59 protein-coding genes and 5 pseudogenes (2 of these 64 only partly in view) are annotated in these 54,703 nt (G+C 55.9%); 31 read left to right on the forward strand and 33 right to left on the reverse strand.

What is annotated here, in order from left to right; genetic code table 11:
* The 6 genes in view from V8J85_RS09775 to lpxK are tightly spaced (at most 52 nt apart) and all read left to right on the forward strand, a layout consistent with a single transcriptional unit that may run on beyond the window.
* Nucleotides 1–826 carry the 3' portion of a DUF2125 domain-containing protein gene (locus V8J85_RS09775; RefSeq protein ID WP_339953550.1) on the forward strand. It extends 686 nt beyond the left edge of the window, so 826 of the gene's 1,512 nt are visible here — the last part of the coding sequence; the start codon falls outside the window, past its left edge; its stop codon occupies nt 824–826.
* Between the two features lie 52 nt (nt 827–878).
* Entirely contained in the window at nt 879–2,225 is a 1,347-nt protein-coding gene (locus tag V8J85_RS09780; RefSeq protein WP_339953551.1) for a TldD/PmbA family protein, read from the forward strand.
* Nucleotides 2,212–3,000, forward strand: a complete 789-nt coding sequence (locus tag V8J85_RS09785; protein WP_339953552.1) for a 3'(2'),5'-bisphosphate nucleotidase CysQ — start codon at nt 2,212–2,214, stop codon at nt 2,998–3,000. Before V8J85_RS09780 ends, V8J85_RS09785 begins: the two co-directional genes overlap by 14 nt.
* Before the next feature lie 36 nt (nt 3,001–3,036).
* Nucleotides 3,037–3,282, forward strand: coding sequence for a DUF4170 domain-containing protein (locus V8J85_RS09790; RefSeq protein ID WP_339953553.1), 246 nt, complete (start codon nt 3,037–3,039; stop codon nt 3,280–3,282).
* A 9-nt stretch (nt 3,283–3,291) separates the two neighbouring features.
* Nucleotides 3,292–4,488, forward strand: a complete 1,197-nt coding sequence (locus V8J85_RS09795) for a 3-deoxy-D-manno-octulosonic acid transferase (protein ID WP_339953554.1) — start codon at nt 3,292–3,294, stop codon at nt 4,486–4,488.
* A complete protein-coding gene (gene lpxK / locus V8J85_RS09800; RefSeq protein ID WP_339953555.1) occupies nt 4,488–5,507 on the forward strand; it encodes a tetraacyldisaccharide 4'-kinase in 1,020 nt (339 codons plus the stop codon). Before V8J85_RS09795 ends, lpxK begins: the two co-directional genes overlap by 1 nt.
* On the opposite strand, the gene V8J85_RS09805 is transcribed toward lpxK, so the two are convergent.
* On the reverse strand, nt 5,504–6,175 hold the full coding sequence (locus tag V8J85_RS09805) for a DsbA family protein (RefSeq protein ID WP_339953556.1): 672 nt from the start codon (nt 6,173–6,175) through the stop codon (nt 5,504–5,506). The two genes, lpxK and V8J85_RS09805, sit on opposite strands and share 4 nt — an antisense overlap.
* A 14-nt stretch (nt 6,176–6,189) precedes the next feature.
* On the reverse strand, nt 6,190–6,699 hold the full coding sequence (locus tag V8J85_RS09810) for a DUF721 domain-containing protein (protein WP_339953557.1): 510 nt from the start codon (nt 6,697–6,699) through the stop codon (nt 6,190–6,192).
* Between the two features lie 67 nt (nt 6,700–6,766).
* On the opposite strand from V8J85_RS09810, the gene mutY reads away from it, so the two are divergent.
* Entirely contained in the window at nt 6,767–7,819 is a 1,053-nt protein-coding gene (gene mutY, locus V8J85_RS09815) for an A/G-specific adenine glycosylase (protein WP_339953558.1), read from the forward strand.
* A gap of 57 nt (nt 7,820–7,876) precedes the next feature.
* Entirely contained in the window at nt 7,877–9,016 is a 1,140-nt protein-coding gene (locus V8J85_RS09820) for an alkane 1-monooxygenase (protein ID WP_339953559.1), read from the forward strand.
* Nucleotides 9,017–9,385: 369 nt separating this feature from the next.
* Here the strand turns inward: V8J85_RS09820 and V8J85_RS09825 are convergent, their stop codons facing one another.
* The 3 genes from V8J85_RS09825 to V8J85_RS09835 all read right to left on the reverse strand — a co-directional run bounded on the left by V8J85_RS09825 (nt 9,386) and on the right by V8J85_RS09835 (nt 11,868).
* Nucleotides 9,386–10,495 (reverse strand): site-specific DNA-methyltransferase, encoded by a 1,110-nt coding sequence (locus V8J85_RS09825; protein ID WP_339953560.1) that lies wholly within the window; start codon nt 10,493–10,495, stop codon nt 9,386–9,388.
* Nucleotides 10,496–10,583: 88 nt separating this feature from the next.
* Nucleotides 10,584–11,216 carry a ribonuclease HII gene (locus V8J85_RS09830; RefSeq protein WP_339953561.1) on the reverse strand — a complete coding sequence of 211 codons (633 nt, stop codon included), beginning with the start codon at nt 11,214–11,216 and terminating at the stop codon, nt 10,584–10,586.
* A 178-nt stretch (nt 11,217–11,394) separates the two neighbouring features.
* Nucleotides 11,395–11,868, reverse strand: coding sequence for a hypothetical protein (locus V8J85_RS09835; RefSeq protein ID WP_339953562.1), 474 nt, complete (start codon nt 11,866–11,868; stop codon nt 11,395–11,397).
* Between the two features lie 156 nt (nt 11,869–12,024).
* Between V8J85_RS09835 and V8J85_RS09840 the strand changes: the two genes are divergently transcribed.
* A complete protein-coding gene (locus tag V8J85_RS09840) occupies nt 12,025–12,306 on the forward strand; it encodes a hypothetical protein (protein ID WP_339953563.1) in 282 nt (93 codons plus the stop codon).
* The gene (locus V8J85_RS09845) at nt 12,263–12,982 is read left to right on the forward strand and encodes a winged helix-turn-helix domain-containing protein (RefSeq protein WP_339953564.1); all 720 of its coding nucleotides are present in this window, start codon (nt 12,263–12,265) and stop codon (nt 12,980–12,982) included. Before V8J85_RS09840 ends, V8J85_RS09845 begins: the two co-directional genes overlap by 44 nt.
* Here the strand turns inward: V8J85_RS09845 and V8J85_RS09850 are convergent.
* Nucleotides 12,979–13,464 (reverse strand): winged helix-turn-helix transcriptional regulator, encoded by a 486-nt coding sequence (locus V8J85_RS09850; protein ID WP_339953565.1) that lies wholly within the window; start codon nt 13,462–13,464, stop codon nt 12,979–12,981. The two genes, V8J85_RS09845 and V8J85_RS09850, sit on opposite strands and share 4 nt — an antisense overlap.
* Before the next feature lie 85 nt (nt 13,465–13,549).
* Between V8J85_RS09850 and V8J85_RS09855 the strand changes: the two genes are divergently transcribed.
* Entirely contained in the window at nt 13,550–13,924 is a 375-nt protein-coding gene (locus V8J85_RS09855) for a VOC family protein (RefSeq protein WP_339953566.1), read from the forward strand.
* On the opposite strand, the gene V8J85_RS09860 is transcribed toward V8J85_RS09855, so the two are convergent.
* Both V8J85_RS09860 and V8J85_RS09865 read right to left on the reverse strand, forming a co-directional pair.
* A complete protein-coding gene (locus V8J85_RS09860) occupies nt 13,921–14,946 on the reverse strand; it encodes a LacI family DNA-binding transcriptional regulator (protein WP_339953567.1) in 1,026 nt (341 codons plus the stop codon). The genes V8J85_RS09855 and V8J85_RS09860 overlap by 4 nt on opposite strands.
* 264 nt (nt 14,947–15,210) lie before the next feature.
* A pseudogene (locus V8J85_RS09865) lies at nt 15,211–15,879 on the reverse strand (IS3 family transposase); the annotation flags it as partial.
* On the opposite strand from V8J85_RS09865, the pseudogene V8J85_RS09870 reads away from it, so the two are divergent.
* The 4 genes and pseudogenes from V8J85_RS09870 to V8J85_RS09885 all read left to right on the forward strand — a co-directional run.
* Nucleotides 15,848–16,036, forward strand: a pseudogene (locus V8J85_RS09870) (transposase); the annotation flags it as partial. The pseudogenes V8J85_RS09865 and V8J85_RS09870 sit on opposite strands and share 32 nt — an antisense overlap.
* A gap of 3 nt (nt 16,037–16,039) precedes the next feature.
* Nucleotides 16,040–16,144 (forward strand): annotated as a pseudogene (locus V8J85_RS09875) (IS5/IS1182 family transposase); the annotation flags it as partial.
* Nucleotides 16,145–16,156: 12 nt separating this feature from the next.
* A pseudogene (locus V8J85_RS09880) lies at nt 16,157–16,594 on the forward strand (integrase core domain-containing protein); the annotation flags it as partial.
* Between the two features lie 394 nt (nt 16,595–16,988).
* Nucleotides 16,989–17,741 (forward strand): FkbM family methyltransferase, encoded by a 753-nt coding sequence (locus V8J85_RS09885; RefSeq protein WP_339953568.1) that lies wholly within the window; start codon nt 16,989–16,991, stop codon nt 17,739–17,741.
* A gap of 679 nt (nt 17,742–18,420) precedes the next feature.
* Here the strand turns inward: V8J85_RS09885 and fcl are convergent.
* The 4 genes from fcl to V8J85_RS09905 are packed head-to-tail and all read right to left on the reverse strand — an operon-like array spanning nt 18,421 to nt 22,233.
* Nucleotides 18,421–19,401: a GDP-L-fucose synthase gene (gene fcl / locus V8J85_RS09890; RefSeq protein ID WP_339953569.1), complete on the reverse strand. Its 981-nt coding sequence runs from the start codon at nt 19,399–19,401 to the stop codon at nt 18,421–18,423.
* 4 nt (nt 19,402–19,405) lie between these two features.
* A complete protein-coding gene (gene gmd, locus V8J85_RS09895; protein WP_339953570.1) occupies nt 19,406–20,524 on the reverse strand; it encodes a GDP-mannose 4,6-dehydratase in 1,119 nt (372 codons plus the stop codon).
* Nucleotides 20,525–20,545: 21 nt separating this feature from the next.
* A complete protein-coding gene (locus V8J85_RS09900) occupies nt 20,546–21,187 on the reverse strand; it encodes a hypothetical protein (protein ID WP_339953571.1) in 642 nt (213 codons plus the stop codon).
* Nucleotides 21,184–22,233, reverse strand: coding sequence for a glycosyltransferase (locus V8J85_RS09905; RefSeq protein ID WP_339953572.1), 1,050 nt, complete (start codon nt 22,231–22,233; stop codon nt 21,184–21,186). The genes V8J85_RS09900 and V8J85_RS09905 overlap by 4 nt, the downstream gene beginning before the upstream one ends.
* A gap of 286 nt (nt 22,234–22,519) precedes the next feature.
* Here V8J85_RS09905 and V8J85_RS09910 point away from each other — a divergent pair, with 286 nt between their 5' ends.
* The 3 genes from V8J85_RS09910 to V8J85_RS09920 are packed head-to-tail and all read left to right on the forward strand — an operon-like array spanning nt 22,520 to nt 24,602.
* Entirely contained in the window at nt 22,520–22,837 is a 318-nt protein-coding gene (locus V8J85_RS09910; protein WP_339953573.1) for a hypothetical protein, read from the forward strand.
* A complete protein-coding gene (locus V8J85_RS09915; protein ID WP_339953574.1) occupies nt 22,834–23,496 on the forward strand; it encodes a hypothetical protein in 663 nt (220 codons plus the stop codon). Before V8J85_RS09910 ends, V8J85_RS09915 begins: the two co-directional genes overlap by 4 nt.
* Nucleotides 23,493–24,602, forward strand: a complete 1,110-nt coding sequence (locus tag V8J85_RS09920) for a hypothetical protein (protein ID WP_339953575.1) — start codon at nt 23,493–23,495, stop codon at nt 24,600–24,602. Before V8J85_RS09915 ends, V8J85_RS09920 begins: the two co-directional genes overlap by 4 nt.
* Here V8J85_RS09920 and V8J85_RS09925 read toward each other — a convergent pair.
* The 3 genes and pseudogenes from V8J85_RS09925 to V8J85_RS09935 form a co-directional block, all read right to left on the reverse strand.
* The gene (locus V8J85_RS09925; protein WP_339953576.1) at nt 24,599–25,801 is read right to left on the reverse strand and encodes a sugar transferase; all 1,203 of its coding nucleotides are present in this window, start codon (nt 25,799–25,801) and stop codon (nt 24,599–24,601) included. The two genes, V8J85_RS09920 and V8J85_RS09925, sit on opposite strands and share 4 nt — an antisense overlap.
* 267 nt (nt 25,802–26,068) lie before the next feature.
* Nucleotides 26,069–26,191: pseudogene (locus tag V8J85_RS09930) on the reverse strand (integrase core domain-containing protein); the annotation flags it as partial.
* A 90-nt stretch (nt 26,192–26,281) separates the two neighbouring features.
* On the reverse strand, nt 26,282–26,608 hold the full coding sequence (locus V8J85_RS09935; RefSeq protein ID WP_339953577.1) for a hypothetical protein: 327 nt from the start codon (nt 26,606–26,608) through the stop codon (nt 26,282–26,284).
* A gap of 802 nt (nt 26,609–27,410) precedes the next feature.
* Between V8J85_RS09935 and V8J85_RS09940 the strand changes: the two genes are divergently transcribed.
* The 3 genes from V8J85_RS09940 (at nt 27,411) to V8J85_RS09950 (ending at nt 32,844) form a co-directional block, all read left to right on the forward strand.
* Nucleotides 27,411–28,019, forward strand: coding sequence for an ImuA family protein (locus V8J85_RS09940; RefSeq protein WP_339953578.1), 609 nt, complete (start codon nt 27,411–27,413; stop codon nt 28,017–28,019).
* Nucleotides 27,988–29,454 carry a Y-family DNA polymerase gene (locus V8J85_RS09945; RefSeq protein WP_339953841.1) on the forward strand — a complete coding sequence of 489 codons (1,467 nt, stop codon included), beginning with the start codon at nt 27,988–27,990 and terminating at the stop codon, nt 29,452–29,454. Before V8J85_RS09940 ends, V8J85_RS09945 begins: the two co-directional genes overlap by 32 nt.
* 81 nt (nt 29,455–29,535) lie before the next feature.
* Nucleotides 29,536–32,844 (forward strand): error-prone DNA polymerase, encoded by a 3,309-nt coding sequence (locus V8J85_RS09950; RefSeq protein ID WP_339953579.1) that lies wholly within the window; start codon nt 29,536–29,538, stop codon nt 32,842–32,844.
* Here V8J85_RS09950 and fliP read toward each other — a convergent pair whose 3' ends face one another.
* Genes fliP through fliF form a run of 4 tightly spaced genes read right to left on the reverse strand, consistent with a single transcriptional unit; the run spans nt 32,845 to nt 35,965 of the window.
* Nucleotides 32,845–33,570 carry a flagellar type III secretion system pore protein FliP gene (gene fliP, locus V8J85_RS09955; RefSeq protein ID WP_339953580.1) on the reverse strand — a complete coding sequence of 242 codons (726 nt, stop codon included), beginning with the start codon at nt 33,568–33,570 and terminating at the stop codon, nt 32,845–32,847.
* A complete protein-coding gene (locus V8J85_RS09960) occupies nt 33,571–33,861 on the reverse strand; it encodes a FliM/FliN family flagellar motor switch protein (protein WP_339953581.1) in 291 nt (96 codons plus the stop codon). It lies immediately after the preceding gene.
* Complete coding sequence (locus V8J85_RS09965; protein ID WP_339953582.1) at nt 33,854–34,405, reverse strand: hypothetical protein; 552 nt, start codon at nt 34,403–34,405, stop codon at nt 33,854–33,856. The genes V8J85_RS09960 and V8J85_RS09965 overlap by 8 nt, the downstream gene beginning before the upstream one ends.
* A gap of 3 nt (nt 34,406–34,408) precedes the next feature.
* On the reverse strand, nt 34,409–35,965 hold the full coding sequence (gene fliF / locus V8J85_RS09970; protein ID WP_339953583.1) for a flagellar basal-body MS-ring/collar protein FliF: 1,557 nt from the start codon (nt 35,963–35,965) through the stop codon (nt 34,409–34,411).
* Between the two features lie 118 nt (nt 35,966–36,083).
* Between fliF and V8J85_RS09975 the strand changes: the two genes are divergently transcribed.
* From V8J85_RS09975 to V8J85_RS10015, 9 genes are all read left to right on the forward strand, one after another.
* Nucleotides 36,084–36,566, forward strand: coding sequence for a flagellar basal body-associated FliL family protein (locus V8J85_RS09975; protein ID WP_339953584.1), 483 nt, complete (start codon nt 36,084–36,086; stop codon nt 36,564–36,566).
* Between the two features lie 9 nt (nt 36,567–36,575).
* Complete coding sequence (locus V8J85_RS09980; protein ID WP_339953585.1) at nt 36,576–36,932, forward strand: hypothetical protein; 357 nt, start codon at nt 36,576–36,578, stop codon at nt 36,930–36,932.
* Nucleotides 36,932–37,498: a MotE family protein gene (locus V8J85_RS09985; protein ID WP_339953586.1), complete on the forward strand. Its 567-nt coding sequence runs from the start codon at nt 36,932–36,934 to the stop codon at nt 37,496–37,498. Before V8J85_RS09980 ends, V8J85_RS09985 begins: the two co-directional genes overlap by 1 nt.
* Nucleotides 37,499–37,592: 94 nt before the next feature.
* Complete coding sequence (gene motA, locus V8J85_RS09990) at nt 37,593–38,462, forward strand: flagellar motor stator protein MotA (protein ID WP_339953587.1); 870 nt, start codon at nt 37,593–37,595, stop codon at nt 38,460–38,462.
* Nucleotides 38,463–38,788: 326 nt separating this feature from the next.
* Nucleotides 38,789–40,507: a hypothetical protein gene (locus V8J85_RS09995; RefSeq protein ID WP_339953588.1), complete on the forward strand. Its 1,719-nt coding sequence runs from the start codon at nt 38,789–38,791 to the stop codon at nt 40,505–40,507.
* A 229-nt stretch (nt 40,508–40,736) separates the two neighbouring features.
* Complete coding sequence (flhA, locus tag V8J85_RS10000; RefSeq protein WP_339953589.1) at nt 40,737–42,824, forward strand: flagellar biosynthesis protein FlhA; 2,088 nt, start codon at nt 40,737–40,739, stop codon at nt 42,822–42,824.
* Nucleotides 42,821–43,603: a flagellar biosynthetic protein FliR gene (locus V8J85_RS10005; protein WP_339953590.1), complete on the forward strand. Its 783-nt coding sequence runs from the start codon at nt 42,821–42,823 to the stop codon at nt 43,601–43,603. Before flhA ends, V8J85_RS10005 begins: the two co-directional genes overlap by 4 nt.
* The gene (locus V8J85_RS10010) at nt 43,600–44,682 is read left to right on the forward strand and encodes an EscU/YscU/HrcU family type III secretion system export apparatus switch protein (RefSeq protein WP_339953591.1); all 1,083 of its coding nucleotides are present in this window, start codon (nt 43,600–43,602) and stop codon (nt 44,680–44,682) included. The genes V8J85_RS10005 and V8J85_RS10010 overlap by 4 nt, the downstream gene beginning before the upstream one ends.
* Nucleotides 44,679–45,059, forward strand: a complete 381-nt coding sequence (locus V8J85_RS10015) for a hypothetical protein (protein ID WP_339953592.1) — start codon at nt 44,679–44,681, stop codon at nt 45,057–45,059. The genes V8J85_RS10010 and V8J85_RS10015 overlap by 4 nt, the downstream gene beginning before the upstream one ends.
* Here the strand turns inward: V8J85_RS10015 and V8J85_RS10020 are convergent.
* From V8J85_RS10020 to V8J85_RS10060, 9 genes are read right to left on the reverse strand one after another with little or no spacing between them, the layout of a single operon-like run.
* Nucleotides 45,047–45,541 carry a flagellar basal body-associated FliL family protein gene (locus tag V8J85_RS10020; RefSeq protein WP_339953593.1) on the reverse strand — a complete coding sequence of 165 codons (495 nt, stop codon included), beginning with the start codon at nt 45,539–45,541 and terminating at the stop codon, nt 45,047–45,049. The genes V8J85_RS10015 and V8J85_RS10020 overlap by 13 nt on opposite strands.
* Nucleotides 45,542–45,558: 17 nt before the next feature.
* Nucleotides 45,559–46,281 (reverse strand): flagellar basal body L-ring protein FlgH, encoded by a 723-nt coding sequence (gene flgH / locus V8J85_RS10025; protein WP_445285895.1) that lies wholly within the window; start codon nt 46,279–46,281, stop codon nt 45,559–45,561.
* A 9-nt stretch (nt 46,282–46,290) separates the two neighbouring features.
* Entirely contained in the window at nt 46,291–46,704 is a 414-nt protein-coding gene (gene flgA / locus V8J85_RS10030; RefSeq protein WP_339953595.1) for a flagellar basal body P-ring formation chaperone FlgA, read from the reverse strand.
* Nucleotides 46,701–47,486 (reverse strand): flagellar basal-body rod protein FlgG, encoded by a 786-nt coding sequence (gene flgG, locus V8J85_RS10035; protein ID WP_339953596.1) that lies wholly within the window; start codon nt 47,484–47,486, stop codon nt 46,701–46,703. Before flgG ends, flgA begins: the two co-directional genes overlap by 4 nt.
* Before the next feature lie 12 nt (nt 47,487–47,498).
* Entirely contained in the window at nt 47,499–48,215 is a 717-nt protein-coding gene (locus tag V8J85_RS10040) for a flagellar hook-basal body complex protein (RefSeq protein ID WP_339953597.1), read from the reverse strand.
* A 2-nt stretch (nt 48,216–48,217) separates the two neighbouring features.
* The gene (locus V8J85_RS10045) at nt 48,218–48,484 is read right to left on the reverse strand and encodes a flagellar biosynthetic protein FliQ (protein ID WP_445285891.1); all 267 of its coding nucleotides are present in this window, start codon (nt 48,482–48,484) and stop codon (nt 48,218–48,220) included.
* A complete protein-coding gene (fliE, locus tag V8J85_RS10050) occupies nt 48,484–48,765 on the reverse strand; it encodes a flagellar hook-basal body complex protein FliE (protein WP_339953599.1) in 282 nt (93 codons plus the stop codon). Before fliE ends, V8J85_RS10045 begins: the two co-directional genes overlap by 1 nt.
* A 12-nt stretch (nt 48,766–48,777) precedes the next feature.
* Nucleotides 48,778–49,170 (reverse strand): flagellar basal body rod protein FlgC, encoded by a 393-nt coding sequence (flgC, locus tag V8J85_RS10055; RefSeq protein WP_339953600.1) that lies wholly within the window; start codon nt 49,168–49,170, stop codon nt 48,778–48,780.
* 9 nt (nt 49,171–49,179) lie between these two features.
* A complete protein-coding gene (locus tag V8J85_RS10060; protein WP_339953601.1) occupies nt 49,180–49,566 on the reverse strand; it encodes a FlgB family protein in 387 nt (128 codons plus the stop codon).
* An 85-nt stretch (nt 49,567–49,651) separates the two neighbouring features.
* Between V8J85_RS10060 and V8J85_RS10065 the strand changes: the two genes are divergently transcribed.
* A complete protein-coding gene (locus tag V8J85_RS10065) occupies nt 49,652–51,001 on the forward strand; it encodes a FliI/YscN family ATPase (protein WP_339953602.1) in 1,350 nt (449 codons plus the stop codon).
* An 18-nt stretch (nt 51,002–51,019) separates the two neighbouring features.
* On the opposite strand, the gene V8J85_RS10070 is transcribed toward V8J85_RS10065, so the two are convergent.
* From V8J85_RS10070 to V8J85_RS10090, 5 genes are all read right to left on the reverse strand, one after another.
* Nucleotides 51,020–51,835 (reverse strand): DUF1217 domain-containing protein, encoded by an 816-nt coding sequence (locus V8J85_RS10070; protein WP_339953603.1) that lies wholly within the window; start codon nt 51,833–51,835, stop codon nt 51,020–51,022.
* On the reverse strand, nt 51,832–52,236 hold the full coding sequence (gene flbT, locus V8J85_RS10075; RefSeq protein WP_339953604.1) for a flagellar biosynthesis repressor FlbT: 405 nt from the start codon (nt 52,234–52,236) through the stop codon (nt 51,832–51,834). The genes V8J85_RS10070 and flbT overlap by 4 nt, the downstream gene beginning before the upstream one ends.
* Nucleotides 52,236–52,607, reverse strand: coding sequence for a flagellar biosynthesis regulator FlaF (flaF, locus tag V8J85_RS10080; RefSeq protein ID WP_339953605.1), 372 nt, complete (start codon nt 52,605–52,607; stop codon nt 52,236–52,238). The genes flbT and flaF overlap by 1 nt, the downstream gene beginning before the upstream one ends.
* 91 nt (nt 52,608–52,698) lie before the next feature.
* On the reverse strand, nt 52,699–54,252 hold the full coding sequence (locus V8J85_RS10085; RefSeq protein ID WP_339953606.1) for a flagellin N-terminal helical domain-containing protein: 1,554 nt from the start codon (nt 54,250–54,252) through the stop codon (nt 52,699–52,701).
* Nucleotides 54,253–54,459: 207 nt separating this feature from the next.
* Nucleotides 54,460–54,703 carry the 3' portion of a hypothetical protein gene (locus tag V8J85_RS10090; protein WP_339953607.1) on the reverse strand. Its footprint extends 98 nt past the window's final position, so 244 of the gene's 342 nt are visible here — the last part of the coding sequence; its start codon lies off the right edge, out of view; it ends in the stop codon at nt 54,460–54,462.

Below are 54,703 nucleotides of genomic sequence, written 5' to 3' on the forward strand. Positions count from 1 at the left end.
AAATCCTGCTGCCGCTATTCAGGATGGCATGTTCTTCGACGCGACCACCACCCAGAACGGCACGCGCGATGAGTCGACCACGTCATTCGATGGCGAGGTGATGACGCGCACCGCCAGTTCCTCCGGGGTCGGCTCCTCCGCCCTCCGCCTTTCCGAGGACGGGTTCTTTGTCGAGGCCGAGGTGTCGGATATCCAGTTCATGTTCGAAGAGCGCGAGTTCATCGATCTGTTGGCCGACGTGAACATGAACCGCATGGCAGTGTCCTATCAGGTGCCCCTGATGGCGCGCGACACGGCACAGCCCGTCGGTTTGACATTGGACATGACCGGCGTGGTCGTGAATGAAGAATTGTGGGACATGGCCGATGCGACCGGTACAATCAGCCGGGACCCGATCAATGTCGCGCTGGATATCGTCAGCGACGTCATTCTCGAGGTCGACTTGCTGGATTTCGCCAACCTCGAAACCGCGTTCGACGCGCCCGAGCCCCCGTTCATGCCGGAAAGCCTGACCATCAACAGCCTTCTCATCGACGCAATGGGCGCCAATGCCACGGGCACTGGTGCATTTGAATTCGACGCGACGGACACCGAAACCTTCGATGGCCTCCCGCGCCCCGAAGGTGACGCCGAAATCACGATCATGGGCGCCAACGCCTTGCTCGATCAACTCAGCGCCGCAGGTCTGGTGCCTGACGCCGACCTCGGCGGTGTCCGCATGATGCTGGGCATGTTCACCCGCCCCGCCGGTGACGACACGCTGACATCGACGCTCGCCGTCAATCCCGAAGGCCAGGTCCTCGTGAACGGCGAACGCATTCGGTAGACTTGCGAGGCACCGCCGTCCGGATTAGGTCAAGGGCAACAAAGGATTGCCCATGACCGCGCCGCTCGACCACCTCACCGCACAACTGCTTGACGCCGCCCGCAAGGCGGGTGCCGACGGCGCCGACGTGATCGCCGTGCGCGGCACATCCCTGTCGATCCGCGTCCGCGAAGGGGCGCTGGAACAGGCCGACCGCTCCGAAGGGATCGATCTGGGCCTGCGAGTCCTTGTCGGGCAGCGTCAGGCATCCGTCTCATCATCCGACGACAAACCCGACACAATCGCGCAAATGGCCGAACGCGCCGTCGCCATGGCCAAAGAGGCCCCCGAGGATCCCTATGCCGGCCTCGCCGATCCGTCCGAACTGACCACCAACACCGACCTCAAATCATTGGAATTGTCCGACCCATCCGACGAACCGGACCCGGCAGCGCTGCAAGACGCAGCAATCCGGGCAGAGGCCGCAGCGCTCGCAAACAAAGGCATTTCGCAAGTCCAATCCGCCGCCGCAGGCTACGGCCACAGGCAGGCCCATATCGCCGCCACCAACGGTTTTTCCGCAGGCTATGCGCGCACCGATCATGGGCTATCCTGCGTCGCCATCAGCGGTGCGGGCACCGAGATGGAGCGCGACTATGACTACGACAGCCGCGTCTTCGGCGCCGACATGCGCGATGCCGCGGACATCGGACGGATCGCGGCGGAACGGGCCGTCGCCCGCGCCGGGGCACGCAAACCGCCAACCGGCGCATTTCCCGTCATGTTCGATGAACGGATCGCCAGCACCCTGATCGGCAGCATCCTGCAGGCAACCAACGGGCAGGTCATCGCACGCGGGTCCGGCTGGCTGCGTGACAAGCTGGGCGAACAAATCCTGCCCAAAGGAATATCGCTGACCGAAGAACCACACCGGAAACGCACATCCTCATCACGGCTTTTCGATGCCGAGGGGCTTGCAACCGCATCCCGCAAAATCGTCGACGACGGCATCCTGACCGGCTGGACCACAGATCTCGCCACGGCACGACAGCTGAACGTCACCAAGACAGCAAACGCTGTACGCGGCACATCCTCACCCCCGTCCCCAGGTGTCACCAATGTGACCCTGACCCAAGGCGACCAAACCCAAGCCGAACTCTTGGCGGATATGGGAACCGGCCTGCTTGTCACCTCCTTGATCGGTTCGACCATCAACCCGAATACGGGCGATTACTCTCGCGGGGCGAGCGGCTTCTGGGTCGAAAACGGCGAAATTACCTATCCCGTCAACGAATGCACGATCGCGGGAAATCTGCGCGACATGTTGATGACGATCACACCCGCCAACGACGCGCGTGCCCATCTTTCGCGTGTCGTACCATCGCTGCTGATCGAGGGGATGACGCTTGCCGGAAACTGACCTCGCGCTGTTAGTCGATGCGGCGCGGGCGGCGGGTCAGATCGCGCTGGGCTATTTTCGGCAGGCCGTCGATATCACCGAAAAACCAGACGGCGCCGGGCCGGTAACGGCGGCCGATCTGGCGGTGAATGCGATGCTGCACGACCGGCTGCGCGCCGCGCGCCCGGACTATGGATGGCTGTCCGAAGAAACCGAAGATAATCCGGAACGACTACGGACCAAGCGGCAATTCATCCTTGATCCAATCGACGGCACCCGCGCTTTCATCGATGGCGGGAAGGACTGGGCGCATTCGATCGCCGTCGTCGAAGACGGCGTCCCGATTGCCGCCGCCGTCTACCTGCCTGTGCGGGACCTCATGTTCGCTGCTGAAAAGGGGGGCGGGGCCACGGCTGATGGTGTACCAGTCATAGCGACGAACGCAGCTCTGGATGGCGCGACCGTATTGGGCGCGAAACCGAATTTCGACCCGCGGTTCTGGCGCGGTGGAACGCCGCCCATAAAACGCACCTTCCGATCGTCACTGGCCTATCGGCTTTGCCTGGTGGCCCAAGGCCGCTTTGACGGGATGATCACCCTGCTGCCCACTTGGGAATGGGATATAGCCGCGGGCGCGTTGATCGCGGCCGAGGCCGGCGCGGTCGTTACCGACCCAAACGGACATCCGTTGCGTTTCAACAACGCACATCCGCAAGTGCCCGGCGTTCTCTGCGCCGGACAGCAACTGCACAACGCATTGCTGGATCGGCTTGAGCCGCCGGTTGCCACAGCCTAGAGTATCGCCAACGCGCACTCCAACAAAGGTTTGACCATGACCCAACGTCTGCATCTCGTCTTCGGTGGCGAGCTGATCGATCCGACGAAGAACGCTTTCAAGGATGTCGACGACATCGATCTGGTCGGTATGTACCCCAATTACGCCGCCGCCTATGACGCCTGGAAAAATGCGGCCCAGCGCACGGTCGATAACGCGCACATGCGCTATTTCATCGCCCACATCCACCGGCTCCGCGATGAAGAGACAGAGGCCTCGCCGACCGAGGAATTGGACACGTAAAGACCGCCAATGGCACGATCGCTCTCTATCGCCGCATATCTTGCGGGTCTTGGTGAACAGGATGCAAAGCAACGGTTGTCCACGCAACCGCCCCGCCCTGCGGGTACGATCATCTGGGCGCGTTGCAGTCATCCAGACCAGTTGACCCCGATCGAGACGCTGAATCGTCGCCTGACCGAAGACGGTGACCCGGTGCAGGTCATCGCCACGATGGCGGATTGGGATAAGTCACTGGCCCACCGCGCCTTGCCCGAACCCAAGGGCCGCGAAAACATCCGCACATTCATCATGCACTGGCAGCCGATCATGGCGATCTGGGTGCGGGGTGATCTTGATCCGATCCTGTTGGATGAATGGTACAAGGCCAAATTGCCTTGCATGCTGGTCGATGCAACGGCCGACGGGCTCGAACAGGTGGCGGGCGGTTGGGTGCCAGGCGCCATGCGATCGCTTCTGTCGCAATTCGAGGCTGTTCTGGCATTGGATCAGGCGGCAGCCGAAGGTCTGATCAGGGCCGGGACCCCGCAAGAGGTCGTGCGCGTCACCGGCCCGATGGAGGATTGCGCACCCCCACTGCCATGTAGCGAGCATGAAAGACAGGAACTGGCCGACGTGATCGGAACACGACCCGTTTGGCTTGCCGCTGCCGCCCAGCGCAATGATTGTGGCGACCTGATCGTCGCACAACGGGACGCCAGTCATCGCGCACATCGCCTGCTTTTGATCGTTGTGCCCGAAGACCCGGACGATGCCGCGCATTTCGCGGAAAACATGCGCGGGGCCGGGTTCTACGTCACGCTGCGATCCGAAGAACCGGACCCGACCGAACTGACCCAGATCTACATCGTCGATACCGGAGAAGAGCTGGGCCTGTGGTATCGCGTTGCACCGATCAGCTACCTGGGCGGGACGTTGCACGGTGGCGGCTGCCGGGACCCTTTCGAACCCGCAGCGCTTGGTTCTGCTGTCCTTTATGGCCCGCAAATCGCGCCGTTTCAGAAACACGCCGCACGCCTGAACGCAGCCGCCGCTTCGCGCCTGATCCGCTCGGGCAATGATCTGGGGCCAATGGTTGAATCCCTCTTGTCGACCGACAAGGTGGCACGCCTGGCACATGCCGCCTGGGATGTGACATCGCGCGGGGCGGATGTCACCAATCGGATTGTCAGGATCGTGCAGCGACGGCTGGAAGAACTGGGCCAATAATGCGGGCGCCGGATTTCTGGTTCACACCGCCGGACAAGCCGGGCCTGATTTCCACCGTGTTACGCCCAATGGGCGCGCTGTACGCACATCTCACGGCGCGGCGGCTTCGTCAGCCCGGATATCACGCAAGCGTACCTATCATCTGCGTGGGCAACATCAATGCTGGTGGAACAGGCAAAACGCCGACGACCATCGCCCTGGTCCAGCGTCTGTCGGCGTGGGGATACGATGTGCATGTGGTCAGCCGGGGCTACGGCGGTTCATTGACCGGACCGGTGGCGGTCGACCCGACAACGCACCGGGCCGCACAAACCGGCGACGAACCGCTATTGCTCTCTGCCTTCGCCCCCGCATGGGTATCCAAGGACCGCGCGGCGGGCGTCCGGGCCGCGGAAGGGGCGGGCGCCGACGTGATCATCCTCGATGACGGATTTCAAAACCCCTCGGTGCACAAAAACCTGTCGATCGTCGTTGTCGATGCCGCTCGCGGTTTCGGCAATGGCCGTGTCCTGCCCGCTGGCCCCCTGCGCGAACCCGTTGCGACGGGCCTCGCGCGCGCCGATATCGTGCTGTCGATCGGCCCGCCCGATGCGCAGGCCCGCTTTGACGAAACCTGGCCCGTTCAGAAACCGCACACCACCGCGCATTTGGCCCCCTTGCCGACCGGCATGCCGTGGAAAGGTATGCGCCTTTTCGCCTTTGCCGGGATCGGCCACCCTGAAAAGTTTTTCCATACCTTGCGCGATCTTGGCGCCGACATTGTCAAAGCCAAGTCCCTCGCCGATCACCAGCCCCTGACACCGGCATTGATGCGGCGGCTTGAACAGGATGCCACCGCCCATCGCGCGCAGTTGGTCACAACAGAAAAAGACGCTGTCCGTCTACCGGAACGGTTTCGGATGAACGTGCTGACCTTGCCGGTCAGGCTACAGCTAGATGATTGGGAACCGCTGGACCGGTGCCTCGCCGACCTCGGGCTTGGCGAGGCGGGTCCAGAAGGGCCCGCACCCAAATCCTAGCTCAACTTGCCATCCAGAATGCCGGCGAAATCATCATAGGTCATATTGCCGTGCTTCTCACCGTCGATGAGGAAAGACGGGGTCGAATTGATGCCATCCCGTTCGACATTGGCCTGATACCACGTGAAGAGGCTTTCGGCCTTGGCTCCATCGCTCAGGCACGCATCCAGGGTCGCATCGTCCAGCCCGGCTGTTTTCGCCAGCGTGCGCAGGTCCTGCACGATGATCGCCGGATCGCCACTCGCCAGCCACTCGCTTTGCTTTTCATATAGCAGGTTCGAGACGTTGAAAAAGAAATCGGTATCGCCCGGGCAGCGCGCGATCATCGAGGCCCAAAGACCCGGGCGGTCGAAATAAACCTCACGATAGACGAACCGGATCTTGCCGGTGTCGATGTAGTTGGCCTTGATCGACTGATACTGATTGGCATGGAACGACGCACAATGCGGGCACGTGTAAGAGGCATATTCGATCACCTCGACCGTGGCGTCGGGATCGCCAAGCACCATTTCGACGACCTCTGGCAGTTCACCGCCACTTTCCTGCGCATGCGCCGCACCAGGCAGCAGGCTCTCGGGATCGGCATTGCGCCGGTTCAACAGGATACCACCGCCACCAAGCGCCAGCAGAGCACCGCCACCAGCGGCCAAAAGGGTTCTTCTTTGCATGTTCAAACCTCTGATCAGGATTTTTGTTGTGACAGGACATTTGCGCCTAACGCACAAAGTGCGCTGCGCAGGTCTTGATTTTCAATATCAGCCGCCAGTGTTCGCGCAGCGTTACGCGCAACCGGGTCAGGCTGGGACGTCATGTGCGCTTTATGTTCAAACGCCACACGGCCCTCCGCGAAACCGGTCGGCGCCGTCTGGGTGATCCGAACCCGCGAAATCGCACGGTAACCATAGCAGGCATTCACTTTCTCACGGATCGCCTCTTTTTGCATTTCCAGCATCGGGGCCTGCGACCCGGTGGTCAATAACGTCAGTGTCGCACCCATACCGCCTTTGCCATAGCTGACGTTAACCGGCTTTGCGATGTTCGCGGTGGCCGCGCCTACGACCTCAGCCCAGTGCGTCAACAATCGCGCAACCGCAAAGCCGCGCTGCTCGCCCACGGCGCGGATCGGCTTTTGCACCAATGTCGATGCCCGCGAAAAGCCGCGGGTTGTGCTGGTATGACGTGGCTGTTTCATGTCTACGCTCTAATCTATGCGGTTGTGCGCGCCAAGCCAATGAATCCGAAATATGAGGTGTTGAACATTGCGTGAACTCAGCGACGTTTTACTGGAATGGTACGATCGCCACGCACGCGAGATGCCTTGGCGCGTGCCACCGGTGGACCGCATAGCCGGGGTCATGCCTGATCCTTACGTCGTCTGGCTGTCAGAGGTCATGCTGCAGCAAACAACGGTCGCAGCCGTCCGCGACTACCACCGCAAATTCACGACGATCTGGCCAACCGTAACTGATCTCGCCGCTGCCGAGGACGCACAGGTGATGGCCGAATGGGCGGGCCTCGGCTACTACGCCCGCGCCCGCAACCTGTTGAAATGCGCCCGGGCCGTTGTCGCAGACCACAAAGGCGTTTTCCCAAACAAATACAACGATCTGCTCAAACTCCCCGGTATTGGCCCCTATACCGCCGCCGCCATTGCCGCCATCGCCTTTGACCAACCCGAAACCGTCGTGGACGGCAACGTCGAACGGGTCATGGCCCGCCTGCACGACATCCACACGCCGCTTCCCGCCGCAAAGCCCGAACTGACCGAAGCGGCAGCCACCCTCACCCCACAAAACCGCCCCGGCGACTACGCCCAAGCCGTCATGGACCTCGGCGCCACTATCTGCACACCACGCAACCCGGCCTGCGGCATCTGCCCGTGGCGCGACCCTTGCGCGGCACGCGAGGCAGGGACAGCGCCGGAGTTGCCAAAGAAAACACCCAAAAAGAAAGTGCCAACGCGCTACGGCATCGCTTATGTTGCCCGACGTACGGACGGCGCGTGGCTGCTCGAAACGCGGCCCGAAAAGGGCCTTCTCGGCGGCATGCTCGGCTGGCCCGGTTCTGACTGGTCGGATGATCCCGCGCCAACGCCCCCGATAGATGCGGACTGGACCCAGCTCGAGGCCGAAGCTCGCCACACCTTCACCCATTTCCACCTGCACTTGAAAATCATGACCGCAACCGTGCCTGACGATGCCACCGCCGACCAAGGCACCTTCATCCTAGCATCAGATTTCAGCCCCGCCGCCCTGCCCACTGTCATGCGCAAGGTCCACGACCTTGCCGCTGCGACGTTACGCAACTATTGAGCCATTTTCCCGTTCCCCCTAACCTTTCGATGACGGGAGAGAGGTAAGAGGCCAGCCATGACAGCAATTCCAGGCAACGCGAAACTCGGCGGCATGGCCGCAGCACCTTACTGGCTATCCCTGGCGCTTGTCCCGTTGGCGGTTTTCGTCGCGATGCAAGGCGGCTGGACCATCCTGCTCTTGCCGATCTCGACCTGGTATCTTTTCGCCGGGCTCGACTATGTCGTTGGGCTGAATACCAAAAATCCCGATCTGGAAACGGATGAAAGCCAGCTTTTCTGGTATCGGGCCATCACGCTGCTCTGGGTGCCCGTGCAGCTTTGCACGATCTTCGGGTTGATGATCTATGTCACCCAAACCGACCATCTGAACGGGTTTGAGCAATGGGCGCTCTTTGCCGGTCTTGGCATCCTGTCCGGTACAATCGGCATCACCTATGCCCACGAATTGATGCACCAAAAACCCAAGATCGAACGCTGGATGGGTGATATCCTGATGACATCCGTCCTCTATGGGCATTTCCGGTCAGAGCATTTGTTGGTCCATCACCGCTATGTCGCCACCCCGCGCGATCCGGTGACTGCGCGGTACAATGAGAGTTTTTGGCGGTTCTTCCCGCGCGTCTTGAAGCAATGTCTGGTCTCGGCCTTTAAGGCCGAAAAGGCGATGCTGGCGCGAAAGGGTCTGCCTTGGCACGATAAATCGAACCCGTTCTGGCGCTATTGGGCACTGCAGGGTGGGTTCCTCCTGCTGTCTGCGCTGATCGCCGGTTGGTGGGGTGTGTTCCTGTTCACGGTGCAGGCCTTCTGGGCGGTGTTTCAGCTGGAACTCGTCAACTACGTCGAACATTACGGCCTGACACGGAAACACCTGGGCGATGGGAAATACGAACATGTCCTGCCGCGCCACTCGTGGAACTCCGCCCACCGCGCATCGAACTGGCTTCTGATCAATCTCCAACGCCATTCCGATCATCATTACAAACCTGACCGGCGGTTCCCCCTGTTGCAGACTTATGGCGCCGAAGAGGCCCCGCAATTACCGTTCGGTTATCCGGTCATGACACTGACGGCGCTTTCGCCGACGTTGTGGCGCAAGGTGATGAACCCGCGCGTGCAGAAATGGCGCGAAATGTACTATCCCGAGATCACCGATTGGACAGCCTATCGGACCGGAGGACATCCCATGCCACGGTAAGGTGGGTCTCGACCCACCGCACACCGAATAAACGTTTTGTCAGTGTCGAAGTCGCTATGCTGCATTGGTTAACGAAATCAGCATCAGCCGCGCGATGAGGTCCGATGGAATTCCGATGAAAGTCCGATAGAATTCCGATCGGCGTTTTGTGGAAAAATGCAAATATTATCAAGAGCTTGAACGAAAATTTCCAACAACGGCGCCATTTTGCACCCCAAAACAGCCATTCATAAACCCTTTGTTAACTTCCAAAGAAAAAACCCCGCCGTACAAGGACGGCGGGGGAAGTTTTGTGCGCGTGGGCCTCTCGACATGGGAAAGGTGGCCACAGGCACTGGCGGTATTCTTCTTGGGAAACTCTAACGGGCGTTAATGCTTGGCCATCTCCGCCCGAATTTGCTGACGCAGGATATCAATCGGCACCTTCTGTCCGTCGCGCTTGAACTGCCAATAGGTCCATCCATTGCAGCTTGGCGCCCCCTCCAGATGAGCCCCAACCTGATGAATCGATCCCTTCACATCATCACCAATCAACGTCCCATCAGCACGCACTTTGGCCTTGTGTCGCCCATTCATGGACCACAATTCCTCGCCCGGACGAAGGAGACCACGTTCGACCAAAACACCAAAGGCCACACGAGGTTCGGCGCGTTTTGAGGTCGAGACCTCAAGCGCTTCCTTGTCGAATTTGCGCGTATTTTTGATACGTTTTTCAGCGACTTCGCGGTATTCGGTTTCCCGCTCGATCCCGATGAAATCGCGACCCAGCATCTTGGCTACGGCCCCGGTGGTGCCGGTCCCGAAAAACGGATCAAGCACGACATCACCGGGGTTGGTGGTGGCAACCAAAACTCTGTGCAGAAGGGATTGCGGTTTCTGCGTCGGATGGGCCTTTTCGCCCTCTGAATTCTTCAGCCGCTCATGGCCGGTACAGATCGGCAGTACCCAGTCAGAGCGCATCTGCACCCCTTCATTCAGCGCCTTCAGCGCCTCGTAGTTGAAGGTATATTTGCTGGCCTCTTCCTTGGAGGCCCAGATCATTGTCTCATGCGCGTTCGTCAAACGCTTGCCGCGAAAATTCGGCATCGGGTTCGATTTCCGCCAGACCACATCGTTAAGGATCCAGAAACCCTGGTTCTGTAGCTCTGCGCCCATCCGGAAAATATTGTGGTAACTGCCAATGACCCAAATCGCGCCATTGGGTTTCAGCAGGCGACGGGCGGCAGATAACCATTGGCGGGTGAACCGATCATAGGCCTTGAAACTGTCGAACTGATCCCAGGCATCGTCGACAGCATCGACCTTGGAGTTGTCAGGACGGTGAAGCTCACCCTTGAGCTGCAAATTGTAAGGAGGATCCGCAAAAATCAGGTCAACCGAACCCGCGGGCAGGCTGTTCATGACGTCGATACAATCGCCGTCGATAATCGTGTTCAGAGGGAGCGCCCCCGCACCCTTTGTCTTGGTCTTGGTCGTCATGTCTGCCTCTAGCCCCGGCGGTTTGCCCGCTCATTCGCTTGGCCCTAATGTGAGTCAGACCTGATTCCCTGTCAAAAGTTTTATTGATTCAATCACTTACACTTTTATCTTGATACAAGATATTGTGGATGGGTGCGAAAGAGCGTCTATGATGCGGCGTGACCCCATGCGCCTCCAGCCCCTTAAAATGTTGGGCTGTTCCGTAACCGGCATTGCGTTCCCAACCGTACCCAGGGAACTGTTGCGCCAAATCCACCATGTGTCGGTCCCGCCACAGTTTCGCAACGATTGACGCTGCGGCAATCGACTGCGAGCGGTTGTCGCCTTTGACGATGGCTTCGCTAGAGAGTGTCAGACCTCGCGGGATCATATTGCCGTCGATCAATATGTGATCGGGTTGGGGCGACAGCCCTTCAATCGCGCGCACCATCGCGATGTGCGAGGCACGCAAAATATTTTTCTCATCGATTTCGGCCACGTTGGCATCGGCGATACTGACCCGCGCCGTCGTCATGATCTGATCATAGAGCGCCTCGCGCCGTTTGGCGGTCAGTTTTTTGCTGTCGTTGAGGCCGGTGGGGATGTTGGCAGGATCAAGGATCACGGCCGCAGCGACCACTGGACCGGCCAAGGGGCCACGTCCCACTTCATCAACACCTGCCACGCTGGAAAACCCGCGTGTATGGGCGGCGTGTTCAAAACTGAAATCGGGATGCGTCATGTCGCCAGTGACCAGAAGCGTGAACCAGAGACAAGGAAAAAGGGGCAGAGGGCCATATCATTCCTCTGCCCCATGGGTATGCTGATCGCGAGGTGCCCTGTGTGGCCCTTTTTGTTGAGGCAGATCAGTCACCCAAGGTGGCGCGGCAACCGGGGCGTGGGCCGCGCTATCGTGCGCCTTACCAGCGCCGATCCGAGCGATAGCCCTGCTGGCGCAGGCAGAGCGGGTCATAACCGCGGCGAGGGCCGTCATTGGTGTAGACACGGACAGCACAGCGTTCGGGCAGGCTGCTGAAATGGTGATAGTTCCGCTGCAGGCAGCGACGTCCGAACATGCGCTGGGTGCCGAAGCGGGTTTCGATATTCTGCAGGCAGTCAACCGGGATGACCCGGCGATCATTGCGTCGTGGCAGGTTGGTCCAATCGTTGTTCCGATCCGGCAGATCAGACCAAGAGCCACGGTTCCGGTCGTGTGCAGGCGTGCTCTGATTTTCGCGCCGGTTGTTTTCTTCGACCGCCGCACCGATCACAGCGATTGCGGCCAGTCCGATCAGCAGTTTGCCGACATCCTCCCGGTCGAGCCCATTGGCCTGGGCCGGGCTGACGAAAACGAGGGATAGAGCGGTCAGGCCAGCGAGAAAATGTTTGAACATGTGGGCCTCCTTTACGGGCAACGGTTTTGGCGAGGATGTCCAAAATTGACCCGGCAGGAGAACGCCAAACAATAACGCGGGATGGTTATAGGATTGCCATCGCGATAACATTCGCGGTTATTGAATATCATCACGGCAAAGTGTCATGCAGGAATCATGAAAAAACTTTCTTTCACATTCATGGCTCTCATGCTCAATGCCGGTATGGCGCAAGCTGCCTGCTATGCCGATTATAAGGCCAAGCAGGACAACCCGCTTCGCCTGCATTACGGCGTGACGGAGGTTCGCGGTGAGTGTTCTGTCGGATCGGCAGAGCAGCAGTTGCGCCAGAGCCTAGGCCGCGATGGCTGGCAGCTATTGAATGTGCTTGGTGTCTTTGACGATACCGGGCTTGATGGAAGAAAGGACAGCGCAGGTGAATACTTCCTCCGCTACTGAGGCACGCGAAATCGGCAGTCGGATTGTGGTTGCGGGGATCGCGGCCATTGTGGCGATTCTGGCGATTGCCGCGGTACTGTTGTTTATCAATCTGCCCGATGCCAATGCGTTTAACGCCCGTGTCGAGCAGTTGTTCATTCAGAATGACACGCTGACCGGGAATGCGGAGATCAAGCTGCTCGAGATACTCGCGCAGTCGGGTACGGCGTTCTCGGACACGCTGGTGTCATATCGTTTTATCATCTTCGTGCTGACGGTATTTTCGACGGCCTTGCTGGTTGCGGCGATGACCTTTCTGGTCATGTTGATCGCGATGAATCGCCGAATGAGCCGGATCGAACGACAGGGAATCGAGGTCAATTCGCTGACCATTAGCCGTGATCAGAAAGCCGTTTACCTGAATGACTTCGAGTTCAAGCTGACGGACGCTGCCATTGAGACGCTGTCCGTGCTGGCAGAGGCCCGCATGGATGATGAGGTGCTGTCGGGGGCCGAGATCGAGGGCGTAATCTCGGGCCGTTCTGCAGCAGATTGCGATGAAGCCGCGGGGGCCACCCGGATCAAGCGCCTGCGCGACACGCTTGGCAATCAGATGATCAGCGAATTGCTGGTCAAGAACATCGCCCGCAAGGGTTATATGCTGGCGATCGACAAGGATGTGATCCGGATGATCTAGCCATTGACGGCCCGGCTGATCAGCAGCCCGGTATTGGCGGATTGGTACAGCGGTCGTGGCGGTCGTGCGTTGGTGTCGACCCGCCGGATGAGCCATCGCTTTTCCTCGAGCTGCTTGATTGATTGAGACAAGGCGCGATCCGTGATCCGCCCGAGGGATCCCTTGATGTGCCCGAAATATCGGGGCTTTTCGCTGACCGCGAGAACCGGAATGGTCCATGCCCGCCGGATCAAAGTTTCTTGCTCAGACCCTTGAATGCTATTGTCGATTCTTGCCGCGATAGCTGCGATCTCTGCGCCCTTCGGGGTCAGCCGGTATTCAGGTCGCAATGGATGTCCATGCCCCGGGTTTGTCTCGATCAGCCCAAGATCGCGGACATGCTGTAGGCTTTGCCCAAACGCAGTGCGCCCAGCGCCGGACGCCGCCAGCAAAGGCGCCTGACGCGCGGGGACGCCCCGATGCAGCAACGAAAGAATACGCACGCACCATGCCCTGGACGTGATATTGACAAGAAGCTCAATGTCCATAAAGTATAGTATATATAATTTAAAAATGAAGGGAAGTGATATGCCTGTTGTTACGCTGGATAATACGATCACAATCGCGATGTCGGTAAAGGACCGTCACGCAAGCGCGAAGTGGTACGAAGACACACTGGGCTTTGAACCACTTTACCATATGGATGAGGCTGGCTGGAGCGAGATGAAAACCATGACCGAAGGTGTAACCCTGGGTTTGGGCGAGCAGACGGATCCTAAGCCAGGCAATGCTGTGCCTGTCTTCGGCATCGCCGACATTGCTGCAGGGCGGCAAAAACTGGAGGCGGCCGGCGTGAAGTTCGATGGCCCGACGGAAACCATCGAGGGGATGGTAAGTACGGCGACATTTTACGACCCCGACGGGAATGCGATGATGCTGGCGCAGGATTTATCCGGCGGTTAAGCCCGCCGCAGGGTATCGCCGTGTGCCAGTTTTGGGCTGAGTTTGATAATCTTGTCGTCATCCATGGCCAAACCTGCATTACGCTGGGCAACAATCTCGGCGGCCTTGATGCCGATCTCGCGACGGCATGCATCCATGGTCGCAAGCTGGCGGGGCAGACCTTCGAGCAGTTCGACACCGTTGAAACCGGCCAGGCCGATCTGGCCGGGAACGTCGATCCCTTTTTCTAGCAGATACAGCAATCCGCCCGCGCCAATCATGTCGTTTGAATAATAGAGGAAGTCGAGATCGGGGGTCCGTTCGATCATCCTGGCCGTCATCTCGCGTCCTTTGGCAAGCGCGGAACCACCGGAATAGAATTCCTGATCGGCGATCTCGATCCCTGCCTTGGCAAGCGTCCTTGTGAAACCTTCGAACCGCTTTCGTGCCCGATGATCAAGCGGCATCTTCGTGCCCATGAACCCGATATGTTTATATCCGGCCTTGATGATCTCTTCAGCCATTTTTCGCCCGGCGCGACGGTGCGAGATGCCGACGCAGGTATCTATTGGCTCGCCGTCAATATCCATGATCTCAACGACCGGTATGCCGGCCTGCCGCAGCATGGCCTGCGATGCCTCGGAATGTTCGAGCCCCGCGATGATCACCCCCGACGGTCGCCAGGACAGCATCTCGAACAAGACTTTCTCTTCCTTTTCGGGCAGGTAGTCGGTGACCCCGACAACCGGTTGCAGGTCAGTGTCTTCCAGCGTTTGCGAGATGCCGGACAAAACCTCTGGGAAGACCATGTTGCCGAGGGAGGGGATGATGACCGCCACCAGATTGACCCGTTGTGAGGCCAGCGCGCCGGCAATCTTGTTGGGCACGTATCCGAGCCGCTTGGCCGCATCCTGGACCCGCTGGCGTGTCGCTGCGCTGACGTCACCCTTATTGCGGAGAACGCGACTGACGGTCATCTCGCTTACGCCCGAGGCTTCGGAGACGTCGCGCAAGGTCAAAGGGCGGCGGTTTTGTTTTGTCACAGGGGCGGGTCCGGCGTTTGCTTCGCCTATGTTTAGCTGCGTATGCGAGGCTTGACCAGCGCACCAGCAGATCAATTCGGAACACGCTCTTGTCTCAGTCGACTACGGAACGACGAACAGCAGCCCGGTCAAAATCAATGCCGTAGACAACAGCGACAATGCTCGGGACAGGAAGACCATGACGACAAAGCGATAAACCTCTTCATTGGTATTGTGATCGATGATGTAGGCGTAGCGTGATCCAGCCCCCGTTTTACCCGAGAGCTAAGCCGTTTCGGTTTTGGCCCTGATGAACTCGCGAGGCGGTTTCCATTTCAAGCCGCTGTGTGGCTGGTTTTCGTTATAGTCTTCGATCCATTCTCCTATCAATGGCATGACGTTTTCGGCGTCGGTCAACGGGTTCACGCGGACGTAATCGCGCTTGAGTGTCTTCACAAAGGCTTCGGACATGCCGTTGGATTGTGGGATTTTGACTGGGGTGAAGCAGGACTTCAGACCGAGCTGTTGCGCGAAGATGCGTGTGTCCTTAGCCGTGTAAACGCTGCCGTTGTCGGACAATACCTCAACCTGTTCGGGTGCGCGGTGTGTAACAAACCGTTTCTCAACGGCTTTGAGCAGCGTGTTCCTAACATCCGATCCGCTGATCCCGGCGTTCGCGACGGCCCGCCATGAGATGATCTTGCGATCATGCGCATCGATGAGGAAAGCCAAGCGGATGACCTCGCCGTTCCAGCACACAAACTCAAGGCCGTCGCTGCACCATCGCAAGTTTGAGCGCATCATCATGACCTTGCCATCGTGGTTGCGTTCTGACCGATCAAAGCCGGATCACTGCAGCAGCAGGTCGTTGCGTTCCATGATCCGGTACACGCGCTTATGGTTAACAGGCGGTAAACCCTCGGTGCTCAGTTCCCGATTTACGGACGAACAGATCATGGCGATGATCAAGGAGCGGGAAGCTGGCGAGAAGGCTGCGGATGTGTGTCGGCGGCACGGGATCATTTCGGCGACGTTCTACAAATACAAATCGAAGTACGGCGGCATAGAGCCGTCCGACGCGAAGCGGGTGCGTGCGCTTGAAGACGAGAACGGTTTCGCCCGCCTCAAGGACTGGCGGTGCGTCACAACGCGCTATGACCGATGCCCCAAGGTGTACCTCTCAGTCTGCGCGCTCGCGGCCGTCGTCATGTTCTGGCTATGGGGCCTGATCCTAGATTTCGTATCTGATGCGCCAATAGACGGACGTCGCTTCCGCATCGTGGCGGCTGTCGACGACTTCGGCCGTAAGAACCTGGCGTTGGTCGCGGGTATCACTGTCAGGGCATCGTGTTGTTCGAGAACTGGATCGCATCGTTGCTGAGCGCGGTGCCCCAAAGACAATAGTCTCGGACAACGGCACCGAGTTGACATCCAACGCGATGCTCAAATGGCAGGAAGACCGCAAAGTCGGGTGGCACTACATTGCGCCCGGGAAGCCGATGCAAAATGGCCCGGTCGAGAGCTTCAATGGTCGGATGCGCGAGGAATGCCTCAACGAGCACCTTTCCCGTCTTTGCACCATGCCTGCCGCATGATTGCGGCATGGCGCGACGACTACAATCACCACCGCCCGCATTCGGGCCTCGACGGGCTCACCCCGCGGGAGTATCACCAACGGTCAGAAGAGCACCAAAACCTGAACAGAGCTAACTTATGAACGCGGACTCGATGGGGAGCAGGTCAAACGCCAATAATCGCCAGCGATCGCCGTGTAATAATGGCTCCAGTTATACCAACCCGCCTATTGGCTCGGGCGCCAATCTATGGGATCAAGATATGGATAGATGGTCGCAACGTCGACCGCACGTAGCGGGCAGTAATGGCGACCAGTGTTCGGCACGACAATGTCCTGTGGCGAGCCGTCGAAGATTTGATATCATAGAAATTAACAGTCAAACTCCGGTCGAAATTGGCTTGTTTGAAGCGTTTGGAGGCACTGGTGCATGCACAGGAAAAAAAATAAGATAAAAAGGAGCATCCTACGTATCAAGCACTATGTATTTGTGAAATTAAAGAACCTTACATCCGATAAGAAAGATGTTGTTCTTGATATAGTTGAGCTAATTAAGCCAGTTGGCATAACGGAACAACTTATTAGAGTAGGTTCCGAAAATGATGGGGGTTACCTCATTCCACTTTCTGCCCATCAACAAGATGCTTTGGTCTCGCCAGGTGTTAGCTCGAACAGTAGTTTTGAGATATCTTTCGCTGACCAAGGCACAAAATGTTCCCTGTTCGACGCATCTGTATTGGGACCATCGATGGCTCATGATAATATTGAATTTCACAAGGTGTTCTGGGGGGTAGAAAATAATGATGATACGATTAACGCGATAGATTGGCTTTCAGAAAATATTGATAAAAATCAACGAAACGCACTGCAAATGGATATTGAAGGTGCTGAATATGATATAATAAACCACATGCCGATAAATGTAATTGATATGTTTAATTTGGTTATTATTGAAGTGCATGGATTTCAAAGAATTTTGAAATCGGAAAATACTGAAAACATAGTCAATTTCTTCAAAAAAATAACCCAAAATCATAAGGTTGTTCATTTTCATCCGAACAACAATATTAGTCCAGTTCAGTATCGTGGAATTGATATCATCGATTGTTTTGAGCTTACTTTGGTTCGCAACGACTATCCATATTTTTCTGGACTACCAGGTAGTGTTAAGCCACATGAACTTGATATGCCTTGTGTTCCTGAAGAGATTGAAATCTCCGTAAACTGGGATCAGATAAAGTGATGATAGATTTATCTCTTTTTGTATCAATATAACTGAAGTATATTTACTTTACCCCAATACAATCGATAGTAGATAGTTGCTTATAAAACCATTTGTGAGTATTCGGGAAGCCATTTTTCATAGCAACCACAGCAGTCTAATCCTATTGTGTAAGGCGACTGATATTCATCAATTTGCGCCAGATGCCATCGGGTTTATCGAAGTTATCCGCCATAAGACATTTTGAAACTGATGGATTTTAGATCTAAAAGACAGTCTAGCTTATGTGGTCGATTTGATTATGCGGCGGATTGGCGGTGAAGCAAGCGCGGGATTTCAATGATCCTTCGTTTGATCCTCGCTCATTGTTTCGGGATGGCCTCGCCACGTACGGCTGGCTTTTCAAGCCACGCATACATGACAGTTGTGAGGCGTCGTGTGTTTGGGGTGGTACCAGTCGTGATGCGAAACTCGCGGAACTGTGTCTTTCTACCGGTTTTTGGTTCTGTTCTGGGAAGGTAGGGCTCTAGACGTGCCACCTGTGCGTCATTTAGCCCAGAAATGTTCTCACATCACTACTCGATTTCCGACCGGTAAAGCATCTCAAAATATCGGAAATCAATGGGTCCAGACTCCAGGTCGCGAGTGCTGTCTTTTTGGTTGGTATTACACGGCTGCGTGACAAAGCCAAACTGACGCTTCACTTTTCTCGAATATTATCAGTTTGTAATAGGTTTTGATAAAACCATTCATAAGTATCCCGAATACCCTTTTCTAGGTGGATCTGAGCCTTCCACCCCAAATTTTTCAAACGTGTACCATCCATTAGTTTTCGCGGTGTACCATCTGGTTTATTGGGATCTGTTGCGATCTTACCTGTATATCCTACGACTTGTGCAATCATTTTCGCGAGCTCGAGAATTGCAATGTCTGTGCCACTGCCGACATTAATATGACTAAGCATCGGCTCGGTTGCGCTTTTGTAGACCGCTTTAGGTAAGTTTAAGACAAACAGAGAAGCAGCTGCCATATCGTCAACGTGGAGAAATTCTCGACGAGGCGTGCCTGTGCCCCAAATCGTTACCTCCGGTAAATCCGCTGCACGTGCTTCGTGGAATCGACGCATCAATGCCGGTAGAACATGGCTGTTCTCTGTATGAAAGTTGTCGCCAGGACCGTACAGATTCGTGGGCATGACCGATCTGTAGTCACGCCCATGCTGCCGATTATAGCTTTCGCAAAGCTTGATCGCTGCAATTTTTGCCACTGCATACGGTTCGTTGGTTGGCTCAAGCGGACCGGTTAACAGTGCGCCCTCCGACATGGGTTGTTTTGCGAATTTAGGATAAATGCAGCTGGATCCTAACTGAAGCAGAGACTGTACGTTTGCTGCATGCGCCTCATGGATCACATTGCATGCGATCATCAAGTTTTCATATATAAATTCAGCGGGATAGGTGTTGTTTGCCATGATGCCGCCGACTTTGGCGGCAGCAAGTACCACTTGATCTGGGCGCTCTGTTTGCATGAAAGCCCGTACCGCCGACTGATCCCTAAGATCTAGCTGAGATGAAGTGCGTGTGATAATTATAAGCGCGTCATCTGTGTCACGTTGCTTTTCTAACTTCCGTAAGATTGCACTGCCTACCATGCCGCGATGGCCAGCCACGTAGATTTTCATTACTTTAGCCCTCTTGCGCCACCGGAAGCTCGTATCCGTGCAGCTTTAGCAAGGCATGGCGACGCGCGGTGCGCAAATCTTCTTCGACCATTTCTGCGCACATATCTTGCGCTGTGATCTCCGGTTTCCAGCCAAGTTTTTCATGGGCTTTGGATGAATCACCAAGTAGTGTTTCGACCTCTGCTGGACGGAAATAGCGTGGGTCAATGCGCATGATGAGTTGGCCAGGTTTGATTGCTGGCGCTTTGTCTGAAGTTACTGTTTTCACCCGTGCTACTTCTTCAATACCGGTGCCGGTAAACTCCACCTCAATTCCCAATTCTTTTGCAGTCCAGATAATGAATTGGCGGACAGAATACTGTACACCCGTTGCGATGACGAAATCCTCAGGTACGTCCTGTTGCAGCATCAGCCACTGCATCCTCACATAGTCTTTTGCATGCCCCCAATCGCGCAGGGCATCAATATTGCCCATGTACAGGCAGTCTTCCAAGCCTTGTGCGATGTTCGCGAGTCCGCGTGTGATCTTTCGTGTGACAAAGGTCTCACCTCGACGTGGGCTCTCGTGATTGAACAGGATACCATTGCAGGCATATATTCCATATGCTTCCCGATAGTTCACACAAATCCAATAAGCGTACATTTTTGCCACGGCATAGGGTGAACGTGGATAGAACGGGGTCGTTTCGCGTTGGGGAACCTCCTGAACCAGTCCATAAAGCTCAGACGTAGAGGCCTGATAAAAACGAGTCTTCGCTTCTAGCCCTAAAAATCGAATGGCCTCTAGCATACGAAGCGTCCCAATTGCATCGACATCTGCCGTGTACTCGGGTGCCTCGAACGAGACTGCAACATGAGACTGTGCACCAAGATTGTATACTTCGTCAGGTTCAACCTCACGCAGGATTCTTGTCAGGTTCGAAGTGTCAGTCAAATCGCCGTAATGAAGGGTAAAGTTTTGCCTCGTCGTATGGGGATCTTGATAAATGTGATCAATACGTGCCGTATTAAAAAGTGATGAGCGACGCTTGATGCCATGCACTTCATACCCCTTCTCGAGCAAAAACTCCGCAAGATAAGAGCCATCTTGACCGGTAATGCCTGTTATCAGAGCTCGCTTCATGATTATGAATACCTTTTTCTACTAAGCCTGAGAGGGCATACAAATGGAGGCAAATTTTCTAAATGCGTCGCGGCTCTTTTTTTGCGTTTGTAGTAGCCAGAGTTCGCGTAAAGTACATTCGATCTTATTCCAGGTTCTAGCGGGGTACATCCAAAAAAAACGAATCCACTCGAACCCGCTCCCAGTAAGTATGGATTTGCGCGGGTTTTGGCCATTTTCTGTATAGTAACCTTGTATAGCCGCACCAAGACAGTGATATTCCAGATCGGGCCGCAGCCTGTGCAAAGCAGTCGCCAGGTAGTTCTGTTTTGGAGCACTAATACCGATACCGACATGAACTCCCGGTGCCAAGCCTTCCAAACACTTTGCAAGTGAAGCAGGAAGAACGATTTCATCACGAAAGACCGGCAGGCAATACTGGTTTTCAAGGGGAATGCCGTCGATCTGATGTGCGGTCAAAAAGAACCAATGTGGCGCGTCCTGAGAGCTTTCTGGGCCGATTCTTTCGAGGATCGATGTGCCTGGACGGTACTGCACGTTTTTATGCCAGATCTTGACCAACTTATGCAGCGAAAAGGTGTCTACCCAGACGACATCACGTTGAGAGTCATAGATATCAAGCATCTCACGCCAGCACACTAAATTAATGTAGTGATGAATCATGAAACAGCGGCTTCCACAATATCAGCGGCCCGATTTGCCAGCGCTTCTTTTTCGATAATTGCGTAGTCTTGCCACCTGCCACTGCCGTTTGTCTCACGGCGATGCCGCATTCTCAGCAATGATCGTGTAGCGCGGCTACAGTTCTGACCGATAGCAACGCGATGACCAAGCGCAAAGTAATCGAATGCCTTGTTCGGAAGTTGTGCAAAGGGGTTGGACGGGAATAACAGCAGTTGTGAACGCTGCATAACACTCATCGCCTCAGACCGCGAAACAGCTCCACGAAACTCAGCATTCGGAAATGCCTCCCTCCAGTCGTCAAGCAGCGGACCGCTACCCAATATTACTCCTCGTTTTTCCTTAAACTCTTCCGCAAACTCACGAATATCAAATTGCGGTGTAGCGCCACCTGCATAACAAAAATCGTACTTCCCAGATCCACTGGCAAGCGGGCGAAAGTCTTCTCGGCAAAATCCCAATGGTACAAATTTCACACTGCCGACAGGCATTTTTCTATAACTATTCAGCCACTGGCGAAACCCTGGGGCTACAATCATCGTACGGTCGGCATCCTTCAAAGTGAACTTGAAGATTAGATGGCAATAGGATCCGAATATGCGCTTTATTAGGCTTTGTTTTCCGTAGGCCAAAAGTGCATCCGGCCAAATGTCCCGTATATCAACAACCGTCGCACGCTTGCGCAAAAAACGTGCTGCAATCAACATCTCTGGCGGAATTGACGAAATAACGACCACGTCCCATCGCTCTTTGAACCCGAACGCCCATAGCCGCAAAGCCAAAACAAGATGACACCACATACGCGATATTCCGACATTTTTGTGGTAGGATGGCGCATGTAGTACCTTGAGCCCCTCGCGATCTGAAAGCAGATTCTTGGGTATGCGCTTCTTCGCTGCATGATCAAAGTCGCCCGTCACATAGACCACATGGTGCCCACGTGCGCGTAACTCTGCCTCGAGTCGCAGGTTGCGATCGCCTCGGCCCGTTGCGCCATTCTCGAAGGGAGATACAAGAAGTATCTTCATGACATACGCTTGCTAACCTGCATCTTAAAGCAAGCTGACACATATCAGCTCGATCTTGGTATCATACGCAGGGCTACATTACCCCATTCTAGAGTCTTGACTGTTTCTTTCTGTAGATCGTGCTGCAGTCAAGACCAGCCAGGCGTGCAAAGCTGTTTTCCACACAGAGCCTCTCAAATATGTTCCATGCCAGCGTCTTTTGATTTACGTTGTAGAGCGGCGTCATCAGATATAGGGCGTCTGCAAGCAGTCCATCCTACATCAGTTAAGGGAGAGACGAGTCGACATGCCGGTGACGTTCTTGCTAGGTGGTAAGGGAAGGCGGCTTTTTTCAGCTTTAGCGGGTGAATCCGATAATGCTAAAAACTTGGATTTTGAACGTGGAGGCATACCGGCGCCTGAGAATTGTCGGCGGTTTTTTGGTGAAATGATAGACCAATCGGCTGTTGCCGATGTCTATGTCTCGCTAAACTTCGCCAATCCACATTGGGTCATCCAACTGACGAAAATGCGAGTAGAAAACGCCTGTTTTCGAGTAAAAATGCGGCCTGACCTTCGTCTAACACACCAAAGCCTAGCATTACCGGCAGAACATTCATCATGATGACTTTTCTTACATCTCCTACTTTTTTATCGTTTTCTTTTGTTGTTGCGCTTTTGGGATTTGCCCTCGCCATGTTAGCTGATCATCTGCAAATCCTTGCAAAGTATAACGGCGCCGTAAACAAGCGTGTTGCGGGTGGGTACAACCTCGCAATGAAGGTGATGGTAGCAAACAGAGTGGGTGCTGTTTTGTATTTCCTACTAATGGCTTTTAACGTCGATAATGGCCTATCAGCACACACTTTGGCTGTTGGGTTGGCCGTAACGGTCGGATGCATTGCCGTTCCTACAGTTGGACTAATGATTTGGTTGCAAAAGCAGCTTAAAGCTCAAGGCAGTGCGCTAAGCGTCCTCGATGTATCTCACTGGCCAAAGGCCATTGTAATCGCGACCTTCTGCGCAACCTCATTAAATATCCTGGGGCTAACTCTGCCATGGATCGCAGGTGCGACATACCCCGAGCTGCGTTTAACGCTTGTGAACACAAGTTTCCTATTCAATACGTTTTTTACGGTGATAAACGTTTTTTACATTGAGCACCACTTTGCAAGGCTGGTGGATCGTGAAGCCCATCAAATACACGGCTTTGTCGCAGGCGTCATGGCGGCGCGCTTCGCATCTTTTTTTATAGTGAGTATGGGTCTTTGGATCGCATTATGAAAAAAGGCTTACTGGACTTCGATTTTCGCAGCCTGGTCCTTGTCTTTATCGCCTTTATTGGCAATGGGCAGATTATGGGTGTTGATGTAGTACTTCTGCTTCTGCCGCTAGCGGTCATACTTCAGTTGCGTGATAGGTGGGTTATACAAGCAAATTCTGTATTACCCATGTTTATTGTGATTCTTATATTAACGCTAACTATAGTTCGTGCTCCAGCAGTCGGTATTCCATACTTTGAATCATACGCACTTTGGCCAATAAAAGCACTATTTCTCATGTTGCTTTTGACGTTTGGACGTGACTTGGATTGGCCCTTGGGCAACATGATAGCCCTCTCGCTGATTTGCGTACTACTAATAGCTGTAGGTGAAGTACAAGATGGGCGGCTTATATCAGTTTTCGGCCCAAACATGCTTTATCGCATCTTTGGTTTATTACTTTTTTTGTCAGCAATGCAGTATTTTGAGAAACAGGTCGGCAGCCGAATATTATTCGTTGGCTTTGCCGCATTCAGCATCACTGCCTCATTATTGACGGGCTCAACGGGTGCACTTCTTGTGATCGCGGCAATTTTATTTATTGTGTCGCTACGAATTTCGAAGCTTTTGAGTTTTATGGTTATAGGTGCTTCTCTCTACTGGATTATGACAAGTGGAATTATGTCTGGCACCTTTACCGTAGGAGTAAATGCTCCGACAACACTGACTCGACTTATTTACAAAAGTACGACAGTTATGGTGAGCGATCGGTTCTTGGGATGGATTGACATAGCCCGCAGCCCGTTTTCCCTAATAGGCTACGCCCACTCTGATTTCAGTAATATTTGGACTTATGGATTTGAATACCCACATAACCTTTTTGTTGAGCTTTATGGGTTTTATGGATTACCTGGATTGGCACTAGTTTTGATCATTGCAGTGGCGATTACAAGGTCCATTGCGTTAGCGCTTCAAGGTGACATCATTGCTATGACTTTCCTTGTATTGACTATCGGGTCAATGCTCTCAGGCGATTTATCCGATAATTATGGTGTTGTGGGCTTGGCTTGTGGTTTGTTGTTGAGATCGGCACACTCTCGTTCACCCAAATTTCTTGACGGACACTAAACGCGAACCTTGTCGCCCTGTCCTTGCCCCAGAAATGTTCGGACGACAATTTTAAGGTCAAGCAGTATGGACTGACGGGCAATATATTCAGCGTCGGAGACCGACAGTTGTTCTGGTACGCTCATATCAATGTTTCTAACTTGCGACAGCCCTGTAATGCCTGGCAGAACACTGAAAACATCACGATTTTGGCGCGATTTGATCAGCTCTTGCTGGGTTGGCAAGCATGGCCGGGGTCCAACAAGGCTGATATCTCCAGAGAAAATGTTCCAAACCTGCGGAAGTTCATCAACTTTTGTCTTCCGTAGCAGCCTACCGATATTTGTAATTGATGCTGAACTTACCTCGTGTGTGCCGACTTGGTCTGTACCGACCGTCATCGTGCGAAATTTATAGCATGTAAACGGTTTCTGATTTTTTCCAATACGGGTTTGCGCGAAGATACCAGGACCTTTTGACGTTCCTTTGATAACGAGCCAAACAGCCAGCAACAACCACCAAAATAGAAGAAGAACCGCGCTTGCAAATACAAGGTCAAGCCCGCGTTTCATATGTGTATAGACCTTGTTTTCAGATTTCGGATCAGCAAGAAGGACCGGCGATTCCACATCTGCGTACTTTAGGTCCGATATGATGAAATTACAAATACGATTGATGCTTACCACCGGTGTTAAAGAAGAAATTACCGCAAATCCCATACTACGCATAGGTCGCGGCAATTTATGAAGAACCGAAAGTCGCCCCGAAAAAACCGAGCCGTATACCGGGGGCAGTAAGAGATCGATGACACGCAAACCGGGGAAGGAGTTACTTAGCTGCAAAGCTTTGCGCTTACTTGCCGCGTAAGGTGTGTCTGGTCCATCGGGAAGCGCATGAAAACTGCTGAAATTGACTACTCCACCGACGTCGTTAGCTCGCGCGATATCCAATATGGATTTATAGAAAGTTACGTTTGTCTCTTCAAATGTGTGATCAGATAAGGTCGCGTCATTGTTCTGGACCGCCATATGGATCAGCCAGTCAAAGTCTTTGTCATACTTAGTTAAGTCGTCATAGGCGACACATTGTTCAGCCGGAAAAAGCGATTTCAATCGCTCAGCACATCGCCCAACCAACAGCAGTTCTATTCCCATAGCGCTAAGTCTTGGGACTAGTTGTTTACCAATCGTTCCAGATGCGCCTGTCAGAATGACTTTCATCAACTAATCCGTATTCCACAGAGCTTTGAACTTTCAACTCACCTTTTGCTACATCGCATTATGATACACAACGTATTTCGATACAGCGTATGATATGAGAGTGCCTTGTCATTCTTACACGCACCGTGGGCGCACGATCGCAGTTTGACAAGCCTCTTATTCTGCTTGGCGATGAGGCTCGCGGAAATCCTCTCGATACTACTTTGATGATGCGTTGACGCAACTTGAACCGCTGGAGCTATTTCCCACCATAACCCAGCCCTCGTTTCATCCGAGACCTACGCCGTTTCGGTTTTTGGCCCTGATGAACTCGCGAGGCGATTTCCATTTCAAGCTGCTGTGCGGGTGGCTTTCGTTGTAGTCTTTGATCCATTCTCCTATCAATGGCAAAACTTTGGACTTTGCGTTTGGTGAGGTGTTGCAGATCAACCCGGCCACGGTTGCGATATGTTGGCCACGGATTTCCTTGGTTGAAATCACCTACGTATAGAAAGTCTGGCAATCAGCGACGATGGCCGTACCGGACTCGAGGAATAATGTGGGCCATCTCGTTTGCCCTTCCAGCGCCTTCGACAGGATCGATCCAACGGCCTTGCCATACTCAGCGAATGTCGCGGGTGGCTCAGCCCGGCTTCGCCACAGGCTTTGGGGCATGTTGGAGAAGAATCCGCCGCCGATGTTCAGGATATCTGGCGGCGTATCGGGAAAGACCCGTCGCATAAGGTCCACAAGGCCATGCGCCCGTTTGCGGAAACTTTCGAGATCGCGGTCGGGGAAATGGCGGTGCAGGCTCCTAAAGGTCAGCATTTGGGATATCGCGAATAGTAGAAAGTGCCGTCTGGAGTCACCGCCATCGATTTCGAAGCCAAACCGCGAGATGCTGCCACTGATGGCGAAGTTTCATATCGAGTTCGACTGGGCAAGGACCATGAAAAGTGGAATGGACACACAGAGAAAAAACGTTGGTCAGCGGTCTATTTGTATGCAACGGAGGATCATGAACCTCAGTGGAATTGGAACCCTTTGCTAGAAAGGCTTCTCTATCGGTGACCAACAGCCTGCCGTCGCAAAATCAGTCTGAACCGTAGAACCGCAAAGCCAGCCAGGGCTGCGATACTTGAAGTCTCCACCCTATCAGGCTTTACTGCCCTCGGTTCTTCTGGGGACATTTCTGCTTCGTAAACCCAGTGACATTTCTACTTGGTTGCAACAGTGGTTAGATATTTTTTGTCCGATGGCTAAATGATGAGCGCCACCGAACAACTTGATGCCCACGGTCAGCGAGTGTTTCAGTTATTATATCGGTGTGCCACTCACGCCGAGCTAATACATCGCGCAGCTCGGCGGGGTCTTCTTTCCAAAAGCGCATTCTAATGCCTCGGTTAGCACTTGTGGATCAATACGGCAGTTGTTTGTTGGTGACCAGTACACAGAGTACTATATTTGGTCTTTGCTTAGGCCGTGTGATGATTGTTATGTTGATAAAGTTACCTAATATATTTTAGAACATAACATGAACATCTCTAGGGATTCGGTTGTGTGATCTATGTTGCTTTCTCCATCCACAAAGCGTTTGCACCGGCCCAAGGCTCAGGGGGTGCGCCCGCTTATGTCGGAAATCTTTCCCGACGTGGCGACCGATGCCGGGGCTGTTGGGTTTGTGTTGGCCAATCTTCCGCCCAAGGCTGCGCCCGTTCTGTGGGTGCAGGATCATCTGTCGCGCAAAGAGACGGGCGCGCCTTATCTGCCGGGGATCGGCACGAAGCGCCCGATCATCCAGGTCGATGCCAGCCGCGCCATCGATGTGTTGTGGGCGATGGAGGAAGGCCTGCGCTGTCAGAGCCTGACCACTGTAATTGGCGAAGTTTGGGGCGATCCGCAGGCCTTGGATTTTACCGCGACCAAGCGCCTTGCAATGCGCGCGGAGGCGGCAGAGGTGCCCTGTTGGCTGGTCCGTCGCGCTGCGTCGCCCGATTTGAGTGCGGCGCGCGACAGGTGGCGGGTCGTTTCACTGCCCTCGGCCCCGCATCCGTACGACCCACAGGCCCCTGGCAACCCACGTTGGCAGGTGGAGTTGTTTCGATCCCGCAATCGCCCGCCCGGTACGTGGGTGGCAACCTATGACAGGGCGGCGGATCACCTCAATCTGGCTGCCCCAGTTCGCGATGGAGCGGTGGCAGCGCGTGATGGAAAGGCAGGGCAACGCGCCGCCGGATGATGCACCGATTGCGCTGACGCGCGAGGGACATCATGGCCCGGTCATTCATGCGGTGAACCGTGCGGCCCGTCTGAACGGGATCAATGTGGGATCGCGCATCGTGGATATGCGTGCGATCTGCCCGGAATTGCAGGTGGAATATGCTGATCCTGCAGGGGATATCGCAGCGCTGGACAAGCTGGCGCTGTGGGCGCGCCGCTGGTGTCCGTGGTCTGTGCGTAATGGGGCGGATGGGTTGATTTTGGATACGACCGGGTCGGACCATCTGCTGGGTGGTGAAGCGGCAATGCTGGTGGAAATGGAGACGCAGCTGTCCATGTTGGGGCTAAGCGCGCAACTGGCCGTCGCGCCGACATGGGGGGCGGCTTGGGCGCTTGCCCGGTTTGGGCCTGTGCGGTCGATTTGCGGCCTGGATGAGGTGGGGTTCAAGCTGGGCGCTTTGCCGGTGACCGCGCTGCGGTTAGAGCCGGAGACGGTGCTGTTGTTGCGTCGGTTGGGGCTGAAGACTATCGGCGCAGTGATGGATGTGCCACGCCTGTCCCTGACCCGTCGCTTTGTGAAAGCGGCGCTAGAGGCGAACCCGCTGATGCGCTTGGATCAGGCTTTGGGGAAGCTGGCAGAGCCTGTGGCAAGTGTGGATGCCAAGCCCCGGTTTAGGGTGCAGAGCCGGTTGGCGGAGCCGATTTTTGATCCGACCCCCTATCTGCCCCAACTGTGTGAGGAATTGTGTGACAAGCTGCAGCAGGCAGGTCAGGGATGCCGCCGTTTGCATCTGACCGTTTATCGCACCGACGGCGATGTGAGCCATGTGGATGTCGCGACCGCGGCCATGACCCGTGATCCGGCACATTTACATGGGTTGTTTCGCGACAAGGTAGAGCGGATCAACCCGGGCTTTGGTTTTGACCTGATCACGCTGGAGGCGGGTGGCGTGGAAGAGATGCAGGTGCGTCAGAACCGGCTGGATGGCGGCACGGATGATGTACTGCATCTGACACGGCTGGTGGATCGGTTGAGCGCGAAGTTCGGGGCGCGTGCGGTGACACGGCCTGTTTTGCACGAAAGCCATGTGCCAGAGCGCGCCGAAGGAAAGGTCGCGTCATTGGCGGGTGGTGCAGAGCCTGGCGTGTCGACGGCGCGTGAGCGTCCGTTGCGGCTGTTTGCCCATCCTGAAGAGGTGAATGTGCTTTATGCAGTGCCGGAAGGGCCACCCGCGCAGTTTATCTGGCGACGGCGAACCCATCGTGTCGCCCGGTTCACGGGACCCGAGCGGATTGCCCCGGAATGGTGGCATGACCGCCCGAGTACACGGCTGCGCGATTACTTCAAGGTCGAGGATCAGTCGGGGCGGCGGATGTGGCTGTATCGGGAAGGCCTGCATGAGGATGGGCGCGGGGGTGATCCGCGCTGGTTTGTGCATGGGTGTTTTGCGTGATGATTAAGCAGTCGTTTGTGTGGAGGGGTTGGGATGCCTCCGGCGGGAGTATTTTTGGCAAGATGATAAGGGCTTTGCCTAATGCCTGAGATGGACAATCAGCGGCCGCGGCGAACGATTGAGGAGGGTGGATTTCAAAGGAACCCAAGGGCACCTTTTGTCGAACTGGGGGTGACGACCTGTTTTTCGTTTTTGCGTGGCGCGTCGGATGCCGTTGATCTGGCCACGACGGCCAACAGGCTGGACTATGACAAGCTGGGTTGTGCGGATCTGAACACCATGGCCGGTGTCGTGCGGCTGCATGCCGAGGCGCTCAAGGCGAAGGTAGACCCGGTTATCGGGTGTCGATTGGAGTTGGTCTCGGGTGAGGCGTTTTTGGCTTATCCGTGTGATCGGGCGGCTTATGGGCGGCTTTGTATGCTGCTCTCTAAGGGGAAAATGGAGAATGTGGAGGGTGAATGGCAGGAGAAAGGCGCCTGCCATATCACGCTGGATGATTTGGCCCAGCATAGTGAAGGAGTGCAGTTGATTGCTTTGCCGGGGGAACAGCTGAATCAATTCGCGGCGGGCTTTCGTCGTTTGAAAGCCGCTCTACCGACGCTGAGACATATCGCGGCGAGTTACCTTTATCGCGGGGATGATCGGGCGCGGATCAATCGGCTTGATCGGTTGGCCAAGGCGCATGGGCTGTCGATCCTGGCGACGAATGACGTGCATTATCACGCCCCCGACCGGCGGCCGTTGCAGGATGTGATGACCTGCATTTTGCACAAGACGACGATCCATAAGGCGGGGTTTCTGCTGGATGCGAATGCAGAGCGGCATCTGAAATCACCTGCGCAGATGGTCCGCCTTTTCGCGGAATGGCCGCATGCGATCCGGGCGACGCGGGATGTAGCGGATGCGTGTGAATTTGCGTTGACGGAACTCGCATATGAATACCCGAAAGAGACGGTGCCAGAGGGGCGGACGCCGCAGGAATATTTGGAAGAGCTGACATGGAAAGGGGCCGCAAGGCGGTATCCGAGAGGCGTGCCGGAATCCTTGAAGGCGACGCTGCAAAAGGAACTGACGCTGATCGGAAAGCTGGAGATCGCGCAGTATTTTCTGACGATCCAGCGCGTTGTGAATTACGCGCGGTATGAGTGCAAACCGCCGATCCTGTGCCAGGGGCGTGGGTCGGCGGCGAACTCTGCCGTGTGTTATGTATTGGGGATTACCGCCGTGGACCCCGATAAGAATGATCTGCTTTTCGAGCGCTTCATCAGCGAGGAACGCAAAGAACCCCCTGATATCGACGTCGATTTTGAACATGAGCGGCGGGAAGAGGTTATCCAGCATATCTATCAGGAATATGGTCGCGATCGCGCGGCGCTTTGCGCCACAGTGATCCATTACCGCCCACGCATGGCCGTGCGCGAGGTGGGGAAGGTGATGGGATTGTCCGAAGATGTGACTTCGGCCCTCGCCAAGACGATCTGGGGGTCTTGGGGCCGTACGATCGGGATGAAAGAGGCCGAGGAAGCGGGGATTAACCTGAAAGACCCCTTGATGGCCCGCACGATCAAGCTGGCTGATCAGATGATCGGGATGCCCCGCCATCTTGGCCAACATGTGGGTGGCTTTATCCTGACCGAGAAGAAGTTGATCGAGACGGTGCCAGTGGGTAACGGCGCCATGCCCGACCGGACGTTTATCGAGTGGGATAAGGACGATATCGACGAATTGCGCATTCTGAAGGTCGATGTGCTGGCGCTGGGGATGCTGACCTGCATCCGCAAGGCGTTCGATCTGATCGAAGCGCATTATGGGGAAAAGCTGACGCTCGCGAGCATCAAGGGGGGCGACAAAGCCACATATGACATGCTGTGCAAAGGCGACAGCTTGGGCGTGTTCCAGGTTGAAAGCCGGGCGCAGATGAATATGCTGCCGCGGCTGCGTCCGCGCGAGTTTTATGACCTTGTCATTCAGGTCGCCATCGTCCGTCCTGGACCAATCCAAGGCGACATGGTGCATCCTTATCTGCGACGGCGGAATGAGTTGGAGGATGAAGATTATCCGTCGCCCGCTGCGCCGCATGATCCGAATGAGTTACGCGCTGTTCTGTCCCGTACCAAGGGCGTACCGATCTTTCAGGAGCAGGCGATGAAACTGGCCATGGTTGCCGCCGAATTTTCCCCCGATGAAGCCAACCAGTTGCGCAAGGCGATGGCCACGTTTCGGTCCAAGGGTACGATCGGCGAACTTGAGGACAAGATGGTCAATCGCATGATTGCGCGTGGCTATGAACCGGAATTTGCGCATCGGTGTTTCAACCAGATCAAGGGGTTCGGTGATTACGGTTTTCCCGAAAGCCATGCAGCCAGCTTTGCGCATCTGGTTTATATATCGAGTTGGATCAAGTGCCATTATCCGGATGTGTTTTGTGCCGCGTTACTGAATTCTCAGCCGATGGGATTTTATGCTCCCGCTCAGATTGTCCGCGATGCACGCGAGCATAAGGTCACTGTTCGTCCAGCGGATGTGAATTACAGCGATTGGGATAATACGCTGGAACCTATTGGCGATGGTCGCTTTGCTGTCCGGCTGGGGTTGCGGCAGATTGATGGCGTGTCCGAAGAAAAAGCAGACCGCATGATACGCCTGCGCAATGTACCCTATGCAGATCTGCAAGAGTTGAAAGAGCATGCACGGATTGATGCAGGCACGATGCACAAGCTGGCCGCGGCGGATGCGTTCCGGTCGATGGGGCTGGACCGCAGACAGGCGCTTTGGGATGCGCGGGCCCTGCGGGATGCGCCGGACTTGCCGCTGTTTGCCGAAACCCGGGATGAAGGATCAGAGGTCGCCTTTCCTCTCCCCCAGATGCCGACCTGCGAACATGTGGTGGCCGATTACCAAACTTTGCGCCTGTCGCTGAAGGCCCACCCGTTGTCATTTCTGCGCAAAAGCATGACCCGCCAAGGTTATCGCCGCGCAGCGGATTTGACGCAGATGCGCAATGGTGAGCGGATTTCGCTGGCCGGGATCGTGCTGATCCGGCAGCGCCCCGGTAGCGCGAAAGGGGTCTGCTTCATCACGCTTGAGGATGAGACGGGCGTCGCCAACATCGTGGTTTGGCCCAAGGTCATGGTGGCGTTTCGCAAGGTGATCATGGGCGCGCGGTTGATGGATGTGCAGGGCGTCTTACAGAAAGATAAGGGCAGCGCCGTGATCCATATCGTCGCCCATCAGTTGAAAGACCGTAGTGATGCGTTGTTCAGTCTGTCGAACGATCGGATGCAGGTGCCTTTGGCCCGTGCGGACGAGGTGAACAAGCCCGTGCCACCCTATAAACAGCGTCATCCACGGAATGTGCGGATCATTCCGAAATCACGTGACTTTCACTGATCAGCCGTAACTGCGCACGAGGCTCGATGCGATCAGGCTCCACCCATCGGCGACGACAAAGAAAGCGAGCTTGAAAGGCAATGACACGATCGCCGGCGGCACCATCATCATACCCATCGACATCAACACTGCAGCGACGACGAGATCGATGATCAAGAATGGCAGGAATATCAAGAAACCGACCTGAAAAGCGCGCTCCATCTCACTTAGCAGAAAGGACGGCACAATGATCGACAACGGTGCTTCATCAACAAGCGTTCCCGGGGGCACATCCGGCCGCAGGTCCGCCAAAATCATGAATGTATCAGGATCGATCCGCAGCGACATAAAGGCGCGTAGCGGCGCCATTGTCAGCCCGAAAGCCTCTTCCACTTCGATGTTACCGGCAAGAAGCGGTTCGATTCCAGTACTCCACGCATCAATGAAGACGGGTTCCATCACGAAATAGGTCAGAAACAGCGCCAAACTGACGATCAGCATGTTCGGAGGTGATTGTTGCAGCCCGATGGCCTGCCGCAAAATCGCGAAGACGGTCACGATGAACGGAAAACAGGTCACCATGATCGCGATCCCCGGCACAAGGCTCAGGACCGTGATCAGGATAAGTAGCTGTATCGCACGCGCAGTCAGTGAACCATCGTCACCGAGGTCAATCGGCAGATCCTGTGCGTTAACCGGTCCCGCGACCAGGGTCAGCGCCAGCGCGATCAATCCAAGCCGCAGCATTCAGATCAAATCGCCCTTATGCACTGCGACTTCGGTCAGGCGTACCGCGAGCTGACCGGGCTCTCCACCTTCGAGTTCCTGCAATTCGCCCCGCGCGATCAGGCGATCACCGACGTAGAGCTCCACAGGATCTTCGATTTTCTTGTCCAAAGGTAGAACTGCGTTCTCACCCAAGCTGAGCAGGTCGCGAACAAGCGGGCGGGCCTTGCCGACCGTGACCGATATCTCAATCGGGATACGTTGAAGCGGGTGATCATCTGCAGCTGTCTGCGTGTTGTTCAGGTCATCCATAATGTTCACTTTCTTCTTCTGCCGTACTGATGGCGGCCAAAATTTCTTTGATGTCAGCGAGAGCCCGATCCATGTCTATCCGCACCTCTTGTCCCGCTTGACCGATCCAGGCCGCATGCGGGGTAAGGTGTGGGTCTGTCGCGATCTTGATGTCCAAAGGCACGTCCTTTACTGCCGCCACGACGGCGGACACAGTGTCGGGGTGCAAATGGAGTGTAGCGGGTGGCAGTGCTGCATCGGCGTTCTGCAACAGCATATGTGCGATCTGCTTTGGAAAGCCGGTCTGAACGCAATGCGGCAACAAGCGTTCCGCAATCGCGTCGAACAACGGCTCGAGCGATTTGAAGATTTGCATGCGCGCTGCGAGGTAGGTGAATGACAGATCCGCCACATTCTGCACAAGCCTGTCATCCAGAATCGCGCCATCGGCTTTCGCGGCCGCTTCGCCCGCCGCGAATCCTTCGGCATAGCCTTGGTTGAAATCAGGACCATGCCCATCATCATTGAGGGCCGCCTCAAAGGATTCGAGCGCCAAACCACTCATTGTTTAGGCCTCTTGTTTCTGCGCTGGTTCCTCGATCCATCCCTGCAAAACCTGAATCGTCTCGGTCTCGCGGTCGGAGATCAGATTGCGCAGACGTTTGACCGGATCCTCAGGCACGTTCGTCGTGTCATCGGCGGTATAGTCGGTTACGACTTTCATCTCGGGAATTTCCGGGGCGGGTTCTGGAAGCGCCATTGTGTCATCCACCGGGGGCAACGCTTTTGGCTGGCTGAGAATTGGTCGCACCACGAAAAGTCCCAAAACCAAGGCGACGAAGGCCAGTACACCAACCTGTATCAGTTGCATCAGATCAAGCGGTAGGGCCGTAGAGGCCCCTGAACCTTCCGCGCCAAGCTCTGCAATCGGCTGGAATGACATTGATCGCAATGTGATGACGTCCCCCCGGCTTTCATCAACCCCGATAGCAGAAGCAACGAGCGCTTCGAGCGATGCCAGTTCCTCGGCACTGCGGGGTTGAGTCGTTGTCGTACCATCCGCGGCGACCGTCGTGACGTCGTTGACCAATACAGCGACGGTCAACCGGCGCACGGCACCGGGGCCGCGCAGCACTTGGCGTTCAGTTTCAGACACCTCGTAATTTGTCAGCGCACGGCTTTCGGTATTTTCATTCGATGCGGCTCCGCCAGCGCCCCCCGCATCGCCATCGGGCAGGTTGGAGGCCACGGTCACATCGCCGCCACGACTATCCGATGAGGTTCCGGCGCTTTCAGTCACGTCCGTGCTGATGGCGACCCGGCTGTCCGGGTCAACCCGGCGCTCTGTGATTTGTTCGGTTTCCGTGATCGTATCGATGGATACCTCAACCACGGCATTTCCGACCCCAACACGCGCGGCCAACAGCCGTTCGGCCCTTTGCCGCAAGTTTTCAGCGCGCTCATCAGCGCCGGCGACAAGGTTCTGGCCGTCGGGATCAGAGAGCAACCCCCCGCTGTCATCAATTACCGTGACTGCGTCAGGAGACAGCCCCGGCACGGTCGCACCAACCAAGTACTGCAGCGCCTTGATGTGTGGGGACGAAAGCGTGCCACCGGACGTCGTCACCGTGACCGCTGCGGTTGGCGACTGATCGCGTTGGAAGGGGCGGTTGGCCGGCGTCGATATGTGCACCCTTGCCGCCCTTATGTGTGGGCTTGCCAGGATCGTACGCGCCAGCTCCCCCTCTTTTGCGCGCCAATAGGCGGCATCGAACATCTGAGAAGTCGTGCTGAATCCGGAAAGCGAGTCGAGCAATTCGTACCCTTGGCTTCCAGTCATGGGCAGCCCCTCACCAGCGAGGGACATGCGCAGCGTATCCCGTTGGCCAGTCGGGACATAGATGCCGGTGCCACGCACCTCATATACGATGCCGCGTTGATCCAACGCCGTGATGACATCGCCTGCCGCCCGAGCCTCTAGCCCGCCGAAAAGAAGGGACATATCGCGTGTGCCAGCCCCCCGAGCGAGCAGTAAAACAGCGACAAAAACAACCAATGCGGCAAGCCCCGCAAAGACCCGACGACGTCCGTCTAGGCGCGACCAATAGTTGCTGACATTTTGCAATCTGGATTCTCCATCGCGTTGGCATTCTGCCCGATATCCTTGTTTTGGCGAATGAGGATTAACAATCGGTTAGGGCTTACCGGTTTATGTTCGGTAAAAATTCTACGAAGGAATCTATATGTCTGCAGAAGCTGATGTTGCGGAAACGCAGCCCAAAAAGGGTGGGAAGGGGCCGCTTCTTTTCGGCGTTATTCTGGCCGTCGTCGGAGGTGTCGGCGGTTTCTATGCCGTTCAATCGGGAATGCTGGACCATGGCGATAAAGAAGCCGAAGCCTCAGAAAAGGCCGACCCACCCAAGACCGATTTTGCGTTCGTCGTAATTGACCCGCTGGTCATTTCGTTACCATCCGCCAATGGGCGCGATCACCTGCGATTTGCCGCGCAACTGGAGGTAGCACCGCAATACAGCGCCGAGGTGGAAGCGATCAAGCCAAGGATCATCGACGTGCTGAATGGCTATCTACGCGCGGTCGAACTCGCCGAACTCGAGGATCCATCAACGCTGATACGAATGCGCAGCCAGATGTTGCGGCGCGTCCAAGTCGTTGCTGGGGAAGGGCGGATTCGCGATCTGCTCATCATGGAATTCGTTTTAAGTTGAGGATTCGATATGACGATTATTGCAGATATACTGTTGGTTGCAGGTGCGGTTGGCGCGGGGTTTTATTGTCTGGTGCTGTCAAGGCGGTTGCGGCGCTTTTCCGACCTTGAGAAAGGCGTGGGCGGTGCAGTGGCAGTGCTATCGGCGCAGGTGGACGATCTGTCCCGAACGCTGAACGCGGCTCAGAATACGGCAAAAGGCTCGGTCGATCGTCTCGACGACGTCAGCGCCCGAGCGGAGGCTGCGGGCAAGCGGCTCGAACTGTTGGTAGCGTCCCTGCACGATTTGCCGGGCCCTGCCGAAAAACCCAATGAAGAAACCGCATTTTTCAGGCGCCGTGGAACGGGCGGCGAGGCGCGACAGTAATGGCCAGATTGCATCATCGGTCAGGCAGTACGCTGTACGCCATCTGTGGACTCTTGCTTGCCTCCGCGATCATACGTGTGTCCGCAGAGGTCGCGCCCGCCTTTGCGGCACCAGTCGATATACAGGAACGGACCGCAGATACCCGCGACGATGACCGGCGCGCAACCGGTGCGCTGCTTGCTGCCTTGCAAGAGCGCGAAGCCCGGGTCGCCGAGCGCGAGATGCAGCTGCAGGATCGCATGCAGGCGCTTGAACTAGCCGAGAACGAGATCGCCGGGAAGTTGGCTGAATTGGTCGCAGCCGAACAAACCTTGTCTGCAACAATCAGCCAGGCAGAGCGGGCCGCGGCGACCGACTTGGATCGCCTCACCCGCGTCTATGAAAACATGAAACCACGGGAGGCCGCCGCGCTGTTCGCGGAAATGCCTCCGGAATTCGCGGCCGGATTTCTAGGTCTGATGCGGCCCGACGCTGCTGCGGCAATCATGACGCAATTACCACCCGAAAAAGCGTTTTCATTCAGCGTAGTTCTTGCCGGACGCAACGCGAACACTCCGACCGAATAGAGGAAATCACGACCATTGGTGAGAGAACGTTAATCCCTTGCCGCTATCACTGAACGCTACAGGCAGGCACGAACGATAAGGGGAATTGCGTCCAATGGTCGGGCTGATTGGCATTGTCATTATCTTTGTGATGGTGTTCGGGGGCTACCTGCTCGCCGGCGGCAAGATGGGTATCATCCTCAAGTCGTTACCTTTCGAGATGATCATGATCGGGGGTGCGGCTATCGGTGCCTTTGTGATCAGCAACGATACCAGCGCGATCAAGCACACGCTCAAGGATCTTGGGAAAGTTTTCAAAGGTCCTAAGTGGAAGGGCCCGGACTATCGCGACCTGCTATGCATGCTTTTCGAACTTATCCGCGTGGCAAGGGCGAATCCGGTCGCCTTAGAAGGTCACATCGAAGATCCGGCCAATTCGGCGATTTTCACGAAGTACCCCAAAATCCTCGATGATGAAGAGGCGGTCGCTTTGATCTGTGACACACTCAGATCGGCGTCGATGAATTATGACGATCCACACCAGGTTGAAGAGGTGTTGGAAAAGCGGATCGAGGCCAGTTTACACCACAAGATGCATTCGACGCACGCCTTGCAGACGGTTGCCGATGGTTTGCCCGCGCTCGGCATCGTTGCCGCTGTTTTGGGTGTCATCAAAACAATGGCCTCGATCGATCAACCACCGGAAATACTGGGTAAATTGATTGGCGGTGCCCTTGTCGGAACATTCCTTGGGGTATTTCTAGCCTATGGCCTTGTCGGTCCGTTTTCGGCAAAGGTGAAGGCTGTCATAGAGGAAGATGCGCATTTCCATCAGTTGATCCGAGAGGTACTGATCGCAAATCTGCATGCCCATGCGCCTAATATCTGTATCGAGGTCGGGCGCCAGAACATGCCCGGCCACCACCGCCCAAGCTTTGGCGAAATGGAAGAAGCGCTAAAGGCCGCCAAACAGGACGCTGCATGAAATTCGTCTGGTTCACGATTTTTCTGATCGGCGTTGCACACGTCGGAAACGCCGAGACGATCCGCGTATCGACCGGGGAACATGCGGATTTCACTCGCGTGGTTCTGCGATTTCCAGTCAATGCGGATTGGGATGTAGGTCGCTTTGGGGATGACTATGCCGTGCAGATCGAGGGGGCAAGGAGCTTTGATCTGACAGATTTTTTCCGACTGATACCCCGCGATCGGATCACGGCGGTTGCCACTGTACCCGGTGGCGATGTGCTGCGATTGAGGATGGGTTGCGATTGTAACGCACAGGCATTTCTGGATCGCCCGGGCATCCTGGTGGTCGACATCGCGGATGGTTCACCCCAGGACGACTCTCTGTTCGAAGCGCCTATCGAAGCAGACTCCAAACTGGATATCGACGGTTACTCGATCGCAAGCAATCGCCTGTTTCCATTGATCAACACCGATCGAGTCGGCTTTTCAGCGGTAGAAAAACCGGAGGATAAATCCGGCCCGGGCCCGGTATCAGCGCCAGAGAGTAAGGCGATGGCATCCGTACTGTCCGATCTCGAGGCCGCGGTAACCGAAAGCATCGATATGGGCCTGTTCCACGGCTCTTTGAACCAAGAACCTAGACCTGAAGAGTTTCCACCGATAACCGCGGTATCTGAACCCGCGCCCGGGCTTCGTTTGACGACCGGAGTCGACGAAAGATCGGCCGCTCCTGGTCCTGATAGCGCCACGACGCAAAGTGGTGCGGGCTGCATTCCAAATCATCTTGTTGACGTCGAACAGTGGGGCGATGACAGATCCTTTGCGGAACAGATCGCCGAAGCACGGGACGAGATCGCGTTGGAGCGTGAACGCATGAACGCGGAGGCCATCCTAACCTTGGCGCGTCTATACGTTCACTTTGGCTTTGGTCGAGAAGCACTTCAAGCCTTGGAGATGCGGTCGATGGACTCGCGAGAAACGCAGTATCTTGCCGCTGTCGCGACGATTATCGACGATCTTCCCGGACAGCCCGGGCTGTTTTCGGAACAAGCCAGTTGCGACGCCAAGGTCGCGCTGTGGGCGATGCTGGCCACTGAACAACCAGATACGACAGTGAATCCAAACGCAATTCTGAGAGGCTTTGCCGCTCTGCCCGAACACCTTAAGAAGGTGCTGGCCCCGCGTCTTGCCGATCGATTCATTGCGATCGGCGATCACGACGCCGCCGCACAGATTCTGGACCGGCAAGAAAACAAAACAGAGCTGACGCCTGAGCTGAGACTGTCGAGGGCCAATCTGCAGGATGCAGTGGAAAGCCCAGAAAACATCGATTTTTCGGAGTTCATACGCGGCGGTGACCGCGTTGGTCCCGAAACGATGATCGCGCACTTCGAAAGTGCCGTCGAAAATAGAATAAATCTCACACCCGACGACTTTCTTTTAGGCGATGCCATACGCTTTGAATTGGCAGAGGAAGCCCGCGCAGTCGATGTCGCAGTCGCCCAATTCCGGGCGTATCTTTCTCAAAACGACTTTGATGGTGCCCGCGCGATCTTTGACGAGATTGCCGAATTAGCCGGTCGCGAACGACGCGACGCTTTATGGGAAACCTATGCCCAGACAGCAACGGACGCGATGGATGACGCGCCCTTCTTACATTTTGCTTTCGATGTCGATGTGGATAGCCTGCCGATACACGCGAGGGCAGATATCGCCGATCGATTGCGCGCCTTGGGTTTCGACGGTCGGGCAAGATCGCTTGCGGCGGAAAAGCCATCCATATCCCCGAATGCGCCACAACCCGTTGCCCTCGATACAGAAATTACAGATCTTCAGCAGTGGCGGGACAGGGATTGGCAAGGCCTAACGCAAAGCGATGATGCACTTTTCGGGGAGATTTCCCATCTGGCGCTCGGCGAATCCGGGCCAGCATTTGATGACACAAAACCGTTGGCAACCGGCCGCGAGGCGATAGAGGCCTCAAGTGAAACGCGCCAGCTGATCAATCAAATGCTTCTTCGATTTTCGCGACCGTCAAACCCCGGGGAAAGCGGATCATAACAAATTGTCAATCCTTCGAACTTAGATTCCAGATGAAGACGACCAGAAGGGTTCGAGTCATGACTTGCGCAGAAGAGCGAGCCAAAAATGATGCGCTTCAGGGGCTGCTACTGCGCCATGGCGACAAGTCGTGCCCGGCGGAAGCAGATTTGGTCAACGGAGGTAAAATCCCTAAGCGATCGGCCCAGTCTGACCGCGCCCCAAACACATCTTGTTGGAGGTGCGGCAGATGACTTTTTCGATACGGCAAATCTTTCAACCCACCATCATACTCGCGCTGGCGCTGATGGCGGTGATCGTGATGATGATACTGCCCATGCCAGCCTGGGTTTTGGATATCGGGCTGGCGGCCTCTTTCGCGCTGGCGATCCTGATTTTTACGGTGACGCTGTTCATCGACCGCCCGTTGGATTTTTCGGCATTCCCGACAGTGCTTTTGGCATCACTGATGTTGCGGTTATCGCTCAACGTTTCATCGACAAAATTGATCATCGGCGAGGGGCATACCGGGACAGGCGCCGCGGGCGGAGTGATCGAAGGTTTTGCCATGTTCGTTATGGGCGGCAACGTCTTGTTGGGGCTCGTGGTCTTCTGCGTTCTTCTGATCGTAAATTTTGTAGTCATCAACAAAGGCGCGACACGTATGGCAGAAGTCGGCGCGCGTTTTGCGCTTGACGCCATGCCGGGCAAACAGCTTGCGATCGATAGCGATATGTCAGCCGGTGCCATTGATCACCAAGAGGCCAAAGAAAGACGAGAGACGGAACAGGCCGAGACGACGTTCTTTGGATCGCTTGATGGCGCATCGAAATTCGTCAAAGGAGATGCGATCGCCGGATTATTGATCACAGCATTGAATCTGATCATGGGATTGATCATCGGTATTGCGGTTCACGGTATGCCGATCGGGCGTGCATTTGAAACATATGCGATATTGACGGTTGGTGATGGTTTGGTTTCGCAAATACCCGCGGTCGTGATTTCGATTGCGTCAGCTTTATTGCTCGCGCGCGGTGGATCGAAGGGTGCTACAGATCTTGCGATCGCATCACAACTTGGCCGCCATCCCGCCGCTCTTGGCACCGTCGCACTGTTGATGGGTCTGTTTGCGCTTGTGCCCGGACTACCTTTCCTCCCGTTTCTGATCGGTGCCGCCACACTTGGTTTGTGCGCATTTGCCGTGCGTCTTGCCGCGGATAAAGCCGCCAAGAGTGAAAAGCTCACTGCACCGCCGATCGAAGATAAAGCCAAGCGGGAGTCGATGGGCGACATTCTTGATCTGGACGATATCCATGTGGAATTTGCGCCCGACCTCGTCGATATGGTGCTGGACCCCGGGACGGGTCTGGATGCGCGGATCGCGAATATGCGCAATCACATCGCGACATCGTTCGGCGTTCTGTTGCCGGAAATCCGTTTGACTGACAATGCGTCGCTTGCGGCCGGGAGCTATGTGATCCACGTGCAAGGGGTCGAGCAGGTGCGCGATACATTGCGGGCAAATCATGTATTGGCACTGATCAATGACGCGGACGCCACCGACCTGGATGGTGACCCGGTGAAAGAGCCGGTTTATGGCGCGCCGGCAAAATGGATTGCGCCCGGCGCGCAAGAGGCCGCAGCCTTGGCCGGTATGACGACCGTACAACCCACAGAGGTTTTGGCGACGCATCTTCTTGAGATCGTGAAACGCAACTTTCCACGGCTTTTGACCCACAAGGCGCTTCGAAGGCGTCTTGATGAAATGGTCAATCTGAGCGATGCGACACGCTCAGAGGCGAACAAGAAACTGTTGGACGAACTGATCCCCGACAAAGTTCCGATGGACGTTCTTTTGGCCGTTCTACGCCTTTTGCTTGAAGAGCGTGTTTCGGTCCGGAACCTGCCGCTTATCCTTGAGGCCATCGCCGAAGGGCGACAACTGTCGCAGACCGCCGATGGCATCGCAGAACATGTTCGTCAGCGCCTTGGCTTTCAACTGGTCGCCGGGATCAGGCGGCATGATGGCACGATCCCTTTGGTACAGCTTGCGCCGGAATGGGAAGACACCTTTACGATGTATGAAATTCGTGGGGAGCGCGGCCAGGGCGATGTTGCTCTGCCGCCCGAGAATTTCAACCAACTTGCCGATGGCATTGCGGATAAGCTGACTCAGGCTGCCGACGCCGGGACCTACGCAGCGGTTGTAACGACCATGCGCCGACGACGCTTTCTGCGCACGGTACTGGCAGCCAAGGGTATCATGAACCCGGTCTTGTCCTTTGAAGAAATAGGCATTGACGCCCGCCCCGCGCTGGTTGGTCTTGTACCGGCATGATCGCCGATCTGACCACACTTGTGCCGACCGGACAGGCAATGATTTGGACAGGGTTTGCCGTCTTTATCCGGATCAGTGCGATGATGGCGATCTTACCGGCATTCGGCGACCAACCTATCCCTGCCCGCATACGTTTGGTCTTGGCGATTATGTTCACGACCGTGGTCGGCCCTGCCGTCGCCGAGGATGTTGGCACGCCGCCGGGGCACAGTCTTGCGTTGGCAAAGGCACTGGGTGCCGAGATGCTGGCTGGCCTTTTCTTCGGTCTGATGCTGCGATTTTTTATCCTTGCACTTCAGGTCGCCGGATCGATCGCGGCCCAATCCACATCGCTTTCGCAAATTTTCGGGGGAAGCGCGGGAGTCGACCCGCAACCAGCCATTGCGCATGTATTGGTCGTCGCAGGCACAGCGCTTGCCGCTCTGTCCGGTCTGCATGTGCAGGCTGCTGCATATATGATCAACAGCTATCAGTTAGTTCCATTTGGTGTGGCGCTTACAGGTGCGGATCTTGCCGATTTAGGGACACGTGAAGTCGCGCGGACATTTGCGTTGGGCTTTACGCTAGCAGCGCCGTTTCTGATCGCGTCGCTGATCTACAATGTCGTCCTTGGCGTGATAAACCGAGCGATGCCCCAACTCATGGTGTCATTCGTCGGGGCACCTGCGATCACCGCGGGCGGTCTTCTGTTGTTGCTTCTCACGGCACCGGCCATGCTGGCGCTTTGGATGCATGCCTTTTCGACTTTCATGATGGCCCCATTCGAGACATCGCCATGAGTGCAGGGCCTGAAGATGGCGACAAGCCATTTGCGCCAAGTCAGAAAAAGCTGGACGATGCCCGCAAACGTGGTGAAATCGCGAAGTCAGTCGATCTGATCACTGCCGGTGCCTATCTGGGTTTTACAATCGTCTTGTTGGCATTCGGCGCGACCTCTTTGACTGCGGTGGCGACAGCGATGATGATTTTGTTGGAACAAGCAGATGACCTGTCCGTCGCTGCGTTTTCGCACACTGGGCAATCCTTCATCGGGCAACTCATCGCAGAAACATTCAAGGGAACCTTCGCATTGTTCGTGGTTCCGGCCGCATGCGCGATCCTGGTCGTGGCCGGACAACGGGCCTTTGTCTTTGCCCCCAGCAAGATCGCCCCCAAGCTGGACCGGATTTCACCAATTTCCGGTTTCAAAAACAAATTCGGGCGGCAAGGGTTGTTTGAGTTCGTCAAAAGCACCGTCAAGCTGACCGTCTACTGCGTCATCCTCGGGGCTTTTCTATTTGCCCAAAGCGACCGGATCATCGGAAGTCTCGGTCTGCCGCCCGCATTGATCCTTGCGGAGATGGGCAAAATGGTCGTGTCCTTATTCATCATCGTCGTGCTTGTGGCAATCGTCATCGGCGGGGTCGACCTGATCTGGCAACAGGCCGAACACCAACGAAAAAACATGATGAGCCGAAAAGAAATGATGGATGAGATGAAAGAATCCGAAGGCGATCCCAAGATGAAACAACAGCGCAGGCAGCGCGCGCAAGATATCGCAATGAACAAGATGCTTTCGGATGTGCCAGGCGCAGACGTCGTCATTGTTAACCCAACCCACTTTGCGGTTGCCCTGAAATGGGATCGGACGACGGGGCAAGCTCCGATATGCGTTGCCAAGGGCGTTGACGAAATCGCCGCGCGAATTCGTGAGCAGGCACATGAGCATGCCGTTCCGCTGCATTCCGATCCGCCAACGGCCCGCGCGCTGCATGCCGGTACCGAAATCGGACAACAAATCGCGCCCGAGTATTATCGACCCGTCGCCGCGGCGATCAGATTTGCCGAGAGCATTCGCCAGAAAGCGCGCCGGTCATGAACGACCGGCGAAAGACGCTTGCGCTCGCCAAGCTAATGGAGGTGAGCTTTCAAGCCGCGCAGGCGGACATGGCAAAGTTGAACGGTGAAGAGGCCCAGCTACGTCAGCGGATGCGCGATCTGACGGACGAGGTCAGCCGCCGCGCGACGGCTATGCGACCGATCGATGAGCCGGCGACAATCGCTGGCGCTGATCTGCGTTGGCATTGTTGGATCGATCAACGCAAGGCGAAGATCAATGCAGAATTGGCGCGTGTTTTGGCGCGGCAAGAAACCTGCCGAATTCGCCTTTCCAAAAGTTTTGGCAAAAGGCAGATTGCCGCCGCGATAGCAGCAAAGTCCGATTCCGCAGCCAGAAAACCGGACTATGAATCCTGACGGACAATGTCGATAATCAAGACATCCGTCACGGTTTCCCCCAACACATTCTGCGCGCGCCGCAAAAGATCGTCACGTAACGTGCGCATGTTGGTCGGGCTGGTGAAGTTTCCAGAGAAACCGCCGATATTGGCGTGATTGAACATGCCTTGAAGAAATTCATGCCTTAGCCGTGGCTCGGCCGAAAAGACGGTTGTTGTGCCGCCGGTGACGACTTCGAGATTGAGCGACATCACCACCAGCGCCGCCACTTTCTCATCTTCGACGACCGGGACGACGAACTGATTATTCAGTTTGGCGTATTCGCGGTCATCGCCGACAGGTGGCGCGTATTGGCCGTCGGTCACCTCATCAGGGACATCGCAGTGGTGTTCGTCGGACTCTGCATTTGCATCTTCTTCCGATTTCAGCATCAATCCGGCCCCAACGCCGCCGCCGACACCAACCGCGGCAAAAATGACGGGTATAAGCAGTTTCATCATTCCCGATCGTGCCTCATTCAGAATGGTAGTGTATTTTCAAGGATCTGCTGCCCATAGCGTGGCTGCTGCACATCCGAAATCTGACCCCGTCCACCATAGGAAATTCGGGCCGACGCAATCTTGTCATACGTGACCTCGTTCCGGCGGGTGATATCCTCTGGCCGCACGTAACCGGTGACGATCAATTCGCGTAGTTCGAAATTCACACGCACTTCTTGCTGACCGACGATTGACAAGACGCCATTTGGCAGAACATCCGTAATCGTTGCGGCGATCCGCAGCGTCAGCTTTTCGTTTCGTCGGACACTTCCGTCACCTGATGCGCTGCTCTGCGTATTCAGGTCGACCAATGAACCCGAGCTCGCGCCTTCGGGCAAGCGTCGGTCGATACGCTGAGGGATGCCCAACAGCTGCGGGATGGCCGCCTGTTGTGAGGCCGAGCGCGAACGATCGGTGGAATTGGATATTTCGGCACTATCGTCGATCTCGATCACGACCGTAAGGATATCACCCCGGCGCACAGCACGCCGGTCTCCCAACAGCGAACCCCGTGCACCGGTCCAAAGCGAAGCGCCCGATGAAGGTGTCAACGCCGTTGTCTCGATGGCGTCCGGCAGGCCGGGATTCAGCATGGCGTTGCGTTCGATCGCCCGATCGGCCGGGCTGAAAGGAGGTGGTTTTCCAACCGGTGCAGTCGCGCAGCCGGAACAAATCAGCAGCGTTGGCAAAATGAATCTCATCATGGCTTTCTATTGCCCCACATAGCCTGCGCCATCCGCACCGATGCGCGCGGCCACGGTGCTCCGCGAACCGATATTCATAACCCGGATCACGTCACCCGGGCCCGCGCGACCCAAGGCGCGGCCTTCGGTAGAGATAACAAGGCTCCCGCGCTGATAATGTAGCGCGATCACTTGATTTCGTTCGACCACAGCGGGGAAGCCAACATCGCCCATTCGTATCGGTCGTCCGGCATAAAGGGCGACACGCGCCTCCATACCAATGATTTCGGCTGGATCGGCGACCGCTCCAGGCACGGTCTGATCCCGCAAGACAACGTCTTCGGCCATAATCGTCGTCTGAGCGGGGATCGTGCGCGCGGCAATGACCGTGTCAGCCGCCGTCGAGGTGCCAAAGCACAAAGCGAGAATTAGCCACCTCATCGCAGTTGCACCATTGCTGTCAGCATCTGATCCGCGGCAGTGATAACCTTTGAGTTCAGCTCGTAGCCACGTTGCGCCTCGATCAAGTCCGTTACTTCGCGGACGGCATCGACCGAGCTGTCCTCGAGATAGCCCTGTCTGAGCACGCCAAGGCCCTCCTCGCCCGGTGTCGTTACGACCGATGGCCCGGATGCGGGTGTTTCAAGAAAAAGGTTCGATCCGATCGCCTCCAGCCCCTTGGGGTTGGTAAAGCCCGCCAGTGTAAACTGGCCCAAGAGTTGTGGCTGAACCTGATCGTTGAAGTAACCGTAAAGCTCCCCCTCGGCATTGATGGAAATCGAGCGGGTGTCGCGTGGGACGGTGATATCGGGCACCACCGGAAAACCATCCGAGGTTACGATTTGCCCGTCACCGGTCAGCTTCAATGCACCATCCCGCGTATAGGCCGAAACGCCCGACGGCAGCGTCACCTCGAGATAGCCGTCTCCTTCGATCGCGACATCCAGATCGCCGCCGGTTGCAGCCAGCGCCCCCTGACTTAGCATCACGGAAACAGCATTGGCCCGCACACCAAGACCCAACTGCACACCCGTCGGTAAAACAGTACCATCCGAGGCGTTGATCGTACCCGGCCTGGCAAGCTGCTGATAATGCAAGTCGGCAAACTCTGCCCGGCGGGCGTTGTAACCAGTCGTATTCATGTTTGCGAGGTTGTTTGAGATGACCTCGACCCGCATCTGTTGCGCCGACATACCGGCAGCGGCAATTTTAAGTGCGCGCATAAGTCTGCTCCTTTATCGCCTGATAGCGTCGATCACGCTCCGGATCCGCTCATCCTCTTTGTCGAGAAAGCTCTGGCCCAGCTCATAGCTGCGCTGAACTTCAATCATGCGGCTGATTTGGGCGATCGGATTAACATTCGAATCCTCAAGAAAGCCCTGCAGCATTCGGCCATCGGGTATGGGCTCCGTACCGCCAGCCGTCGCGAACATCACACCGCCTTCCCGGGTCAAATCGGCGGGGTCGATCGGCCGGACCAATCCGACCTGTCCGATCGGCTGACCATTCGCACTGATCGTGCCGTCGGCGCTGATGCCCATCGCCCCGGCGCCTTGCGGTACAAAGACCGGCGCGCCGCCAGCATCCAGAACCGGATACCCATCCGGCGTCACAAGATCGCCATTGGCGTTGGGCTGAAACGCACCGGCACGGGTCAGCCGTTGCCCATTCGGCGTCTCGATCAGGAAAAAGCCCTCGCCCTCAATGGCAAGATCAAAGGTGCCTCCGGTTTGCGACAGCGATCCTTGCAGCATGATCGTGTCCCGCACCGCTGCTTTCGCCATCGATAGCGATGGCATATCAGGACCAAGGCTTTTGACATGTTCGGCAAACATCACCCCCTCGGCCCGAAATCCGGTCGTCGAGGCGTTGGCGATGTTGTTGGCAATGATCTGCATCTCTTGCATCAGACCGGCCTGCCGTGTCAGCGCCGTATAGCCTGCATTGTCCATCCTCAGCCTCCTGCGATAATCGGGATCAGCGTGCCCTGAAAAAGGTTGACCAGCGTTTCGGACATGAATGCCATCGTGACCCAGAAAATGGCGACGATCGCACCCAGTTTGGGAACAAAAGTCAGCGTCATTTCCTGTATCGACGTGAGCGCCTGAAAAAGCCCCACCACCAAACCGGCAGCGAGCGCGACACTGAGGATCGGGATAGAGATGACAAACGCCACCCAAAGCCCCTGCCGCAACGTGTCATAAAAGACCGCCTCGGTCATCAAATCGGCATCCGCAGAATTTCCTGGTAGGCCTCCACGACCTTGTCGCGCACCGTTACGACGGTTTGAACCGCAAGTTCGGTCTGTGCCAGAGCCTGAACGAGGGCGTGCGGATCCGCGCCGCCCGTCATGGCCTGCAAGCCAGTGGTTTCGCTGGTTTGCAAAGTCGATAGGAAGTCTTGGGCAGCGCCAGCGAGCGCGGTTGCGCCCCCGTCCGGCGTCGGTGCTGCTGCGGCTTTCCCCGCAGCATAGTTCTGGGCGACCAGTCCGTTAATATCCATCGGTGAGTTCCTTTATCTTCGCAGGAGGTCCATCAGGGCCGAGGACATCTGCCTGACCTGATCAAACATTTTGAGGTTGGCTTGATAGCTGCGCTGCGCCTCGCGCGCATCGGCGATCTCGATCAACATATTGACGTTGGACCCGTTGTAATGGCCGCTGGTATCCGACAGGGGATTGCCGGGATCATAAATCCGCGTCAATTCCGCTCGATCCAGCCTGACCTTTCCTGTTTCGACTGCACCGGTCCGTTGACTGTCGGCGAAAGCCTCTTGAAAGGCGATTGTCTTGCGCCGGTAACCCGGCGTATCGACGTTTGCGATGTTTTCCGACACATGCCGCAATCGATTGGCCTGCGCTTTCATACCACTTGATGCGACCGACATCGCCTCGCTAAAATCGCTCATTGATCTGCCTTATGTTTGTCCGAGAGTCGTGCGAAGGACGGTCATCGTATGCCGGTAGATGGTCAGAGCACGATTATGCTCCCGGCTGATCGCCACTGCGTTCAGCATCTCATCTTCGATGGAAACAGTGTTGCCGTCGGGCGAAGCCTGGCCTGCTTGTGGCCCAGTGGTCGCGGCTGGTTTCATGACAGCCTCCAACGACATGTGCCCAGGACGGGTCAGACGCATATCACTCGTATGATCGGCGCGATAGATTTCGGAAAACGAGGGTATCGAAGCCGCAGAAAACCCAGGTGTATCGGCGTTTGCGATGTTCCTGGCCACGACAGCCTGCCTGCGGCCCGCATGTTCAGCCATGGCTGCAGCGGTCTCAAAAAGATCCAGCGATTGGTACATTGGGGATTCTCCCGCATCTGCTTTCAACCAACCATTAAGGACGATTCCTTAAGATTGGGTTTGTGGTTAATCGGCAGAGCGTAAAATGAACGACAAATTCATCGACAGAATGATCAGGGCGGTAACGCAGGGCGACGATATCCGCCCGGTCGGGCGTGTTATCGATGCAACGGCGCAGACGGTGCAGGTCGCGATCGCCGGAGACAAGAGTCGAATCGGGGATCGGGCGAAGATCCATTCGGTCAAAGGACCAATCAGTGGAGAGATTGTCCGCCTGGGCGAAACTGGTGCGCAGGTCATGATTGACGGTGCCGGCGAAGGTGCCGCGATCGGCGATCGGGTTGTCCTCGACGGATCGGCAGCCTTTGCCCCCGACGCCAGTTGGGTCGGGCGTGTTATTGACCCTGATGGAAAACCACTTGATGGACGGCCGCTGTTGCCTGGGATCGCAAGCCACCAAAGGCAGCGCCCGCCACCCCCGCCCAATGACCGTCGCGCGATGGGCGAACGCCTGGAAACAGGTTTTGCGGTATTCAACACTGTGTTGCCGATCGTCCGAGGGCAACGTATCGGCCTGTTCGCTGGATCGGGTGTCGGCAAATCGACCTTGATCGCCGATCTTGCCCGTAACGTTACCGCCGATGTCGTCGTCATCGGGCTCGTTGGTGAACGTGGGCGCGAACTCCGCCACTTCGTTCAGGAAGTACTGGGTCCGAAGGGATTGAAACGCGCGGTTGTTGTCGCGGCGACATCCGATTCATCTCCGCGAGAGCGCAGGAACTGCGCATGGTCAGCCGTGGCCGTCGCAGAGTACTTTCGGGATCAGGGGCTTCATGTTTTGTTGCTTCTGGACTCTGTCACGAGGTTTTGTGAAGCGCATCGTGAAATCGCGGTTGCGGCGGGGGAAGCCGCGAGCCTGCGCGGATTTCCGGCGACAACGGGGCCCGCAATCGCCGCATTATGCGAAAGGGCCGGTCCGGGTGTCGAACACGTCGGAGATATCACGGCCGTATTCTCAGTTCTGGTTGCCGGATCGGATATGGATGAACCTGTCGCAGACATGCTGCGCGGTGTGCTGGATGGGCATATCGTCCTTGATCGGGAGATTGCGGAGCGTGGTCGCTTTCCGGCTGTCGACGTTCTCCGCTCCGTTTCGCGATCGTTACCCGAGGCGGCAAATACACAGGAAAACGCTCTTATCACACAAGCCAGAACACATTTGGGAACATATGACCGTGCCGAAATGATGATCCAAGCGGGTTTATACACACAAGGGTCGGATCCTGCTATCGATGCGGCGATTGCTTGCAAAAATGCGCTTGATAGTTTTCTGGCGCTACAGGATCAGCGTGGAACCTTGGCCCATTTCGCAAAGCTCCGTCAGGCGGTCTCTCCAACATCGACTGAGATGCAACGGGATGAAAACGCAAATTAAACGAGGGTGTCGAATGCGCTATGCCAGCTGTGGGGTAAGCCTTGGCGTCGATTGCAAAAGCGTCAAAGCGGTGGCGCCAGCCGTGACGGAAGCCGTATTGGCGGCCTCGGAGCGAACAAGGAATAGACGCACCAGCTTTTCACGTTGTTCGGGCTGCGAAATCGCATTGATCTGGTCTGTCCCAAACACCGACTGGGCGCGGTCTTTGAAAATACTGAGCTGTTTGTCCAGGTCGATACTCGCGATACTTTGTGGCAAGCCCAGCGCCGTTTGAAAAACGCTACGCAGCGGCGGATTGCCCATGACCGAAAACCAGCGCGCATCTTGACTGTTGCTGCGATCAAGGATGTCCGACAACCCACTTTCGACATTCATCGCCAGGCGGAGATCATTATTCTGTTCGCCGACCGCGCGTTCAAATTGCCGCGCCTCATAGCGCGACACGATCTCTTCTGGAAACTGGCTCAAACCGGTTCGCGGAGCGGCACGGTCGCCAAATCCAAAAGCGCGGCTGAAATCGGCATAGCGATTGTCGGTCAGACGGTTTGCCAGCGCATCATCGGCGATCGTGCCATCTTTCAGGATCTGAAGGATGAAAAAGCGATTATCGATATCGTCATCAAGACCGAACGCGCCCAGCGCCACAGACAAAAGCTGCCGATCATTGACCAAGTCCTCCGCTGTCCTGACGTTGCCGATATTCTGCGCAAAATAGCTGGTGGACCGAGCGACAGGTTGACTGTCCGCAAAGGCCTGTTGCTGGTTATCCAGCGTTCTTTCCAAAAAGCGCCAGCCAGTATAGCCACCAAACGGAATAATCGGCTGAAAGGTCATGCCCGACCGACGGATAAAAGACGCGCCTCACGTGGAAGGAGGCCACGCAAGCATTTCAACGCGCGATAGAAGTCCTGCTTCGTGACAGCATCGGTCGCGCGATCAAGCTGATTTTGGCTTTCGTCGTCCCGAAATGCCCGGCTTAGTTGTTCGATCCCGCGCAAGATCTGCGGGCGCGCATCATATTCGTCGACATCACCCGCCAGAACAAGCTGCGCGATGTAGCAAACGCGCCTTACTGGTGTGTTGACCTCGTCCGGTCGGATCGCATCGCGCAGTCGCAATATGTTCGCGTTCGGCGTCAGGATGGACAGTCTGCTGCGCCGATCGCCGTTTTCGATCACGGCCCCGTTGACCAGCACCCGCTCTTTCGGGCTGAGTTTTAGAACCAGGCCGGACATCAAGTTGCCCCCTGCCCGTTCAGCCCGCGCAAAACGGCCGTGTTGATATCGACCAAAGCGGCGCTGTCAGCTTCGCCACGCAGAATTTTGCGACTGTGCAATTCCGTGAATTCGGCGAGGTAAAAGATTTGAGCACGCAGCATCTCTGGCAAATCGTTATCGTGATCGGCGACACCTGCGGCCATTGTCGTCCACATCTGTCTGTTGCGATGCAAGGCGTCGGCCAGCGCCGGGAAATTCGATTTGTTCGCTGCCGCTTTGCGCAGATCGGAGGTAATCTGGGTGACGAGTTGGGCCTCAATAGACCTTTCGCTGCGTATGGCTATTTGTCTTGGGGCGTAAGCCTGCCGGGCCTGTTCAATGGCGTTCACGGTTTGTCCTTCCGACATACATAGAATGAAAATACAGTTTCACCGCATTCGTGTGTTGGCGGCGGCCCCATATGACCGCCGCCAAACGTCATTAACGGAACAGTGACAGGATCGTCTGCGGCGCCTGGTTAGCGATCGACAGTGACTGCACACCCAACTGCTGCTGCACCTGAAGCGCCTGCAGACGGGCAGAAGCCTCTTCCATATCGGCGTCGACCAATGCGCCGATCCCTGACTTCAAATTGTCCGTCAGGTTCGAAATGAACTCGGCCTGCGTATCGATCCGACCCTGACTGGAACCAAATTCGGCGGCAGCGTCAATGGTCGTGTCGATATAGGTTTCGATATTCGCCAATGCCGCTGCAACGCCTGCGTCCGATGTCACGTCGAGGTTATCAAGACCGACCAGACCGCCAGTCGCCGTACCGCCGGCGGCACCAGCGTCGGTCAGCGCCAAGTCAGTCGCGCTATCATTATCGATCTGCAGTATCCAGGCGCCCGTGTTTTCGTCCTGCTTTACGTTGGTCGAGATGTTGTCGATACCGGCACCATCGATGACCGTTTTCAGGCCCCGCGCTACATCTTCGAAGGTCTCACCCGGGCCAGCGACGTAGTCATAGTTCACGCCACCGATCGACGCGCGATACCCGTCTCCCTCAGCGACGCCCGCAGTGGTCGAAAATGTCAGCGTAGAGGCCCGTGCAGCGATCGTTTCGCCGGTGAAGCCAGCGCCAGCACCGCCAGCACCGCCACCGTTGACGTTCGCCGTCGCAGTCCCATCGGTAGTCGAGAAATTCACCTCGACATCATCGAACTTCGACAATGATGTCAGCGTGATCGTGCCCGTTGCAGCCGTCGCCGAAATACCTTCGATACCGGCAGCGTTCAAAGCCGCGGTGATGCCATCGGCGATGCTTGTCGCTGTGTTGCCGGTTGCGGCTGATGTAAACGTAACGGTTTCACCAGCGACCTGCAGATTGTAAGTATTGCTTGCTCCGGCTGTCGTCGCGGCCAACGCGATTGTCATCGTGTTGCCTGCGTTGGAGAACTGGCTGCCAGCGACGCCTGCAAGGCTGTTTGCCCCATCAGCCGCCGTGATGTTGGCGCTCAGATCCGCACCGGTACCATAGACACCGGCGTCAGTGCTCAGGTCCTGTCGCGCAACCGTGATATTCGCCGAAGACACAGTGCCATCGCTGGCCCGGTCAAGCGAAGACAACACATTCACCGCATCCGTGCCGTTCAGCATGTTCAGGCCGTTGAATTGCGCGGCACCGACAACCGAAGAAATTTGATCGGTAATTGCATTGACATCGGCCTGCAACTTGGTCCGGTCAACGTTTTCACCCTGCGCCGCGACGATCTTTTCTTTCATATCGACAAGCAGATCTGTCACGGTTTCCGCGCCGTTCCGGGCCACTGCGACTGAAGAGCTACCCAATGACAGGCTTTCAGAAATCGCCTTGAAACCCTTCACGTCGGATTCCATGACTTTTGAAATCGCCCAGACGGCCGAATTATCACGGGCCGAGCCGACCTCTTTACCCGTCGAGATCATGGACTGGGTTTTGGCAAGATCTCCGTTGATGGATTTCAGTGTTTGCAGCGCGACCATTGCGCTATTGTTCGTCAGAATACTGGACATCGTTTGGTCCTTTCAAAGAGAGGCGCTTTGCGCCGGTTTCATTTGGATATCCGTGCGTTTTGCACAGGTCGAAACGTCATTCTGACGAAATCTCATCTTCGGCTACGAATACGAGAGCCTTCATGGCGGTGCTTGCGATATGTCATCAAAGCACTGAACAGGATGTTAATCCGAACCGGTGGATTGCTTTCAATTTGATGCAATTCCTCAGGCTTTCCGAAACAAATTACCTTGCCGCGCCTCGACCGAAGCAACATGACCACTTTGATCGTAGACATTCATGCCGCGACCGATTGCTTCGAGCGCGCTAATACGATCGCGCGCCGCAAGAATACCAGCCTGAGCCGCTGACAAGAGTTGATGATTCTTTTCCAATGCGTCGCGCACCCGTAGGGCGGTATGTTGGTCGATGGGGGTTCGCAAAAGACGATTCATGAGTGTCGTCTTACGC

This window comes from Yoonia sp. 2307UL14-13 (assembly GCF_037572755.1).
In the GTDB taxonomy this organism is placed as follows: Bacteria; Pseudomonadota; Alphaproteobacteria; order Rhodobacterales; family Rhodobacteraceae; genus Yoonia.

Bases quoted from the DNA above. Each gene is read 5' to 3' on its own strand.
- V8J85_RS09805 (WP_339953556.1), bottom strand. From the start codon at position 6,175: ATGCAAAGAAGAACCCTTTTGGCCGCTGGTGGCGGTGCTCTGCTGGCG.
- V8J85_RS10015 (WP_339953592.1), top strand. From the start codon at position 44,679: ATGAACGACCGGCGAAAGACGCTTGCGCTCGCCAAGCTAATGGAGGTG.
- V8J85_RS09835 (WP_339953562.1), bottom strand. From the start codon at position 11,868: ATGTTCAAACATTTTCTCGCTGGCCTGACCGCTCTATCCCTCGTTTTC.
- V8J85_RS10070 (WP_339953603.1), bottom strand. From the start codon at position 51,835: ATGACCTTTCAGCCGATTATTCCGTTTGGTGGCTATACTGGCTGGCGC.
- V8J85_RS09945 (WP_339953841.1), top strand. From the start codon at position 27,988: ATGGAAAGGCAGGGCAACGCGCCGCCGGATGATGCACCGATTGCGCTG.
- V8J85_RS09780 (WP_339953551.1), top strand. From the start codon at position 879: ATGACCGCGCCGCTCGACCACCTCACCGCACAACTGCTTGACGCCGCC.
- V8J85_RS09935 (WP_339953577.1), bottom strand. From the start codon at position 26,608: ATGCTGACCTTTAGGAGCCTGCACCGCCATTTCCCCGACCGCGATCTC.
- V8J85_RS09790 (WP_339953553.1), top strand. From the start codon at position 3,037: ATGACCCAACGTCTGCATCTCGTCTTCGGTGGCGAGCTGATCGATCCG.
- V8J85_RS09980 (WP_339953585.1), top strand. From the start codon at position 36,576: ATGACGATTATTGCAGATATACTGTTGGTTGCAGGTGCGGTTGGCGCG.
- V8J85_RS09905 (WP_339953572.1), bottom strand. From the start codon at position 22,233: ATGAAGATACTTCTTGTATCTCCCTTCGAGAATGGCGCAACGGGCCGA.
- V8J85_RS10005 (WP_339953590.1), top strand. From the start codon at position 42,821: ATGATCGCCGATCTGACCACACTTGTGCCGACCGGACAGGCAATGATT.
- fliP (WP_339953580.1), bottom strand. From the start codon at position 33,570: ATGCTGCGGCTTGGATTGATCGCGCTGGCGCTGACCCTGGTCGCGGGA.
- V8J85_RS09825 (WP_339953560.1), bottom strand. From the start codon at position 10,495: ATGACGACCAAGACCAAGACAAAGGGTGCGGGGGCGCTCCCTCTGAAC.
- flgA (WP_339953595.1), bottom strand. From the start codon at position 46,704: ATGAGGTGGCTAATTCTCGCTTTGTGCTTTGGCACCTCGACGGCGGCT.
- V8J85_RS09920 (WP_339953575.1), top strand. From the start codon at position 23,493: ATGAAAAAAGGCTTACTGGACTTCGATTTTCGCAGCCTGGTCCTTGTC.
- V8J85_RS09910 (WP_339953573.1), top strand. From the start codon at position 22,520: ATGCCGGTGACGTTCTTGCTAGGTGGTAAGGGAAGGCGGCTTTTTTCA.
- V8J85_RS10045 (WP_445285891.1), bottom strand. From the start codon at position 48,484: ATGACCGAGGCGGTCTTTTATGACACGTTGCGGCAGGGGCTTTGGGTG.
- V8J85_RS10020 (WP_339953593.1), bottom strand. From the start codon at position 45,541: ATGATGAAACTGCTTATACCCGTCATTTTTGCCGCGGTTGGTGTCGGC.
- flgH (WP_445285895.1), bottom strand. From the start codon at position 46,281: ATGAGATTCATTTTGCCAACGCTGCTGATTTGTTCCGGCTGCGCGACT.
- V8J85_RS09795 (WP_339953554.1), top strand. From the start codon at position 3,292: ATGGCACGATCGCTCTCTATCGCCGCATATCTTGCGGGTCTTGGTGAA.
- V8J85_RS09965 (WP_339953582.1), bottom strand. From the start codon at position 34,405: ATGAGTGGTTTGGCGCTCGAATCCTTTGAGGCGGCCCTCAATGATGAT.
- V8J85_RS09950 (WP_339953579.1), top strand. From the start codon at position 29,536: ATGCCTGAGATGGACAATCAGCGGCCGCGGCGAACGATTGAGGAGGGT.
- flgC (WP_339953600.1), bottom strand. From the start codon at position 49,170: ATGAGCGATTTTAGCGAGGCGATGTCGGTCGCATCAAGTGGTATGAAA.
- V8J85_RS09975 (WP_339953584.1), top strand. From the start codon at position 36,084: ATGTCTGCAGAAGCTGATGTTGCGGAAACGCAGCCCAAAAAGGGTGGG.
- V8J85_RS10010 (WP_339953591.1), top strand. From the start codon at position 43,600: ATGAGTGCAGGGCCTGAAGATGGCGACAAGCCATTTGCGCCAAGTCAG.
- flhA (WP_339953589.1), top strand. From the start codon at position 40,737: ATGACTTTTTCGATACGGCAAATCTTTCAACCCACCATCATACTCGCG.
- V8J85_RS09810 (WP_339953557.1), bottom strand. From the start codon at position 6,699: ATGAAACAGCCACGTCATACCAGCACAACCCGCGGCTTTTCGCGGGCA.
- V8J85_RS09830 (WP_339953561.1), bottom strand. From the start codon at position 11,216: ATGACGCATCCCGATTTCAGTTTTGAACACGCCGCCCATACACGCGGG.
- V8J85_RS10085 (WP_339953606.1), bottom strand. From the start codon at position 54,252: ATGTCCAGTATTCTGACGAACAATAGCGCAATGGTCGCGCTGCAAACA.
- V8J85_RS09915 (WP_339953574.1), top strand. From the start codon at position 22,834: ATGATGACTTTTCTTACATCTCCTACTTTTTTATCGTTTTCTTTTGTT.
- motA (WP_339953587.1), top strand. From the start codon at position 37,593: ATGGTCGGGCTGATTGGCATTGTCATTATCTTTGTGATGGTGTTCGGG.
- V8J85_RS10065 (WP_339953602.1), top strand. From the start codon at position 49,652: ATGAACGACAAATTCATCGACAGAATGATCAGGGCGGTAACGCAGGGC.
- flgG (WP_339953596.1), bottom strand. From the start codon at position 47,486: ATGCGCGCACTTAAAATTGCCGCTGCCGGTATGTCGGCGCAACAGATG.
- V8J85_RS09900 (WP_339953571.1), bottom strand. From the start codon at position 21,187: ATGATTCATCACTACATTAATTTAGTGTGCTGGCGTGAGATGCTTGAT.
- V8J85_RS09960 (WP_339953581.1), bottom strand. From the start codon at position 33,861: ATGGATGACCTGAACAACACGCAGACAGCTGCAGATGATCACCCGCTT.
- V8J85_RS09840 (WP_339953563.1), top strand. From the start codon at position 12,025: ATGAAAAAACTTTCTTTCACATTCATGGCTCTCATGCTCAATGCCGGT.
- V8J85_RS09820 (WP_339953559.1), top strand. From the start codon at position 7,877: ATGACAGCAATTCCAGGCAACGCGAAACTCGGCGGCATGGCCGCAGCA.
- V8J85_RS09845 (WP_339953564.1), top strand. From the start codon at position 12,263: ATGGAAGAAAGGACAGCGCAGGTGAATACTTCCTCCGCTACTGAGGCA.
- V8J85_RS09925 (WP_339953576.1), bottom strand. From the start codon at position 25,801: ATGAAAGTCATTCTGACAGGCGCATCTGGAACGATTGGTAAACAACTA.
- V8J85_RS10040 (WP_339953597.1), bottom strand. From the start codon at position 48,215: ATGGACAATGCAGGCTATACGGCGCTGACACGGCAGGCCGGTCTGATG.
- V8J85_RS09985 (WP_339953586.1), top strand. From the start codon at position 36,932: ATGGCCAGATTGCATCATCGGTCAGGCAGTACGCTGTACGCCATCTGT.
- fcl (WP_339953569.1), bottom strand. From the start codon at position 19,401: ATGAAAATCTACGTGGCTGGCCATCGCGGCATGGTAGGCAGTGCAATC.
- lpxK (WP_339953555.1), top strand. From the start codon at position 4,488: ATGCGGGCGCCGGATTTCTGGTTCACACCGCCGGACAAGCCGGGCCTG.
- V8J85_RS09940 (WP_339953578.1), top strand. From the start codon at position 27,411: ATGTCGGAAATCTTTCCCGACGTGGCGACCGATGCCGGGGCTGTTGGG.
- fliE (WP_339953599.1), bottom strand. From the start codon at position 48,765: ATGGATATTAACGGACTGGTCGCCCAGAACTATGCTGCGGGGAAAGCC.
- gmd (WP_339953570.1), bottom strand. From the start codon at position 20,524: ATGAAGCGAGCTCTGATAACAGGCATTACCGGTCAAGATGGCTCTTAT.
- V8J85_RS09855 (WP_339953566.1), top strand. From the start codon at position 13,550: ATGCCTGTTGTTACGCTGGATAATACGATCACAATCGCGATGTCGGTA.
- flbT (WP_339953604.1), bottom strand. From the start codon at position 52,236: ATGTCCGGCCTGGTTCTAAAACTCAGCCCGAAAGAGCGGGTGCTGGTC.
- V8J85_RS10060 (WP_339953601.1), bottom strand. From the start codon at position 49,566: ATGTACCAATCGCTGGATCTTTTTGAGACCGCTGCAGCCATGGCTGAA.